Annotated in this window: 54 protein-coding genes (1 of these 54 running past the window's edge); 25 read left to right on the forward strand and 29 right to left on the reverse strand. The window is 63.4% G+C overall.

Going from position 1 to position 56,978, the window contains the following annotated elements; translation table 11 throughout:
- Positions 1 to 496 precede the first annotated feature (496 nt).
- Positions 497 to 967, forward strand: coding sequence for a phasin (locus tag JQ609_RS28065; RefSeq protein WP_249119017.1), 471 nt, complete (start codon positions 497 to 499; stop codon positions 965 to 967).
- A 117-nt stretch (positions 968 to 1,084) separates the two neighbouring features.
- Complete coding sequence (locus tag JQ609_RS28070) at positions 1,085 to 1,327, forward strand: hypothetical protein (protein WP_212205742.1); 243 nt, start codon at positions 1,085 to 1,087, stop codon at positions 1,325 to 1,327.
- Here the strand turns inward: JQ609_RS28070 and JQ609_RS28075 are convergent.
- From JQ609_RS28075 to JQ609_RS28085, 3 genes are all read right to left on the reverse strand, one after another.
- Entirely contained in the window at positions 1,302 to 2,135 is an 834-nt protein-coding gene (locus JQ609_RS28075) for a Crp/Fnr family transcriptional regulator (protein ID WP_212276140.1), read from the reverse strand. The two genes, JQ609_RS28070 and JQ609_RS28075, sit on opposite strands and share 26 nt — an antisense overlap.
- Before the next feature lie 287 nt (positions 2,136 to 2,422).
- Entirely contained in the window at positions 2,423 to 3,688 is a 1,266-nt protein-coding gene (locus JQ609_RS28080; RefSeq protein ID WP_212276102.1) for a D-amino acid dehydrogenase, read from the reverse strand.
- A 71-nt stretch (positions 3,689 to 3,759) separates the two neighbouring features.
- Positions 3,760 to 5,088: an aspartate aminotransferase family protein gene (locus tag JQ609_RS28085; protein ID WP_212205731.1), complete on the reverse strand. Its 1,329-nt coding sequence runs from the start codon at positions 5,086 to 5,088 to the stop codon at positions 3,760 to 3,762.
- Between the two features lie 161 nt (positions 5,089 to 5,249).
- On the opposite strand from JQ609_RS28085, the gene JQ609_RS28090 reads away from it, so the two are divergent.
- A complete protein-coding gene (locus JQ609_RS28090) occupies positions 5,250 to 5,798 on the forward strand; it encodes a cupin domain-containing protein (protein ID WP_212205729.1) in 549 nt (182 codons plus the stop codon).
- A 12-nt stretch (positions 5,799 to 5,810) separates the two neighbouring features.
- On the opposite strand, the gene JQ609_RS28095 is transcribed toward JQ609_RS28090, so the two are convergent.
- A complete protein-coding gene (locus tag JQ609_RS28095; protein WP_212276103.1) occupies positions 5,811 to 6,758 on the reverse strand; it encodes a LysR family transcriptional regulator in 948 nt (315 codons plus the stop codon).
- Positions 6,759 to 7,014: 256 nt separating this feature from the next.
- Between JQ609_RS28095 and JQ609_RS28100 the strand changes: the two genes are divergently transcribed.
- The 6 genes from JQ609_RS28100 to JQ609_RS28125 all read left to right on the forward strand — a co-directional run bounded on the left by JQ609_RS28100 (position 7,015) and on the right by JQ609_RS28125 (position 12,980).
- Positions 7,015 to 8,097, forward strand: coding sequence for an ABC transporter ATP-binding protein (locus tag JQ609_RS28100; protein WP_212276104.1), 1,083 nt, complete (start codon positions 7,015 to 7,017; stop codon positions 8,095 to 8,097).
- 44 nt (positions 8,098 to 8,141) lie between these two features.
- Positions 8,142 to 8,840: an HAD family hydrolase gene (locus JQ609_RS28105; protein ID WP_212205723.1), complete on the forward strand. Its 699-nt coding sequence runs from the start codon at positions 8,142 to 8,144 to the stop codon at positions 8,838 to 8,840.
- A 13-nt stretch (positions 8,841 to 8,853) separates the two neighbouring features.
- Positions 8,854 to 10,161 (forward strand): FAD-binding oxidoreductase, encoded by a 1,308-nt coding sequence (locus JQ609_RS28110; protein ID WP_212276105.1) that lies wholly within the window; start codon positions 8,854 to 8,856, stop codon positions 10,159 to 10,161.
- Between the two features lie 38 nt (positions 10,162 to 10,199).
- Positions 10,200 to 11,261 carry an ABC transporter substrate-binding protein gene (locus JQ609_RS28115; protein WP_212276106.1) on the forward strand — a complete coding sequence of 354 codons (1,062 nt, stop codon included), beginning with the start codon at positions 10,200 to 10,202 and terminating at the stop codon, positions 11,259 to 11,261.
- A gap of 124 nt (positions 11,262 to 11,385) precedes the next feature.
- On the forward strand, positions 11,386 to 12,198 hold the full coding sequence (locus JQ609_RS28120; RefSeq protein WP_212276141.1) for an ABC transporter permease: 813 nt from the start codon (positions 11,386 to 11,388) through the stop codon (positions 12,196 to 12,198).
- On the forward strand, positions 12,195 to 12,980 hold the full coding sequence (locus tag JQ609_RS28125) for an ABC transporter permease (RefSeq protein ID WP_212276107.1): 786 nt from the start codon (positions 12,195 to 12,197) through the stop codon (positions 12,978 to 12,980). The genes JQ609_RS28120 and JQ609_RS28125 overlap by 4 nt, the downstream gene beginning before the upstream one ends.
- A gap of 23 nt (positions 12,981 to 13,003) precedes the next feature.
- Here JQ609_RS28125 and JQ609_RS28130 read toward each other — a convergent pair whose 3' ends face one another.
- From JQ609_RS28130 to bla, 3 genes are all read right to left on the reverse strand, one after another.
- Entirely contained in the window at positions 13,004 to 13,216 is a 213-nt protein-coding gene (locus JQ609_RS28130; protein ID WP_212276108.1) for a hypothetical protein, read from the reverse strand.
- A 220-nt stretch (positions 13,217 to 13,436) separates the two neighbouring features.
- On the reverse strand, positions 13,437 to 13,874 hold the full coding sequence (locus JQ609_RS28135; RefSeq protein ID WP_212276109.1) for a hypothetical protein: 438 nt from the start codon (positions 13,872 to 13,874) through the stop codon (positions 13,437 to 13,439).
- A gap of 7 nt (positions 13,875 to 13,881) precedes the next feature.
- Positions 13,882 to 14,778, reverse strand: a complete 897-nt coding sequence (gene bla / locus JQ609_RS28140) for a class A beta-lactamase (RefSeq protein WP_212276110.1) — start codon at positions 14,776 to 14,778, stop codon at positions 13,882 to 13,884.
- Between the two features lie 102 nt (positions 14,779 to 14,880).
- Between bla and JQ609_RS28145 the strand changes: the two genes are divergently transcribed.
- Complete coding sequence (locus tag JQ609_RS28145) at positions 14,881 to 15,798, forward strand: LysR family transcriptional regulator (RefSeq protein WP_212276142.1); 918 nt, start codon at positions 14,881 to 14,883, stop codon at positions 15,796 to 15,798.
- 64 nt (positions 15,799 to 15,862) lie between these two features.
- Here the strand turns inward: JQ609_RS28145 and JQ609_RS28150 are convergent, their stop codons facing one another.
- The 13 genes from JQ609_RS28150 to JQ609_RS28210 all read right to left on the reverse strand — a co-directional run bounded on the left by JQ609_RS28150 (position 15,863) and on the right by JQ609_RS28210 (position 27,334).
- Positions 15,863 to 17,176: a c-type cytochrome gene (locus JQ609_RS28150; protein ID WP_212276111.1), complete on the reverse strand. Its 1,314-nt coding sequence runs from the start codon at positions 17,174 to 17,176 to the stop codon at positions 15,863 to 15,865.
- A gap of 52 nt (positions 17,177 to 17,228) precedes the next feature.
- Positions 17,229 to 17,624, reverse strand: a complete 396-nt coding sequence (locus JQ609_RS28155; protein WP_249128508.1) for a gamma-butyrobetaine hydroxylase-like domain-containing protein — start codon at positions 17,622 to 17,624, stop codon at positions 17,229 to 17,231.
- A 15-nt stretch (positions 17,625 to 17,639) separates the two neighbouring features.
- Complete coding sequence (locus JQ609_RS28160; protein ID WP_212276113.1) at positions 17,640 to 17,795, reverse strand: hypothetical protein; 156 nt, start codon at positions 17,793 to 17,795, stop codon at positions 17,640 to 17,642.
- A 34-nt stretch (positions 17,796 to 17,829) separates the two neighbouring features.
- Positions 17,830 to 18,840, reverse strand: coding sequence for a formate dehydrogenase subunit gamma (locus tag JQ609_RS28165; protein WP_212276114.1), 1,011 nt, complete (start codon positions 18,838 to 18,840; stop codon positions 17,830 to 17,832).
- Positions 18,841 to 18,905: 65 nt separating this feature from the next.
- A complete protein-coding gene (gene fdh3B / locus JQ609_RS28170; RefSeq protein ID WP_212205702.1) occupies positions 18,906 to 19,502 on the reverse strand; it encodes a formate dehydrogenase FDH3 subunit beta in 597 nt (198 codons plus the stop codon).
- Between the two features lie 14 nt (positions 19,503 to 19,516).
- Entirely contained in the window at positions 19,517 to 22,483 is a 2,967-nt protein-coding gene (locus JQ609_RS28175) for a formate dehydrogenase subunit alpha (RefSeq protein WP_212205700.1), read from the reverse strand.
- A gap of 13 nt (positions 22,484 to 22,496) precedes the next feature.
- Positions 22,497 to 22,721 (reverse strand): hypothetical protein, encoded by a 225-nt coding sequence (locus JQ609_RS28180; RefSeq protein WP_212205698.1) that lies wholly within the window; start codon positions 22,719 to 22,721, stop codon positions 22,497 to 22,499.
- Positions 22,722 to 22,762: 41 nt separating this feature from the next.
- The gene (locus JQ609_RS28185) at positions 22,763 to 23,575 is read right to left on the reverse strand and encodes a Cro/CI family transcriptional regulator (RefSeq protein ID WP_212276115.1); all 813 of its coding nucleotides are present in this window, start codon (positions 23,573 to 23,575) and stop codon (positions 22,763 to 22,765) included.
- A gap of 153 nt (positions 23,576 to 23,728) precedes the next feature.
- On the reverse strand, positions 23,729 to 24,424 hold the full coding sequence (locus tag JQ609_RS28190) for a DUF3306 domain-containing protein (protein ID WP_212276116.1): 696 nt from the start codon (positions 24,422 to 24,424) through the stop codon (positions 23,729 to 23,731).
- Positions 24,421 to 24,951: a DUF3305 domain-containing protein gene (locus JQ609_RS28195; RefSeq protein ID WP_409410481.1), complete on the reverse strand. Its 531-nt coding sequence runs from the start codon at positions 24,949 to 24,951 to the stop codon at positions 24,421 to 24,423. The genes JQ609_RS28190 and JQ609_RS28195 overlap by 4 nt, the downstream gene beginning before the upstream one ends.
- A gap of 25 nt (positions 24,952 to 24,976) precedes the next feature.
- The gene (locus JQ609_RS28200) at positions 24,977 to 25,999 is read right to left on the reverse strand and encodes a DUF6352 family protein (protein WP_212276117.1); all 1,023 of its coding nucleotides are present in this window, start codon (positions 25,997 to 25,999) and stop codon (positions 24,977 to 24,979) included.
- A complete protein-coding gene (locus JQ609_RS28205) occupies positions 25,996 to 26,571 on the reverse strand; it encodes a DUF6505 family protein (RefSeq protein WP_212276118.1) in 576 nt (191 codons plus the stop codon). The genes JQ609_RS28200 and JQ609_RS28205 overlap by 4 nt, the downstream gene beginning before the upstream one ends.
- Before the next feature lie 7 nt (positions 26,572 to 26,578).
- Entirely contained in the window at positions 26,579 to 27,334 is a 756-nt protein-coding gene (locus JQ609_RS28210) for a biotin/lipoate--protein ligase family protein (protein WP_212205681.1), read from the reverse strand.
- Positions 27,335 to 27,469: 135 nt separating this feature from the next.
- On the opposite strand from JQ609_RS28210, the gene JQ609_RS28215 reads away from it, so the two are divergent.
- The 3 genes from JQ609_RS28215 to JQ609_RS28225 all read left to right on the forward strand — a co-directional run bounded on the left by JQ609_RS28215 (position 27,470) and on the right by JQ609_RS28225 (position 30,991).
- Positions 27,470 to 29,503, forward strand: a complete 2,034-nt coding sequence (locus tag JQ609_RS28215) for a 4Fe-4S binding protein (protein WP_249128511.1) — start codon at positions 27,470 to 27,472, stop codon at positions 29,501 to 29,503.
- Between the two features lie 10 nt (positions 29,504 to 29,513).
- Positions 29,514 to 30,365 (forward strand): Mrp/NBP35 family ATP-binding protein, encoded by an 852-nt coding sequence (locus JQ609_RS28220; RefSeq protein WP_409411202.1) that lies wholly within the window; start codon positions 29,514 to 29,516, stop codon positions 30,363 to 30,365.
- A gap of 119 nt (positions 30,366 to 30,484) precedes the next feature.
- Complete coding sequence (locus tag JQ609_RS28225; protein ID WP_312014640.1) at positions 30,485 to 30,991, forward strand: tetratricopeptide repeat protein; 507 nt, start codon at positions 30,485 to 30,487, stop codon at positions 30,989 to 30,991.
- A 92-nt stretch (positions 30,992 to 31,083) separates the two neighbouring features.
- Here the strand turns inward: JQ609_RS28225 and JQ609_RS28230 are convergent, their stop codons facing one another.
- Entirely contained in the window at positions 31,084 to 31,371 is a 288-nt protein-coding gene (locus JQ609_RS28230) for a hypothetical protein (protein ID WP_212205675.1), read from the reverse strand.
- Between the two features lie 84 nt (positions 31,372 to 31,455).
- Positions 31,456 to 31,911 (reverse strand): Lrp/AsnC family transcriptional regulator, encoded by a 456-nt coding sequence (locus JQ609_RS28235; RefSeq protein WP_212276120.1) that lies wholly within the window; start codon positions 31,909 to 31,911, stop codon positions 31,456 to 31,458.
- Between the two features lie 158 nt (positions 31,912 to 32,069).
- Between JQ609_RS28235 and JQ609_RS28240 the strand changes: the two genes are divergently transcribed.
- Positions 32,070 to 35,534, forward strand: coding sequence for an indolepyruvate ferredoxin oxidoreductase family protein (locus JQ609_RS28240; RefSeq protein ID WP_212276121.1), 3,465 nt, complete (start codon positions 32,070 to 32,072; stop codon positions 35,532 to 35,534).
- On the opposite strand, the gene JQ609_RS28245 is transcribed toward JQ609_RS28240, so the two are convergent.
- Together JQ609_RS28245 and JQ609_RS28250 are read right to left on the reverse strand one after the other, a co-directional pair.
- Positions 35,531 to 36,556, reverse strand: coding sequence for a histone deacetylase family protein (locus JQ609_RS28245; RefSeq protein WP_212276122.1), 1,026 nt, complete (start codon positions 36,554 to 36,556; stop codon positions 35,531 to 35,533). The two genes, JQ609_RS28240 and JQ609_RS28245, sit on opposite strands and share 4 nt — an antisense overlap.
- Before the next feature lie 57 nt (positions 36,557 to 36,613).
- Positions 36,614 to 37,300: a GntR family transcriptional regulator gene (locus tag JQ609_RS28250; RefSeq protein WP_212205668.1), complete on the reverse strand. Its 687-nt coding sequence runs from the start codon at positions 37,298 to 37,300 to the stop codon at positions 36,614 to 36,616.
- 154 nt (positions 37,301 to 37,454) lie between these two features.
- On the opposite strand from JQ609_RS28250, the gene JQ609_RS28255 reads away from it, so the two are divergent.
- From JQ609_RS28255 to JQ609_RS28290, 8 genes are all read left to right on the forward strand, one after another.
- Positions 37,455 to 38,228 (forward strand): class II aldolase/adducin family protein, encoded by a 774-nt coding sequence (locus JQ609_RS28255; protein ID WP_212276123.1) that lies wholly within the window; start codon positions 37,455 to 37,457, stop codon positions 38,226 to 38,228.
- Between the two features lie 57 nt (positions 38,229 to 38,285).
- Complete coding sequence (locus JQ609_RS28260) at positions 38,286 to 39,872, forward strand: ABC transporter substrate-binding protein (protein ID WP_212276124.1); 1,587 nt, start codon at positions 38,286 to 38,288, stop codon at positions 39,870 to 39,872.
- Positions 39,873 to 39,956: 84 nt separating this feature from the next.
- Complete coding sequence (locus JQ609_RS28265) at positions 39,957 to 40,928, forward strand: ABC transporter permease (protein WP_212205662.1); 972 nt, start codon at positions 39,957 to 39,959, stop codon at positions 40,926 to 40,928.
- Complete coding sequence (locus JQ609_RS28270; RefSeq protein ID WP_212205660.1) at positions 40,925 to 41,764, forward strand: ABC transporter permease; 840 nt, start codon at positions 40,925 to 40,927, stop codon at positions 41,762 to 41,764. Before JQ609_RS28265 ends, JQ609_RS28270 begins: the two co-directional genes overlap by 4 nt.
- A 2-nt stretch (positions 41,765 to 41,766) precedes the next feature.
- Positions 41,767 to 43,383, forward strand: coding sequence for an ABC transporter ATP-binding protein (locus JQ609_RS28275; protein WP_212276125.1), 1,617 nt, complete (start codon positions 41,767 to 41,769; stop codon positions 43,381 to 43,383).
- Positions 43,384 to 43,385: 2 nt separating this feature from the next.
- Positions 43,386 to 44,321, forward strand: coding sequence for a glyoxylate/hydroxypyruvate reductase A (locus tag JQ609_RS28280; RefSeq protein WP_212276126.1), 936 nt, complete (start codon positions 43,386 to 43,388; stop codon positions 44,319 to 44,321).
- A 166-nt stretch (positions 44,322 to 44,487) separates the two neighbouring features.
- Entirely contained in the window at positions 44,488 to 45,429 is a 942-nt protein-coding gene (locus tag JQ609_RS28285) for a phosphotransferase (RefSeq protein ID WP_212276127.1), read from the forward strand.
- Between the two features lie 5 nt (positions 45,430 to 45,434).
- Positions 45,435 to 46,721: an aspartate aminotransferase family protein gene (locus JQ609_RS28290; protein ID WP_212276128.1), complete on the forward strand. Its 1,287-nt coding sequence runs from the start codon at positions 45,435 to 45,437 to the stop codon at positions 46,719 to 46,721.
- 2 nt (positions 46,722 to 46,723) lie between these two features.
- On the opposite strand, the gene JQ609_RS28295 is transcribed toward JQ609_RS28290, so the two are convergent.
- On the reverse strand, positions 46,724 to 48,301 hold the full coding sequence (locus tag JQ609_RS28295) for a gamma-glutamyltransferase family protein (RefSeq protein ID WP_212276129.1): 1,578 nt from the start codon (positions 48,299 to 48,301) through the stop codon (positions 46,724 to 46,726).
- A gap of 80 nt (positions 48,302 to 48,381) precedes the next feature.
- Positions 48,382 to 49,626 (reverse strand): aminotransferase class III-fold pyridoxal phosphate-dependent enzyme, encoded by a 1,245-nt coding sequence (locus JQ609_RS28300; RefSeq protein ID WP_212276130.1) that lies wholly within the window; start codon positions 49,624 to 49,626, stop codon positions 48,382 to 48,384.
- Positions 49,627 to 49,864: 238 nt separating this feature from the next.
- Here JQ609_RS28300 and JQ609_RS28305 point away from each other — a divergent pair, with 238 nt between their 5' ends.
- Positions 49,865 to 52,174 carry a penicillin acylase family protein gene (locus tag JQ609_RS28305; RefSeq protein ID WP_312014902.1) on the forward strand — a complete coding sequence of 770 codons (2,310 nt, stop codon included), beginning with the start codon at positions 49,865 to 49,867 and terminating at the stop codon, positions 52,172 to 52,174.
- Positions 52,175 to 52,328: 154 nt separating this feature from the next.
- Here the strand turns inward: JQ609_RS28305 and JQ609_RS28310 are convergent, their stop codons facing one another.
- The 3 genes from JQ609_RS28310 to JQ609_RS28320 form a co-directional block, all read right to left on the reverse strand.
- Positions 52,329 to 52,787, reverse strand: coding sequence for a RidA family protein (locus tag JQ609_RS28310; protein ID WP_212205646.1), 459 nt, complete (start codon positions 52,785 to 52,787; stop codon positions 52,329 to 52,331).
- Positions 52,788 to 52,875: 88 nt separating this feature from the next.
- Positions 52,876 to 54,555 carry a benzoate-CoA ligase family protein gene (locus tag JQ609_RS28315; protein WP_212276131.1) on the reverse strand — a complete coding sequence of 560 codons (1,680 nt, stop codon included), beginning with the start codon at positions 54,553 to 54,555 and terminating at the stop codon, positions 52,876 to 52,878.
- 162 nt (positions 54,556 to 54,717) lie between these two features.
- Complete coding sequence (locus JQ609_RS28320) at positions 54,718 to 55,212, reverse strand: MarR family winged helix-turn-helix transcriptional regulator (protein WP_212205643.1); 495 nt, start codon at positions 55,210 to 55,212, stop codon at positions 54,718 to 54,720.
- 232 nt (positions 55,213 to 55,444) lie between these two features.
- Here JQ609_RS28320 and JQ609_RS28325 point away from each other — a divergent pair, with 232 nt between their 5' ends.
- On the forward strand, positions 55,445 to 56,635 hold the full coding sequence (locus JQ609_RS28325; RefSeq protein ID WP_212205641.1) for an ABC transporter substrate-binding protein: 1,191 nt from the start codon (positions 55,445 to 55,447) through the stop codon (positions 56,633 to 56,635).
- Between the two features lie 35 nt (positions 56,636 to 56,670).
- Positions 56,671 to 56,978, forward strand: the 5' portion of a protein-coding gene (locus JQ609_RS28330; RefSeq protein ID WP_192734381.1) for a cupin domain-containing protein. The gene runs 148 nt beyond the window's last position; 308 of the gene's 456 nt are visible here — the first part of the coding sequence; its start codon is at positions 56,671 to 56,673; its stop codon lies off the right edge, out of view.

Consider the following 56,978-nt stretch of genomic DNA (forward strand, 5'->3'; position numbering starts at 1 on the left):
GTACGCTTCAGCCGCGACCGTCAATCGCAACCTCAGCGTCCACCGCGACCCGCCCCTCGTCGTGACGACGGCCGACGTCCCTCTGAGTGGGACGGGATGGCGATAGATGCGCACTGATTTGGGTCAGATGGAAAGAGAAATATTTTTGATTTACAGAAATTTTATACTTGACACGACTTCCGTAAATCAGAACTGATTTGCCCGTCGGGTTGTTTTGTCGCACCCCGCTGTCATTGCGAGCCACCGAGTCGCAATGACGGGATGGACGGCTTTAAGCCCGCAGCCCGCAAATATCCGACGATCGAAAAATCCGGCGTGAGAGTCAGAAAGCGAACGGAAGCCCCGGCGTTAGTCAGTCATATCTTGATCAGGCAGGCGCGAGGCGGACATCCGCCGCAGCACCTTCGGGAAGCCGCCTCGAAGCTCCAAACGCAAATCCGATTGCTGTTGACGACCGTTCCGTTTGAAAGGATGAAAACACGTGAAAAATACCACTATGAAAGCCGAAGCGAACACCGATACGCCGAATGCGAAGGTCGAAACGAACGAAAAGAAAAACTTTGACGGCTCGCTTTTCACGATGCCGGGAATTTTCCGCGGGATCGCCGAGCAGAGCATGTCGCGGACAAAGGAAAGCTACGAGAAGTTACAGGCTGCCTCGGGGGAGATAGTCGACATTCTCAGCGAAACCTATTCGACCCACGCCAGGACCACCGCAGATTGCGGGATCAAGGTGATCGAGATCGCGGGCGCCAACACCAACTCCGCTTTCGATTTTCTCTCCAAACTCATGGACACGAAGTCGCTCTCGGAAATCGTGCAGTTGTCAGCCACGCAGAGCCGCAAGAACTTCGAAGCCACGTCCACGCAGAACAAGGAACTTTGGCAGCTCGCACAGAAAGTCGCGACCGAAACGGCCGAGCCGATCAAAAAGCGCCTCACCAGGGTCCTGCAGAAAGCCTCCTAAGACGAACTTCCCAGGCCGCCGGATCGGCTGGAACAAGCGCCTCCGCTGAGAAGGGGTGCGCCCAGCCGACGGCGAACGGACACGTTGCTGCGACACAACAGCCAAGGGAGAAACAAGATGGGTATCATCATGATCAAGTGCCCTCAAACGGGACGCGAGATCCCGACGGGCATCAAAGCGGATCGCGAAAAATTTCGATGCAGCGTGGTGTTCTTCGCGCGCACCTTCTGCTCACTGTGCAAAGCCAATCACGAATGGTTCGCCAAGGATGCCTGGGTCAAGGATGCCTGGGTCAAGGAAGCCTTGGTGTACGAGCCATGCGAGGTGGCTGACATCAATGGCCTCTTGGCCGCGGGCTAGTCCCATGCGTTCGCGGGTGCCGCTGGGCGACATCCACCTTGGCCAAAAGCGGATCTGGCGCGCGGACGATCTTGTGTACCGGCGGGATGCGAGGCTCCATTCCTTCAGGCGAAACGATGCTATCGATTCTGCGGCGCATGACCTCGTAGCACTCGCATGCCGCAGCTTCGAGCCGCGGTCTGTCAATCTCGATCAAGCCCCGCTGATTGGATCGGATGGCATGCGACTTCCGGAGCTTCTGCACGACGTGCGTCACAGTCGTTCGACGTACGCCAAGCAACTCCGCAAGCGCCTCCTGCGTCAGCGGCAGGAAATCACCGTCGACCCGATCGTGGATGTGGAGCAACCACCGGGCCAGGCGGGCCTCGACCGAGTGCAGTGCGTTGCAGGCGGCCACATGCTGCAATTGCGCCAATAGCACCCTGGTGTAGATCTGGACCGCGTCTCTGATCGCGCCGCTGCGGCTGAGCGCCGCCTGAAATCTTGCCGGAGAAATTTGCAACGAGGTTCCGGCCACCCGGACGACCGCGGTGATCGGAGAGCGGGTAGGTCCCAGTGCGGACAGGATGCCCACGGCGCCCTCATTCCCGACGAGCGCGGTTGCCACCGTTTGTCCGTTTGGCATGTCCATGATGAACGCGATCGTCCCGCTGAGGGGGAAATAGATCTGTTCAACCTGGTCCCCCGATCGAAGCAGCACGACGTCACGCTCAGACGACACTTTGCGGAGGTAGGGCGCGAGCAAATCAAAATCTGCCGCCGGCAACGCGGCTAACAGTCGATTACCTACCCTGGTAGTGGGCTCCATCACGGGAAAACTCCTCCCTCGACGGACCGCGTCTCTGCGCAGACTACTCCTGGCACCAGCCTGCGCAAGTAGCAGATTGGGCCTAGGTTACCAGAACCTGCTGTGCCACATAAGGTTCCAGTAACCCGAATGCGCAGACCGATATCTCCATTTTCCCACACGGCCCCCGCATGTGCGGGCTACGCGCTAAGGGCGGCTTTTCCTGTCGTCATTGCGAGCCAAACGAAGCAATCCATAGCGCGGTTGGCGGAGGCATGGACGCAATGACGGCGAAGAGCACCGTCCCCTCACCCAAACCGGTGATCGTATCTCGTGAGCGCCAGCTCCTTCACATCGATATCCGGCTTGCGGCCCGAGAGCATGTCCGCGAGCACCCTCCCCGAACCGCACGCCATGGTCCAGCCGAGCGTGCCGTGGCCGGTGTTGAGATGCAGGTTAGCGTAGCGCGTCGGGCCGATCACCGGCGGACCGTCGGGGGTCATCGGCCGCAGGCCGCTCCAGAAGGTTGCCTTGCCGATGTCGCCGCCGCGCGGGAACAGATCGGTCAGCGAGTGATCGAGCGTCGCCCGCCGCGCCGCGTCGAGCTTATTGGAATAGCCTGAAATCTCCGCGGTGCCGCCGACGCGGATGCGGTCTCCCAGCCGCGTGACCGCGACCTTGTAGCTCTCGTCCATCACGGTCGACACCGGCGCACCGTCGGCATCGACCACCGGCACCGTGATCGAATAGCCTTTGACGGGATAGACCGGGACGGAAACACCGAGCGGTTTGAGCATCCGCGTCGACCAGCTTCCGAGGGCGGCGACATAGGTGTCGGCCTGCAACAAGCCTGCGCTGGTGACGACGCCGGTGATCCTGCCGCCGTCGGCGACCAGCCGCTCGATGGTGGTGTTGAATTTGAACTGCACGCCGAGCTTTGCGGCCTCCACGGCGAGCGCCTGCGTGAACATGTGGCAGTCGCCGGTCTCGTCCTGCGGCAGCCGCAAGCCACCGACAAACTTGTCCTTGACGGCCGACAGCGCCGGCTCCGCACCGATGCAGCCGTTGCGATCCAGCACCTCGTAGGGAACGCCGTATTGCTTGAGCACCGCGATATCGCCACCGGTGCTGTCGAGTTGCTTCTGCTTACGGAACAGTTGCAGCGTGCCGAGGCTACGCTCGTCATATTTGATGCCGATCTCGGCGCGCAGCGCGCGCAGGCAGTCGCGGCTGTATTCGGCGATCGGGATCATCCGGCGCTTGTTGATGGCGTACCGCTCTTCGGTGCAATTGCGCAGCATCTTCAGGCCCCAGATCCACATGACAGGATCGAGCTTGGGCCAGATCACCAGCGGGCCATGCCGCATCAGGAGCCATTTGATCGCCTTGACCGGCACGCCCGGCCCCGCCCATGGCGAGGAATAGCCGGGCGAGACCTCGCCTGCATTGGCAAAGCTGGTTTCAAGCGCGGGATGCGGCTGACGGTCGACGACCGTGACCTCATGGCCGGCTTTGGCGAGATAATAGGCTGACGTGACGCCGATGACGCCACTGCCGAGAATCAAAACTTTCACGATCCCTCACGCTTCTGCCGCGGCATCGTTCGATCACCGCACGATAGTCGATGCCGCAGTTGGAGCAAGGATCAGGCCACGCGCTTGATCGCGTCGCCGAGGATCGACACCATTTCGTCGATGTGGCTCTTCTCGACGATCAAAGGCGGTGACACCGCAAGGGAGTCGCCGCTCTGGCGCAGATAGAGGCCGTTGTTGAAGCAATCGACCATCAGATCATAGCCGCGCGCGCCCGGCGCGTCCTTGCGCGGCGCGACTTCGATGGCGCCCATCAGGCCGACATTGCGGATGTCGATCATGTTCGGCAGGCCCTTGAGCGAATGCAGACCCTCTTGCCAGTAATCGGCCATCGAGGCGCCGCGCGTCAGCAGCCCCTCGTCCTTGTAGATGTCGAGCGTTGCGATACCGGCCGCGCAGGCCACCGGATGCGCCGAATAGGTGTAGCCGTGGAACAGCTCGATCTGGGCCTGCGGCCCCGTCATCAGCGTGTCGTGAATCTTGCGGCTGGCGAACACCGCGCCGCAGGGAACGGTGCCGTTGGTGATGCCCTTGGCGGTCGTCATCATATCAGGCGTGACGCCGAAATAGTTGGCGGCGAACGGGGTGCCGAGGCGGCCGAAGCCGGTGATGACTTCGTCGAAGATCAGCAGGATGCCGTGCTTGTCGCACAGGGTGCGCAGCCGCTGCAGGTAGTTCTTCGGCGGCGGCAAAACTGCGGTCGAGCCAGGTACCGGCTCGACGATGACGGCGGCGATGGTCTCGGCGCCATGGAGCGCCACCAGCCGCTCGACATCGTCGGCAAGTTCGGCGCCGTGCTCGGGCTGGCCCTTGGCGAAGGCGTTGCGGGCGAGATCGTGGGTGTGGCTGATATGGTCGACACCCGGCAGATGGGTCGCGAACGCGCGGCGGTTGTTCACCATGCCGCCGACCGACATGCCGCCGAAACCGACGCCGTGGTAGCCGCGCTCGCGGCCGATCAGGCGCGTACGCGTCGGCTGGCCGGCGGCGCGCTGATAGGCCAGCGCGATCTTCAGCGCGGTATCGACCGATTCAGAGCCTGAATTGGTAAAAAAGATTCGATCGAGCCCGGTCGGCGCGATCTCGGCGAGGCGCTCGGCGAAGTCGAACGCCAAGGGATGGCCCATATTGAACGAGGGCGCGAAATCGAGGTTCATCAGCTGGCGCTCGACGGCAGCTGCGATTTCCTTGCGGCCGTGGCCGGCGTTGACGCACCAGAGGCCCGCCGAACCGTCGATCACCTTGCGGCCGTCGATGGTGGTGTAATGCATGCCCGAGGCGGAGGCGAACAGCCGCGGCTCGGCCTTGAACTGACGGTTGGCCGTGAACGGCATCCAGAACGATTCGAGCTTCACGGTGTTGGGAATCTGGTGAATCGTCATGGGTGGGCTCCTGTGCGGTTTCCCTACCCGACATCATGTTGATGATGTGCAGCAAGTCCTTTTCTGATACCATCCAAGCCATTGAATTTGCTGGGGGCGTTGGGTATTATTCGTTCGATCCGCAACACACTCAACACCCCAAACCACCCTTTGAGGCTGCGATGAGCATAGATGTCGGCGAACGGTTACGCTTCGTCCGCGCCCGCAACAAGATATCGCAACGTGAACTCGCCAAGCGTTCGGGGGTGACCAACTCGACGATCTCGCTGATTGAATCCAACCAGATGAACCCGTCGGTCGGCGCGCTCAAGCGCATCCTCGACGGCATACCGATGGGGATGGCTGAATTCTTCGCGCTGGAGCCTGACCAGCCGCGCAAGGCGTTTTACCGCGCCGACGAATTGAGCGAGATCGGCAAGGGCAAGATTTCCTTTCGCCAGGTCGGCGACAATCTGTTCGGCCGGAGCTTGCAGATCCTGAAAGAGCGCTACGAGCCCGGCGGCGACACCGGACGCATTCCATTGGTGCACGACGGCGAGGAAGGCGGCATCGTTCTCTCGGGCCGGCTCGAAGTGACGGTCGATAGCGAACGGCGCATCCTCGGGCCAGGCGACGCCTATTATTTCGAGAGCCGCCGGCCGCACCGGTTTCGCTGCGTCGGCGCCAAGCCGTGCGAAGTGATCAGCGCCTGCACGCCGCCGACATTCTGAGGGCGGGCAGCATCAATAGCTCGCCGCCATCAGTTTCAGGCGCGGGTAGAGCTTGTCGATCGCGACGATGTCGCTGCGCATTTGCGCAATGATCCAGTCCCTGATCTCGACAGCAACGGGGCGGATCGGCCGGTTGCGCGGCGTGACGAGTTCGCAGACCCGGCGCGTGCTGACGAGTTTCGCGGACGCCGGCACCAGCGCGCCGGTCAACAGCCAATGCGCGACGACCGTGATCCAGCCGAGCGTCACGCCCTGCCCGAGCAGCGCCGCCTGCACCACGACCGCGTAATCCGAAAAACTCAGCGCCTTGGCGGGACCGGATGCGCCGGTGAGCGCGCCCGGATATTGCCGCACCCAGTCTTCCGGCGTGTCGGCCAGCTTGATGATGGTGCGCCCTGCGGCAGCCTTGCGCGCAACATTGGTGTCGCGGTAGCCGGGGCTGCAGATCGGCAGCATGACTTCCTTCATCACAAGCGCCCCGTTGGTCTCGGGATCGTCCTGGTCGCGAAACCGCATGCCGACATCGACGTTCTCGACAGCGCCGCGCAGCGAGCCCGAGATCAGCTGGAACCGGAGGTCGACGTTCGGAAACGCGCGCTGCAGCTTGTCGATACGCGGCATCAGCCAATGGTTGGTGAAAGCCGAGGAGACCGACAGCGTGACGGTTTCGGTGCCCCGGCGCCGGCGCTCGATCTCGACCAGGCCGCTCTCGATGCTGCGAAAACCGTCGTTGACGCGCCGATAGAGCAGTTCGCCCTCTTCCGTCAGGGTCGCGCCCCCGGCGCTACGGTCGAACAGGCGGACCCCGAGATAATCCTCGAAACGTCCCAGCATGCGGCTCACCGCCGGCTGGGTCACGTTCAACTCGGCCGCGGCCGCCGTGAAGCTACCGTTGCGCGCGGCGGCGTCGAAGACGAACAGCGCATTGCTGGAGGGCAGCATCCGGCGAAGCTCAGGCATAACCTCAGATTATGACGCAAGTGATAATTTGGCAATTGCCCGGCCGCCCTATTTTTGATTGCCTTGCCGATCAAGGAGGCTTGCCGGGAAGCGGAGCATTCCGAGCAAACCGCTGGGGGAGATTGCCCCTGTCGCGCGGGAAGCGTCCGCCTATAAATTGAGATCATGCCAGTTCAACCCCCTTGGCCTTGCGGCAGGGGCGCCGGGAAGCCGCATTCATGCGGCCAGCGGCGAAGCGCAACAGGAAGGTCGTTCATTGGGCAGCGGTGGCGAAAGCGTCGAAATCAAATCCGCGAGCAAGCACTATGGTGCTGTCGTGGCGCTCGACAATGTCACGCTGAGCGTCGCGCCGCGCGAATTCGTCTCGCTGCTCGGGCCATCCGGATCCGGCAAGACCACGCTCCTGGGCCTGCTCGGCGGCTTCATCCAGCCGACTTCAGGTTCGATCCATTTCGGCGAGCGCGACGTCACGCTGGAGCCGCCGCACAAGCGCAACATCGGCGTCGTGTTCCAGAACTACGCGCTGTTTCCGCATATGAGCGTCGGCGAGAACGTCGCCTTCCCGCTGCGCGCGCGGCGGCTGCCGAAGGCCGATTGGCCGGCGAAAGTCCGCGGCGCGCTCGCCATGGTCGGCCTCGCCGGTTACGAGGAACGCGGCGTGGCGCAGCTCTCCGGCGGCCAGCGCCAGCGTGTGGCGCTGGCACGCGCGATGATCTTCGAGCCGCGTTTGATCCTGATGGACGAGCCCCTTTCCGCGCTCGACAAGCAGTTGCGGGAATCGATGCAGATCGAGCTGCGCCAGCTCCACAAGCGCATCGGCGCCACCATCATCTACGTCACCCACGACCAGCGCGAAGCGCTGACCATGAGCGACCGCGTTGCCATTCTCAGGGATGGCCGCCTGATCCAGATCGACCAGCCCGCGCGGCTGCACGATCATCCGGCGGATTCCTTTGTCGCCAGTTTCATCGGCGAGGCCAGCCTGCTGCCGGTCCGCCGCATCGATGCCGGCAGCGTTGCGCTCGGTCCCTCCACCCTGCGCAGCGCGAGGGCGATCCCGAATGGCGATGCGCTGATGCTGGCGGTGCACAGTGAAAAGCTCCTGATCGCCGACGGCGTTGATGACGCCGCGCTCAACCGCCTCACCGGCACCGTCACCGACGTCGTCTACCAGGGCGAAAGCCTGCGCATTTTCATCGCCCTGCCCGACGGCACCGCGCTCAGCCTGCGCCAGCCCAGCCATCACGAAGCCTATCGCCGCATCCCGCCGGTCGGCGGCCCCCTCACCGTGACCCTCCATCCGGAGGACACCATCATCGTACCGAAGGCCGCGGAATGAACGTCCACCAGCAACGCAGTCCCAACACCAGAGAAGAAACGCCCATGTCGTTCAGCAATTTCAAGGTTCTCACTTTCGATGTCGTCGGCACCCTGATCGACTTCGAAACCGGCGTGCTCGACGCCGTCCGCAAGATATCCGGAAGGAGCGCCGCTGAACTCAGCGACGACAAGATCTTTGCCTCCTACAAGCGCGGGCGCGATGCGCATCCGGAGCGCTCCAGCGAAGTGATGTTCGACGTCTACCGCTATCTCGCCAAGGAACTCGGCCTCCCCGCTGACGATGCGGCCTGCGATTCCTTCCAGCTCGCGGTGCTGCGCTGGCAGCCGTTTTCGGATTCGGTCGAGGCGCTGAAGCGCCTGCGTACCAAATTCCGGCTGGTGGCGATGACCAATGCCGATCGTGTCGCGCTGTCCTGCTACGCCCACGCGCTCGGCGACCCCTTCGATGACACCGTCTGCGCCGACGAGACCGGCGTCGCCAAGCCGAACCCGGAATTCTTCGCCTACAACAAAGGCCGGCAATCGGCCTTCGGCTACAAGCAGTCCGACATCCTGCATGTCGCGCAGAGCCAGCACCACGACATCGGGATCGCGCGAAAACTCGGCTATAAAGTGTGCTGGATCGAGCGCCGCCAGGGCATGGCGGGATTCGGCGGCACGCCCGAAGTGCCCGTTCTGACAAAACCCGATTTTCATTTCGCCACCATGAAAGCCTTCGCCGACGCGGCGGTCGGGCACTGAGGGGCACGCGGCGATGGCTGAGGTCTGGACCCCAATGGCATCGGCGAACTCGCTGTGGGCGAGCACGGCGACGCCGTTGCGGACCTTTCCTGTGCTGTCGGGCGAGGTTCAGGCTGACGTCGTGATCATCGGCGCCGGCTATACCGGGCTCTCCGCCGCGCATCACATCGCCAAAAGCGGCCTCGTGCCTGTTGTGCTGGAGGCCAACCGTCCCGGCTGGGGCGCCAGCGGACGCAATGGCGGCGTCATCACCGCAAAATTCCGGCAATCGTTCCGCGGCATCGATGCGGCCCACGGCCGCGCGATGGCCAAGCGCATGCACGAGATCGCGTATGAATCGACCGAGATCGTCGAGGAACTGGTTTCGGAATTCGGCATCACCGCCGCGCGGCTGACGCGGACCGGACAGGTCAAGGCCGCGCACAACCACGCGACACTCAAAGCTGCGATCGACGAAGCCGAATGGATGAAGCGGGAGATGGGCGATGCGGAGGTCCGGATCCTCGACGCCCATGAAGTGCGCGAGGAAACCGGCTCAACGGCGTTCGTCGGCGGCGTGCTCAATCCGGGTTCCGGCGGCATCCATCCGCTGAATTATCTGCATGGCCTCGCCGAAGGGATCGCGGCGCGCGGTGTCGCGATCTATCAGGAAAGCCCGGCGCTGCGGATACGGCGCGAGAACGGGCTTTCCATTGTCGAAACACCCGAAGGCGCGGTGCGCGCGCGGCAAGTCATCATCGCCACCAACAGCTATTCCGACCTGACCGACGCGACGCGCCACATGCAGCACACTTTGGTGCCGTTCCGCAGCGCCATCATCGCCACAGACCGGTTGCCGCATAACCTTGCCGGCAGCCTGATGCCATCAGGGCGAACCTATACCGAGACCAAGCGGATGATGCGCTGGTTCCGCATGGTCGACGATCGCGTGATCTTCGGCGGCCGCGGCGCCTTCGGCAAACAGGATTCGGAAGCTGCGTTCGACGCGCTGCGCAAGGCCATGGTCGGCATCTTCCCGGAACTGAACGACACGCCGCTGGCATTCAAATGGTCGGGCCTCGTCGGCATGACGCTGGATTCGATGCCGCATATCGGCCGGCTCGACGACCACACCCTGTTCTCGATGGGCTACAACGGCGCCGGGGTCGCGATGTCGAGCCTGATGGGCCGCTATCTCGCGGCCTTTGTGCGCGGCGAACAGCCTGAGGTCGGCCTGCTCGATGCCAGCCGCCTCAAGGTCATTCCATTTTATCCGCTGCGTGAACCGGCCGTCCGAATGGTGGCCGGTTGGTACCAGTTTTTGGACGCGATCGGGCAATAGCAAAGACTATGTCCGGTCATAACAGGAGGGAACGGAAGATGGCAGTTGCATCCAACACAGGACTACGCGCGCTGTTCGGCGCAGCGCTCGGGCTTTTGGCGTCAACCAGCATTGCGGCCAACGCCGCCGAGCAGATCACCTTCGTGTCGCAGGGCGGCGCCTATCAGAAGGCGCAGACGGTTGCGATCCTCGATCCCTCGGCCAAGAAGCTCGGCATCACCATCAACCAGGACAGCATTCCCGATGCCTGGCCGGTGATCAAATCGCAGGTCGCAAGCGGCAAGCCGATCTGGGACGTGGTTGACGTGCCGACCGGTTATTGCCTGCGCGGCGGCGAACAGGGACTGATCGAAAAACTCGATTTCTCGAAGATCCCCAACGCGGCCGCGATGCCGGAAGCCTATCGCAACGCCTATTCCGTGGCGTACGAGTTCTATTCGAGCGTGCTGGCCTACAGCCAGAAGAAATATCCTGATGGAGCTGCGCCCAATAGCTGGGCCGACTTCTGGGACGTGAAGAAATTCCCCGGCCGCCGCGCGCTGCGCAACCACCCCATTGCGACGCTGGAAGCAGCGCTGATGGCCGACGGCGTCGCACCCGACAAGCTCTATCCGCTCGACGTCGACCGCGCCTTCAAGAAGCTCGAGGAGATCAAGCCCAACATCACGGTGTGGTGGACCTCAGGCGCGCAATCCGCCCAGCTTCTGAACGACGGCGAGGTCGACATGGTGATGGCCTGGAACGGCCGCGTCAGCGCGCTGACCAAGGAAGGCGCCAAGGTCGCCTATACCTATAATCAGGGCATCCTGCAGAGCACCTCGCTGTGCATCCTCAAGGGCGCGCCGAATCTGGCGACCGCGGTCAAGTTCCTCAACGAGGCCGTCGATCCCGTGCATCAGGCCAATCTGCCGCTGCACATCGATTACGGCCCGGCGAACCCGAAGGCGTTCGATACCGGCGTGGTCAAGCCGGAGCGCGTCGCGCAGCTGCCGAGCGCGCCTGACAATGCCAAGAAGCAGGCGCTGATGTCCTATGCGTGGTGGGCGTCGCCGGACGGCGAAGCCGCCGAGAAGCGCTGGGTCTCGTTCGTGCAGAAATAGGCGAAAATGATCCGGAGCGGGGTTCGGCACCCCGCTCCAGCCATCCGGCCATGACAGGAAAACCGCATTGATCCATTCCACACCAGACCTCTCGTTGCGCCACCATCGCCGCGAACAGGGCCTGATGCTGGCATTGGCGTCGCCGGCGCTGCTGGTGATCCTGCTCTTGATCGTACTCCCGGTAGGCTGGCTCGCCTGGCAGTCGATCTATCATGACGGCTTCACGCTGGAGAACTACCGCCGCATCTTCAGCGAAGCCATCTACTGGCGCAGCTTCTCGCTGACCTTCCAGATCAGCCTGCTGGTAACCGTGCTGGCGCTGCTGCTCGGCTATCCCATCGCCTATGCCGCGAGCGTGGTGCCGAAGGGATGGAGCGTATTGATTCTCGCGCTGGTGATCCTGCCGTTCTGGACCAGCGTCCTGGTGCGCGCCTATGCCTGGCTGGCGCTGCTGCAGCGCACCGGGGTGGTCAATCAGTTCCTGCAATATCTCGGGATTATCGACGAGCCGCTGGCGCTGGTGCACAACACGTTCGGCACCGTCGTGGCCACCGTGCATATCCTGCTGCCGTTCATGGTGCTGCCGCTCTACGCCACCATGCAGAAGATCCCGCACGATTTGATGCAGGCGGGCGCCAGCCTCGGCGGCAGTCCGTCGCATACATTCTGGCGGATCTTCCTGCCGCTGTCGCTGCCCGGCGTGCTCGCCGGCACCACGCTGGTGTTCGTGCTGTGCCTCGGTTTCTACATCACGCCGGAACTGCTCGGCGGCGGCCGCACCGTGATGGTGTCGCTGCTGGTCAGCCGCAACGTCGAGCTCTACGACCAATGGGGCGCCGCAAGCGCCGTCGGCGTGGTGCTGCTGGTCAGCGTTCTCGTCATTTTCCTCATCGTCGGCCGGTTCATCCCGCTCGACCGCATCCTGGGGCAAAAATGAAGACGTTCTCGCTCCCCCGCATCGTCTTCGTCGTGTTCTGCGCACTGGTGCTGCTGTACCTGATCCTGCCGGTGCTGATCATCGTGCCGATGTCGTTTTCGAGCACCCGCTTCCTGACCTTCCCGCCGCCATCGCTGTCGCTGCGCTGGTATGAGGAGTATATCGGCAATGCGGCCTGGATGCAGGCGACCCGCGTCACGTTTGCTGTTGCCGCCCTCACCGTCCTGATTGCAACGCCGCTCGGCGTCGCCGCGGCCTACGCCATCAGCAATTCGAAAATGCGCATCATGCGCATTGTCCACATGATGCTGATGCTGCCACTGGTGGTGCCGATCATCATCACGGCGGTCGGCATTTTCTTTGTCTATGCCAAAGTTGGCCTGGTGGCGACGATGTCGGGACTGGTGCTCGCCAACGTCATGCTCGGCCTGCCCTACGTCATCACCTCAGTGGTCGCGGGCCTGCAGAGTTTCGATCCGGCGCAAGAGATGGTGGCGCGCAGCCTCGGCATGAACCGATTGCGCAGTTTCTTCGCGGTCACGCTGCCGCAGATCAAGGCGAGCGTGCTGACCGGCGCGATCTTCGCCTTCATCTCGGCGATGGACGAGACGGTGGTCGGCCTGTTCATATCAGGCGGCCAATACCAGCCGCTGACAAAACGGATGTTCACCGCGCTGCGCGACGAGATCGATCCGACGATAGCCGCGATCAGCACGCTGATGACCGCAGCCTCGTTCCTGCTGGTGCTGATCGCCAGCACCCGGCAGAAGAAGAGCGGCTGACTGCGTGAGGTCGGCCGTCGCCGTCAGCGTTTCGGCGGGTGCGAGAATACCATCGACATATCCTCGAACTCCTCGATCGGGAGTTTGTTCGCGGCGGTCGAGGAATGTTGCGGCGATGACGCCAGACCGGTTGTCCCGGTGGCGCGATGGCCCCATAGCGAATGCGAGGGCAGCATGGTGATCGCGGCGGCAAGAATGGCGACTGCAATGAATCCAGAAAGCATCAAACGGTTCATGGCAAACCTCCGTTAGTAGAAGCCCACCCCACGTGTCCCTTAGCGTGAGGCCCGCAGCGCGGATGTGAACTGAATCACAGACAGCGTTCACGCTTTCTCTACCGCTTCGCAGCGCGCCGGGGGAATTGTACCAAAGCGGCACGGTCCTCCTGTTCCGAACGATACGCTGCACTGGGCCCCGTTGCCGTCAGCGCCATGGCAGATTCACTGAGGGACGAGATCAAGGCTCCGGCCTTGTTGCCAAACAAGGATCCAGGAGGATGTGATCGGCATCGCGCCGTCGGTATCCGCCCCTCACGATAATCCTGTCACCGGTCTCCATGCCATTGGACTGGTAGGTCACGCACATAATCCGGACATCGGGCGGAGAACACAGCACGAGATACCACAACACTCCATCTGTCTTTACCGCCGTGAGACTGCCGGCTACGGAAAGATCGATCCGGTAGTCGAGGTCCGGAATGCCATCCGACATCGGCCTCACCTCTCTGCACTCGGCTGCCATCCGCACGGGCTGGTCCGCCTCCGAGAACGCGGGCCGCTTGGTGAACATCCGGTCCGACGCAAGCGATGGAACCGAACTCGGCATCACAAGGCATATGGCGACGACGGCTATCGATAGTGCGCCGGTCGTTTTCGCGGAGAGATTTGCCGGCATTCCGCACCTAGCCCGATCTCATCGTCGCAACTGCGCGCGCGATCGAGGCGATGGTGGCGTTTTGCTGCGCGCTGGGAACGTTGGCGCCTGTCAGATAGGCCGCGACGATGATAGGGGCGCCGTCGGGAGGCCACACCACAGCAACGTCATTGTTCGTGCCGTGGTCGCCGGCGCCGGTCTTGTCGCCGACACGCCAGCCTTTCGCAAACCCTGCGCGCAATCGTGTTTCGCCGGTCTTGTTGGCAACCAGCCATGCCGTCAGTTGCTCGCGCGACGCAGCCGATAGCGCCCCGGTCCCAAGGACAAGTTTCTCGAAATTCGAGGCCATCGCATTCGGTGTCGTGGTATCGCGGGGATCGTCGGGCAGCGCCTGGTTGAGCGAAGGTTCGTCCCGGTCCAGCCGCGTGACCTGATCGCCGAGCCCGCGCGCGAAGGCCGTCAGCCCCGGAGGTCCGCCGATGCTGGCGAGCAGCAGGTTGCCGGCCGTGTTGTCGCTCCGTGTCATCGCCGCGTCGCAGATTTCAGCGAGCGTCATGCCGTCGCCCCCGACGTGCTTTTCGGTCACCGGTGAGTACACCACGATTGCGGATGCGTCGAAGGTTATGCGCCGCGTCAATTGCTCCTTCCCGGCATCCACCCGCGCCAGCACCGCCGCGGCCGCCAGCGCCTTGAAGGTGCTGCACATCGGGAAACGCTCGTCGCCCCGGTGGACATGACGCGCACCGGTTGCCGTTTCCAGCACACAAACACCGAGCCGGCCACCGCTCTCGCTCTCCAGACGCTTGATCTCGGCGATCAGTCGTTGATCCGCGGCCGCTGCGCGTGCCGCTTTTGGTAAGCCGCCCAGATCAGCGGCTATCAGTGCTGCGCCGAAGCCAAGGTGAAACTGTCTCCTGCTGATCATTTCGAATCCCTCCGGGTTGCGGGCAGGAACTTGCCCAGAAGGCCCTGTCTTGACAAACGATCAGTTTTGAATGCAGGCATTAGAAAAACTAGGGTCGAACGAATGCGCCGCAGGACGAAGCTTTCACACCTTCCGCTGAATGCGTTACGAGCCTTTGAGGCGACGGCGCGCAACCTGAGTTTCACCCGTGCCGGCCTTGAACTCCGCGTAACGCAGGCCGCCGTCAGTCAGCAGGTGAAAGCGCTGGAGGACAGGCTTGGCGCCCAGCTGTTTCGCCGGTTACCGCGCGGCGTCGCGCTGACCGACGAAGGACAAGCACTGCTGCCCAGCATCGTCGAGGCTTTCGGGCGGCTAAACGAAGCGGTCAATCGTTTTGAAGACGGTCGCTACCAGGACGTCATCACGATCGGCGTCGTCGGCACCTTCGCGTCGGGATGGCTGCTGCCGCGGCTCGACACTTTCAGGAAGGCGTATCCGCGGATCGACTTGCGTCTATTCGCCAATAATAATCGCGTCGACATAGCGGGCGAAGGCCTCGATTACGCCATCAGGTTTGGCGACGGCCTCTGGCACGGTACGGACGCGACCCACCTGATGGGGGCGTCGTTTACTCCGTTCTGCGCGCCGGCACTGGCCCGCAGGCTGAGCCGGCCGGCCGATCTCAAACGCGAGGTGCTGCTGCGTTCCTATCGACAGGACGAATGGTCGCGCTGGTTTGCCGCGGCGGGACTGCTTAGTCCCGTCATCAAGGGAATGGTGTTCGATTCATCGATCACGATCGCAAGCGTTGCAGCGCGCGGTACCGGCGTTGCGTTGTTGCCGGCGGAGATGTTTCGGGACGAGGTCCGTGAGCGGCGGCTGGTACGTCCGTTCAAGACCGAAGTGACACTCGGCAACTACTGGATTACGTCGCTGCATTCCCGGCAACCATCATCTGCGATGCTCTCGTTCAAGGATTGGTTGCTTGAAACGATTGCAGCGAAAGCGGAAACTCCGACCCGGAATACCCGTAGCCGGTAGTGGTGCGCACGCCGCCTCCTGGCCCTGCAGCCGCGGTCGGCGGGCAAGGCGTGACGAGTGTTCCCTAGCGCTTCGTGGCGCGCTCCAGGAACTGCACCAAGGCGGCACGGTCCTGTTCGGAGCCGATGCGCTGCTCGGGCATCTTGGTGCCCGGCGTGTAGGCCGCAGGCCCGATCTCGAACAATTTCGAAACCGTCTCCGGCGTCCAGACGATATCGAGCCGCTTGAGCGCGTCGGAGAAATCATAACCCGGCAAGGTCGCGATGCGCCGGCCGAACAGACCGGCCAGCGTCGGCCCTGCCCGGTTGGCCTGATCGGCGCCGAGCGTGTGGCAGGCTATGCAGGCACGAAAAATATCCGCGCCGCGGTCGCCGGCATACGCGGCCAGCGGGTCTGCGGTGTGTTCAAACAGCAAGGGATCGACGGGTTCTCCGGTCACCGCGTTCCAGCGGCGGATGGTGTTGTCAGCACCGCCGGTGAGCAGCGTTCGACTGTCAGGCAGAAACGCCACCGACCAGACCGGCAGCCCCGGACCTACCAATGTGCGCGCGAGATTGCGCGTCTTGCGATCGATCACCGCGACCGCGCCACCAATGCCGGCGGCTGCGACCCACGCGCCGTCGAGCGAGATCGCCATCGAGATCACGGGCCTCGGGCCGGCTTCAACGTCACCGGCGCGCGCACCGTCGCTGCCCAGAAAATACAGTCTGCCGTCGGCGCCTCCGACCGCGATTTCGCCATCACGGCCGATCGCTACCGCATTCAGCGGGGTCGGCATCGTAATGACTGATGGCGGCGACGTGCCCGCCAGCGGCCAGATGCGAACGCTCTGATCGTAGCTGACACTGACCAGGGTGCGGCCGTCGGGCGCGAAGACGACGCCGTTGACGTTCTGGGTATGCCCTTCCAGCACGCGCGGCGCGCCGCCCGCGAGCGGCCACAGGCGCACCGTTTGATCCCACGACACGGTGGCCAATGTTGCGCCGTCAGGCGAAACCGCAACGGCTGCGATCGGCGCGGTGTGGCCTTCCAGCACCGCATCGGGGCGGGTTTTGCCGGCGGTCCACATCGCAATGCGGCCATCGGCGCCCGCGGTCGCGGCCCGACCATCCCGGAGCAACGCCACCGCATTGACGGCGTCGGCGTGGAAACGGAGCACCTGCTCAGCCGCATTCGATGTCAGCGACCAGCGGATCGCGGTTGAATCGAAGCTGCCTGAAATGGCGCTCGCACCGTCAGGTGAAATCGCCAAGGCCCGCACCGGCCCGCCATGGCCGCGCAACTGCGCGTGGGCGGCGCTGGTTCCAAGCGCCGGCAGGACCAGCAAAGCGGTCCAGGACAGCGCTACGAGGCGGCGGATGGTATGAGCACGAAGCATTCGCGGCGATCGTTTCGTCCGTTCGTGTCGCCGTCAAGGCAGCGAGAGAGGATCAACGCATGCCCGGTCTGTCGCGGTCGAGGGCCTTGGCCTGGAGCTCGTCGAGATAATCCTGAAAACGCCGCTCGGCGTTGATGCCGAGATCATGCAGGAACGCCCAGGAGTAGATGCCGGTATTGTGCATGTCGTCAAAGCCGAGCCGCACGGCGTAATTGCCGACGGGATCGACGGAGAGAATGGTCACGTTGCGCTTGCCGCCGACTGTCTTGCGCTGCGCTTCGGAATGCCCCTGCACCTCGGCGGACGGACTGGTCACCCGGAGCAGTTCGGCCGACAGGTTGAAATCGGCACCGTCGTCAAAGCTGACATGAAGGGCGCGGCGGTCCTTTACCAGCCGGATTTCCACCGGCCACGCCGCAGCTGCCTTGGCTTCGTTGGGCGCGTTCAACATCCGATCCAAAAATCAGTTCGGCCCGATCAGATTCTTGCCGGGATCACCGACCCTCGCCCCGCTGGTGGTGTAGGCAACCGAACTCGACTGCTGAATGGTGTCGAGCACGGACGACACACCGAACGCGGCGATCACCGCAAACGCCAAGGCCGCCAGAAAGCTCTTCATCGTGTTTCCCTCGAACTGCCCTGTACTCGCATCGTCATTCGGCCGGCACGGCGTGCGTGCCATCTTTCGACGGCGCGCGGCCCTTGGCCTGCTCCTCCGCGACCCAGAGCGCGTGATGCTCCTTGGCCCAGTTGAGATCGACCTCGCCGGTGCCCATCGCATCGAACGCGCCCTCCATCCCGACCGAACCGATATAGATGTGGGCCAGCATGGCCGCGATGAAAAGCATCGCAACCACAGCATGGATCACGGTCCAGAACTGCAACGCCGTGACATTACCCGGAAGATACGGGAACAGCAGGTACCAGCCCGACACCGACATCAGCACGCCGCCGATGATCACGATCCAGAAAATGCCTTTCTGTCCGGCATTGAATCGTTTGGCCGGCGGATGCTTGCCGTTGGCCAGAATGCCGCCACCCTGTTTCAGCCATTGCCAGTCGAGCTTCCCGGGAATGTTATCCTTGATCCAGATCAGGAACATGATCGCGAGGCCAAGCATGAACGGAAACGCCAGATAGTCGTGCGCGATCTTGGCCCAGCCCGACATGGTCGCAAACGCCTCGGCACCGAACAGCGGCATGACCAGCACCCGCCCGAAGCTGATGTTGAGGCCCGACAGCGCCAGCACGATGAAGCAGCTCGCCGTCAGCCAATGGGTAAAGCGTTCGAAGCTCGCAAAACGAAGGATCTTGGTGCCGGAAAAACCGTGATCGACGCGAATCCGGCCGCGCACCATCAGGAAGATCGCCAGCAGCACGATCATGCCAAGGATGGCGACGCCGCCGATGATCGGCAGCTTGCTGCGCTGGAAATCGCGCCAGTCGCGGCCCGCGGGCTGGATCAGGCTGGAGGCCATGGTATCCGGGATCGATATCCGCCCGGTGATCTTGTCGCCCTCCTTCAGCGCGTTCAGGAGTTTGTCTTCCTGAACCGCTTCGGCAGTCGGCTTGAACGTCAGCTGCGCGGCTGCAGGATGCGCGAACACAAAGAGCAACCCGATGGCGGCGCATAGCGCCCGGAGGTGTGAAAGAGAGCTTGGCATAGGCCCGTGACCTTCCCGTTTCTCGTGACATGTGCGCCGCCGCGCGCCGCGCGACGGCCAAGGCATCAGCCGGTCGGTGAATCCGCGTAAGCCGTTTTCCAGCCCCACATGCCCGAACCGTAACCGCGCTTCATCACGCGCTCCTTGTAGATTTCGGCGATGATGGCGCCGTCGCCGGCGAGCAGCGACTTGGTCGAGCACATCTCGGCGCAGATCGGCAGCTTGCCTTCGGCCAGACGATTGGTGCCGTATTTGGCGTATTCGGCCGGGGTGGAGTCCGCTTCCGGGCCGCCCGCGCAATAGGTGCACTTGTCCATCTTGCCGCGCGAGCCGAAATTGCCGACTTTCGGGTATTGCGGCGCGCCGAACGGGCACGCGTAGAAGCAATAGCCGCAGCCGATGCACAGGTCCTTGGAGTGGAGCACCACGCCGTCGGCGGTGGTGTAGAAGCACGACACCGGACAGACCGCGGCGCATGGCGCATCGGTGCAATGCATGCAGGCCATCGACACCGAGCGTTCGCCGGGCTTGCCGTCATTGATGGTGACGACGCGGCGGCGATTGATGCCCCACGGCACTTCATGTTCGTTCTTGCAGGCCGTCACGCAGGCGTTGCACTCAATGCAACGGTCGGCATCACAGAGAAATTTGACGCGAGCCATGATCTATTCTCCCCTCACGCCGATTGAATCTGGCACAGGGTCACCTTGCCCTCGTGCATGCCGGTGACCGGATCGTAACCGTAGCTCGTGATCGAGTTCACGCTTTCGCCGAGCACGATCGGATCGGCGCCCTTCGGATATTTGCTGCGCTGGTCGACACCCTGGAACCAGCCGGAGAAGTGGAACGGCATGAAGGCTACGCCCTTGCCGACGCGGTCGGTGACCAGCGCCTTGACGCGAGCCTTCGATGAGTTCTCCGGGCCGTAGACCCAGACCCAACCGCCATCCTTGATGCCGCGTTCGGCAGCATCTGATGTGTTGACCTCGACGAACATGTCCTGCTGCAACTCGGCAAGCCATTTGTTCGACCGGGTTTCCTCGCCGCCGCCTTCATATTCGACCAGACGTCCGGACGTGAGGATGATCGGGAATTGCTTGGCAAGCCCCTTGTCCACCGCGGCCTTCTGAACCGAAAAGCCGAGATTGGCCATCCGGAACTGACGGCCGTCCGGGCGCGTCGGGTATTTGGCGACGAGTTCGGGGCGAGAGGTGTAGATCGGCTCGCGATGAACCGGCACCGGATCCGGCAGATTCCACGCCACCGCGCGGGCCTTGCCGTTGCCATAGGCCATCACGCCGTGTTCAAGCGTGACGCGGATGATGCCGCCCGACAGGTCGACGGCCCAGCCGACACCGTCGGGGTTGTTGCCGCCGATCTTGTTGATCGTCGCCAGTTCGGCCGCGGTGAGATCCTTGTCCCAGCCGAGCTTCTTCAGCACGCCGTAGGTAAACTCCGGATAGCCGTCGGTGAGTTCCGAACCCTTGCTGTAGGAGCCTTCCGACAGCATGTTGACGTTCTTCACCGAACCGTCCGGCTGCTTCTCTTCATAGACGACGCCGAACCGCGCCCGGAACGTGCCGCCGCCGTCCTTGGCGTGTAGGTTGGTGTTGTAGAGCGTATGCGTTCCCGGATGCTTGATCTCCGGCGTGCCCCAGCACGGCCACGGCAGGCCGTAATAGTCGCCGCCGATTTCGGGCTCGTCGGCCTTGGCGCGCAGGGTCACCAGGTCGAACTTGCCCTGGTTCTTCATGTGCGCCTTCAGCCGCTCCGGCGACTGGCCGGAATAGCCGGTCGAGAATCCGCCGCGGTTGATTTCGCGCAGCAGCTCTTCCGGCGATGGACGGTTGTTCTCCACCTTGAGGTTCTTGAACATCGGATCGGCGAAGCCGAGCTTCTTGGAAAGCAGGTAGATGATCTCGTAATCGTCCTTGGATTCGAAGATCGGCTTGACGATCTGCTCGCCCCATTGCAGCGAGCGGTTGGAAGCGGTGCGCGAGCCCGAGGTTTCGAACTGGGTGCAGGCGGGCAATAGATAGGTGCCGTTCTTGCGCTCCGAGATCGCCGCGAACGTGGTCGGATGCGGATCGGCAACCACAAGCAGTTCGAGCTTCTCGAGGCCCTTCACCATCTCGGTCATGCGCGGGATGGTATTGCCGCCATGCCCCATGATGACCACGCCCTTGATGGCATCGCGTTGATCGACATCATCAGGATTGGCCAGCGTCGCATCGAACCAGCGGGTCCACGGGATGCCCGGCAGTTCCATGTTCTGCTTGCGGGTGCGGGCCGGACGGCCCGCCTTGGCCGGCACTTCGTCGAAGCGCGCCTGCAGATAATCGTATTCGACCTCCCAGACCCGCGCCCAGTGCTTCCAGGCGCCCTCGACCAGGCCGTAATAGAGCGGCAGCGTCACGATATCGAGGCCGATATCGGTGGCGCCCTGCACGTTGCAGTGGCCGCGGAAGATGTTGGCGCCGCCGCCGAAGGTGCCGACATTGCCGGTCGCCAGCAGCAGGTTGCAATAAGCCCGGACGTTGGCGGTGCCGACGGTGTGCTGGGTGCCGCCCATGCACCAGACAAAGGCCGACGGCTTTTGCTTCGCAAAGGTCTCGGCGACTTTCTTGACCTGCTCACCCGGAATGCCGGTGACGCGCTCGACCTCTTCCGGCGTCCACTTGGCGACTTCGGCGCGGATCTGGTCCATGCCGTAGACGCGCTGCTTGATGTATTCCTTGTCTTCCCAGCCATTGGCGAAGATGTGGTGCAGCATGCCCCAGATGACAGCGATGTCGGTGCCGCTGCGGAAGCGCACATATTCGGTGGCGTGGGCTGCGGTCCGGGTAAAGCGCGGATCGAGCACGAAGACGTTGGCGCGGTTGATCTCCTTGCCGGTCAGGATGTGCTGCAGCGACACCGGATGGGCTTCGGCGGCGTTCGAGCCCATGAAGACGATGGTCTTCGAGTTGCGCATATCGTTGTAGGAATTGGTCATCGCGCCGTAGCCCCAGGTATTGGCGACGCCGGCGACGGTGGTTGAATGGCAGATGCGGGCCTGATGGTCGATGGAGTTGGTGCCCCAGAACGCCGCGAATTTGCGGAACAGATAGCCGCCTTCATTGGAGAATTTCGCGGAGCCGAGCAGATAGACGGAATCGGCGCCGGACTTGGCGCGGATTTCCATCATCTTGTCGCCGATCTCGTTGATGGCGACGTCCCACGATATTTTCTGCCACTCGCCGTTGACGAGCTTCATCGGGTATTTCAGGCGGCGATCGCCGTGCACGAGTTCGCGCACTGAGGCACCCTTGGCGCAATGCGAGCCGCGGTTGATCGGGCTGTCCCAGGCCGGCTCCTGGCCGACCCAGACGCCGTTCTGCACTTCGGCGATCACGGTGCAGCCGACCGAACAATGCGTGCAGATGTTCTTTCTGATTTCCGTCGGCTTGCCCACGATCTTTGGACCGGCCTCTGCCTTGCGCACCGAACCGAGCGGCATCAAGCCGAGCGCGGCGCCGGCGCCTGCAGCCAGACCGGACCGGCGCAGGAACGTGCGGCGGTCGAGAACCCCCGAAGCCAGGCCGGCGGCGACACCCTGCAAACGCGCCTTGCCTGCGGATCCGTCTTTTCGCTTCATCAACATGTGCGTGGTCCCATCAATAGCGGTTGACGCGGTAGAAATTCTTGACGTGATCGGTTTCCTTGTAGCGGGCCTTGACGCGCTCGCCCTGCGCCTCGTCCGCGACCGCCTCGCCGCCCGCCAGCGGCACCACGGCCGCTGCAGCGACTGCCGATCCGCCCATCATGAACAAGCGGCGACGATCGAGCCCCTTGGCATCGAGCAGCTTGTCGGCCGGCGCCTTGTCGGATGGTTTGCTCATCGCGGTCTCCTCCACTTCGAACGTTCGATTGCCTTTGCGCGTCATTCGGACAGCGTGAAGGCCTCGGCTTCCAGTTCCATAAACACGCGGCCGACACGGCCGACGGCACGGTAGAATTTGGCGGTCCCGGACATCTCCAGATCGACGAACATCCGCGCCGCCCACGGCTTGAGATGCCGGTCGAAGAAGCGCGCCTGTTCGGAGAACTCCGCCTCGAAGTCGCCGCGCGCCAGGCCTGCCATCACCTCAAGCAGAATCGCGATGTGGTCTTCCGGCTCGCGCGAGGGGCCGGCACGCTCGATGCCGAGCAGGTCCAGGTCTTCGCGGACGCGCGCCAGCGGGCGCTCGTGCAGGAAGCCGGTCAGGTAATAGGAGGCATAGGGCAGCAGTTCGCCGCGCCCGAGCCCGATGAACAGGTCGAAGAATTCCTTGCTGGCGGCGCGGTCGTCCACGGCTGACGCGGCCACGGCGAGTTCGACATGCGCCATGCCGAGATCGGAGGCGTCGCCCTTCAATTGCGCGACCCGCGCCAGCGTGCCGACGTCCGGCGCCTTGCCCAGCAGCAGCGACAGCAAGCCGTATTCCGCGGCGCGCAGCTGATCGATCTCGTCGATTTCCGGTTTCGCTGACACGTTGGATAATCCGTTGACGGACACTTGGGCCTCGGATGATCCGTAGAGATCGGGGCGAAGCACGGAACGCTCGACGCGCGTCAAGGCCTCGACCGCGAGAACCCGCTCAGCGGGAATCCGCGACCATGATGAAACCGAAGGCTGCGCAATGCCGATCGCTCGCGCTAACGACGCGACGCCACCCGCTGCCCTGATTGCCTGTTCCAGTCCGGCGTCACGCATGGTGAACCCGACTTCTCCCCAGCCTCACGCCCAGTGTCCCGTGTCCCGTGTCCCGTATCGAATGCCTCTTAATCGGGCATACAATTTAGAACTGGAATTATTCCAGTCCTAAATTTGTATCATAGGCTTGGCCTATGTCTCGAAAACTTTTGTCTAAACAACAGGTTTTGCCGAGCCATGGCGTCGCACCGGCTGTTGCGGTGCAACAGAACCGGAGGCCACGGAGACCGGTTCCTGCACTGGTTCGAGCCCGACTGGCTCGTCGGCGCTCGAATGATTCGGCTCCGCGGGCTCCGGCTGACCGCTCAATCTCAGCGGTTGATCTGGCAGATCAGGCTTTGGCTGGCCGGAAGATTCAGTTTCCTTGGCAATCTCCGCCGGGACCTCGGCGGCAGCCGGCGGCGGCTCGGCGGGCGCTTTGCCGGTGCCCATGATCTGGGTGACCATCCGGGCGATATCGATGCCCGCGCCGAGTTCGCTGTTGCCCGGCACGCCGCCCGGCGTGTTCCAGTCATAGGCGTATTCCAGCGCGGGATTGACGTAGTTGCGGATCGCGGGATCCAGCGCCCAGGATTTTCTCAAAGCCGCATTGCGCAGATGTTCGGGAACGCCCTTGCGCAGAAACGCGGTGATATCGGTTTCCGCCGTCAGTTCATCGAGCGATGGCAGGCTGGAGAGATCGAACTCTTCGGGAGCCGCCTCGGCCTCGGTCGCCGGAGCAGCAGCGACTTCGGCATCGGCAACCGGCGTTTCGCGCTCGGGCTGCTTTATCTCTTCCTTGGCCTCCTGCTTGCGCTGCGACCATCGCGCCAAAAAGCCCTTGTCGTCGCCCTGGTCCGGAGCACTCATGCGCGCCCTGTCCCTTCGTCCGGCCCGCGATTTGAACCACGATTCTCCGGCCCGCGCGGGCGGTCGCCGCCGGCCCGATCGCGCTTGCGTTTGTGGAACACCCGCTCGACATGAAACTCGTCGACAAAGGCGGCGATCCAGGCCGCGATCTCCGCAGGCATCGGAACCGTGCCGATGACGTCGCAACCGCTTTCGAAGATCGCCTCCCCTTCGGTCGGATCGGCCGTCACCTTGGTCAGTTCGAGTTCGGATCCGCCGGCCTGTCGCCGCAGCGCGATCCAGATGCGCGGTTCGCCGTCGGCGAGATTGTCGCGGTAATTGGCGGTGTCGGAACTGAACAGGTCGATGCTGGCGGCGCCCGCGTAATACATCGTCGCATCCGGTTCAGTGGACAGCACGGTCCATGGCGCGGTTGCCGGCACCTCGTCGAGCACCATCGCCGGCGACCACATATGATCGATCCATGGATTATCGACGGCGCGGCGCCGCACCACCACACCCACTTCGCGGGATGCGGTCATCGCCATGCGCGATCCTCCGTGCACCAGCCGATCATGCCACATTCGCCTTTGGCGCAAGCGGCAGCCCGGCGACCAGATTTTGCGGCTTCAGCCGGACGACCTTGTCCGCCCCCATCGCCAGGATGAGGTAAACCGGTTTGCTGCCGACGCGTTCATCCACCAGCCGCGTATCCGCAATGGTCAGGCGCATCAGCGCGACGATGCGCTCGGCGGCATTGGCGTCCACCGACGTGCCGTTCCACAGCGCATTGCCGATTTTAGTGCCTTCGCTGTCGAGACCGACAAACCAGCGCCAGTCGCGGTCTTCGATCGAAGGAACCGTCTCGACGCTGACGGCAACGCCGAGCAGATGGGCGATCCATCGCTCGATCACCCGGCAAAGCCCGGCGCGCGCCCTCGGATTGCCGCCGATGTTCATGACCATCGCATGCGCATCCGAACGCGACCAATATGTCCAGGCGTTCTCGTCGTCCATCACATCCATCTCGCCGAACGCCTTTGGCGGCGCCAGCATCGCCGTGAGCGGCGACGCATGCAGGTCATGTTCTGCCTGTTGCTGCGCCTCGACGATTTCGGCGTCCGCAAGCAACAGCGTGCCCTCATGAAACGCCGCCTGCTGGCTGCGATAGAACAGTTCGGCCGCGCGCAGCATGTAGGGATCGTCGCAGCCCTCGAGCGCGTTGCGCAGGATCAGATGGCAGAGCTGCGAGACAAAAATCGGCGGCAGGTCGCCGGCGCCATTGCGGGCCAGGTTGATATAGACCGCCTCGAGTGACGGAGCCGCGACCAGCCGGTCGCGAAAATTCATCATAAAGGTCCAGTTCTCGCGCGCATCGGGATCGGCGAGCGCGGCGATATCGGCTTTCGAAACCGAACGGAGCGGATCGGCCAACAGGCCCGCGTGCAGGTTCCGCTCGGCTTCGCAGGCGTCCTCCGGCGGCATCAATTCGGGCCGCGCCAGATAGGCCATGATCAGTTCAGGCGTCGCGATCAACCCGCCGTGATCGGCGCGCCGCGTCAGATGATGGCCGGACGCTACCCAGAATTCTCTCATTTGCGATTTCCGGTTTTCTGTTCAGTTCCCATCAATCCCAGCAGATCGACCTCCTCGGCAGGTTCATCGTCGCCTTCGATCTCATGAAAGGTAAAGGCGCTGGCATGCGCGTGCAACCGGTCGGCATCGCCCGCGGCTTCGCGCGCCTTGAGGGTGCGAAAGCGCTCGCGGATTTCACCATCCTCGATGCTGCGTTGCACGGCGAGCAAGGTCTGCGCCGGGTGATCGCACAGCGAAGCCGCAAACGCGACCTCTTCTTCGGCGGCGCCGCGCGCGACTTTCAGATCCGGCGCGCCGAACTTCTCCAGCAATTGCGCCGCAAGCCGATCGACTGCGGCTTGCCGCTCCGCTTCCGTCGCCTCGGTCACGATCGCCAGCGTCGACCATCCCAGACTTTCGATCCCGAGAAATCCGGAGCGCAGCGCCACGCGCTGCTTCTGGGCGAGATCAGCCGGATCCTGGTTCCAGAACACGAACACGCCGGAAACCGCCCATTCCCCGGGTTCCGCAGCACGCTCGAATACGAACGTATCCGATGGGTCGAGCCTGATGGTTCGCGGCAGCTTCAGCATGTCAGCCTCATCCGAACTTCGGACCGCGCAATTGCGGATCATACCAGTCCGCTTGCGCCAGCGCATCCACGAGGCTGGATCGATCGGGCGGCCCGCTGCCCGCCGGCAGCTTGACCAGCAGATCGCCGTTGACGTCGATGGCCCTGATCTCACCGGCCTTGCGCCTCGGAAGGCGCTCCAGATAATCCCTGGCGATGGCCTCAAAACCGCGCTCGTTCCAGCGGTCGAACGCGGTCATCAGATGGCGGGCGAAGCTGCCGATGATCGCGTCGGCATCGACCATCTCAAATCCTGCGCCCAGCATCGAAACGCCGGCCGCGGCCTGCACCTCGTCGAGATGCACCATGTCGGCGGCGCGCAGGATCACGCCGAAAACCAGCCAGTTTGGCACGTCGGTTTCCGCGCAATCGGCGGGCCAGCCGAGCCGCGCGCCGCCCAGCAATCCCGCGTCGAACCGGATTGCATCGGGCCAGTCGAAGCTTACATCCCGTTCGGGCGGGCAATGCGCCGCGATGGCGTCCGCCAGCGCGTTCATGCCGGCGAACAACGCCCGGCGTGCCGATTTCAAGGGTTCGTCGGGTTCGAGTACCACGGCGAATTCGACCAGGTCGTAGCGCCGCACCCAGACCAGTGTTCCGGCGCCCGCTTCGGCCGCGATTTCGCATCCATGGGCAAAAGCGTCGCCGAGTTCGCGTAACGCGACCAAAGTATAACCGGGGGGCAGATCGGGTGCCTGATCCACTTCCCCGCGACGCGACATCATCGAAAAGCTCATTCTGCGTTGCTGTGCTAAATTGCTTTGCAATCCGCCGGTGTATGCTATCCCCCTTGGGCTCGCAACACGAGCGGAACCAGAAAACGAACCGTGCGATGTGTGCGCCGGTTCAGGAAGTTAACGATGGCTACGGCGTCTCATCTTCTGATTTGCAGTTGCGAGAAGACCATGCCGCTCGACGTGCCGGCGATCAACCGTGGCTGCGCCGGGAAGATCACGCAAGCCAACCAGCTCTGCGGCCTCGAACTCGAACGGTTCAAGCAAGCGCTTGCCGACGGCGCCCCGATCACGGTGGCCTGCACGCAGGAAGCGCCGCTGTTCCGCGAAGTCGCCGAGGATTTCCCGCAAGCACAACTCACCTTTGCCAACATCCGCGAAGCCGGCGGCTGGTCGAATGATGCGGCGGCGGCCGGTCCGAAAGCTGCGGCGCTGATTGCGGCCGCGCAGGAAGAAATGCCGCCGATCTCAATGGTGACGCTGGAGAGCAGCGGCGTCGCGCTGATCTATGGCCGCGACGAAGTCGCCATCGATGCCGCGCAGCGCCTCGCCGACCGTCTCGACATCACCGTGCTGCTGAGCAAGCCCGGCGACGTCACCCCACGCCGGAGCAACGAGTTTCCGGTTCTCAAGGGCACGATCCGCAATGCGCGCGGTCATCTCGGCGCATTTGAGCTCGGGATCGACGATTACGCGCTGCCGCTGCCATCTTCGCGCGCCAAGCTCGTATTCGGCCCGGCACGCAATGGCGCGACGTCGACCTGCGATTTGATCCTCGACCTCAGCGGCGGCACGCCGCTGTTTCCCGCGCATGACCTGCGTCCGGGATATCTGCGCGCCGATCCGCGCGACCGCGCCGCCGTCGAGCGCGCGATTGCGGATGCGGGCAACCTGGTCGGCACCTTCGACAAGCCGCGCTTCATTCAGTTCGAGGAAGCGCTGTGCGCCCATTCGCGCTCCGGCATTACCGGATGCACGCGCTGCCTCGATCTCTGCCCGACCGGGGCGATAACGCCGAACGGAAAGGCGGTCGCGATCGACGCCAATGTGTGCGCCGGCTGCGGCGCCTGCGCCTCGGTATGCCCGACCGGTGCGGCTTCATATGCACTGCCCAGTGCAGATGCGCTGATGCGGCGATTGCGCACGCTGCTGCAGACCTATCGCAAGGCCGGCGGCAACAACGCGATCGTTCTGTTTCACGACGGCGAGCATGGCGACGCGCTGATCGATGCCCTCGCCCGGTTCGGCGAGGGCCTGCCGGCCCATGTGCTGCCGCTGCGCGTTAATGAAGTGACGCAGCTCGGACCGGAGAGTATCGCCGCGGTGTTCGCCTATGGCGGCAGCGGTGTCGCGATCCTGACGCGCGGCAAACCCAGGCATGATATTGCCGGACTGCACCGGACCGCCGGAACATCCGACACCGTGGTTGCCGCGCTCGGCTTCGGCGCGGGCCTCGTGCGTATCCTCGAGACCGACGATCCGGACCAGCTGCGCGCGATGCTCGATGCGGCGCCAGGCGGCGTTGCGACGCCAAAGCCGGCCGCCTTCGTGCCGCGCGGCGCCAAGCGCGGCGTGCTCGAAACGACGTTTCGCGAACTTCACCTCGCGGCACCCGCGCCGGTGGATAGTGTCCCGCTTGCGCCGGGCGCGCCGTTCGGCGGCGTCAATCTCAATGTCGAAGGTTGCACGCTCTGTCATGCCTGCGTCACCGCCTGCCCGACCGGCGCGCTGTCGGACAACCCCGACCGCGCCATGCTGCGCTTCACCGAAAGCCTGTGCGTACAGTGCGGGCTTTGCGAAGCGACCTGCCCCGAAAAAGTCATCACGCTCGAGCCGCGGCTGGATTTTGCGGCATGGAACGCGCCGCTGCGCGTTCTGAAGGAAGAAGAACCCTTCAACTGCATCGCCTGCGGCAAACCGTTCGGGACCAAAAGTTCGATAGAACGCGTACTAGCAAAACTCGGCGAGAAGCACTGGATGTTCCAGGGCGCCAACGCCAAGCGGATCGATGTCATCAAGATGTGCGCGGATTGCCGCGTCGAAGCCGTGGTCAATGAGGGTTTTGACCCGCACGGGGCGCCGCAACGGCCGCCGGTCATGTCGACGGAAGACTATTTGCGCGCGCGCGATGGCAAGAAGGGCGATCCCGTTGGATCGTAAGGAGCCCGCCGTGTCCGCCACCCAGCCAGCCCCTGCAGCACGCGCAACCTCGCGCGCGTCAGGCATTCCCGGCGTGAAGCACGTCATCGCGGTCGCGTCCGGCAAGGGCGGCGTCGGCAAATCCACCACCGCCTGCAATCTCGCACTCGGTTTTGCCGCCATCGGGCTGAAAGCCGGCATTCTCGACGCGGACATTTATGGTCCATCGCAGCCAAAACTGTTCGGGCTGCGCGGCAAGCCGCGCCAGGTCGGCCCGCGCATGCTGGAGCCGCTGGAGCGGTTTGGCGTCAAGGTGATGTCGATCGGCTTTCTGGTCGAGGAAGACCTCGCCATGATCTGGCGCGGGGCGATGGTGATCTCGGCGATCACGCAATTGCTGCGCGAGGTGGAGTGGGGCGATCTCGATATTCTGGTCATCGACCTGCCGCCGGGCACCGGCGACGCGCAGCTCACCATGGCGCAGCAGGCGCCGCTGGCGGGCGCAGTCATTGTCTCCACACCGCAGGACATCGCGCTGATCGACGCGCGGCGCGGCATCGCGATGTTCGAGAAGGTCAACATCCCGATCCTGGGTCTGATCGAAAACATGTCGGCGTTCTGCTGCCCGGCCTGCCAGAAGCTCACGCCGATCTTCGGCCATGGCGGCGCACGGCAGGACGCCGAACGGCGCGGGATTCCGTATCTCGGCGAGATACCCCTCGATATCAAAATTCGAGAGACCTCAGACGATGGCCGTCCGGTGGTCGCGACCGAACCGGACGGCGTTCATGCGCGCCACTACATCGCGATCGCCCGCGATGTCTGGAGCACGATCACGTCAGGCGCAGCAAGCCGGCCGCCGCCTCGCATTATCATTGAGTGAACGAAACGGCGCTTGATCGCATCGCAGCGCGAATGCTGGCGGCGCCGCGATTGTGCCGCGCAGATTTTCGAGATACGAAAGCGCTATATTTTCTTCGAGATATTTAAGGGAGAAATATCGTGCGCTTATTGAGAAATTTTGGATTGATGACCGCGATCCTCTTGTTAGCTCTCACCGCCAACGGACCCGCAGCCCATGCCGACAGTTTGAAGGAAGCCACGGCCGCGTTTGCGAAAAAGCAGTATGCTGCGGCAATCAAGCTGTTCCGGCCGCTCGCGGAAAAAGGCAACGCCATCGCGCAATACAAGGTCGCGGTGATGCACCGGATGGGCCTCGGCGTTCCCAAGAGCGAAAAGGAAGCGCGCAAGTGGAGCCGGCTCGCCGCCAAGCAAGGCAACCCCCAGGCCCAAACGTTGCTCGGCAGCCTCTACTACAAGGCCAGCGGCGAGGAATCGCCCGACACCGTCCGCGCCTACATGTGGTATGAAGTGGCGGCTGCGCAGGGCAATGCCGAGGCCAAGAAGGATCTCGCTTTGCTCACCAAGGAGCTGACTCCGCAGCAGGTCAGCGAAGCGCGCGACAAGGCGCAGAAATGCAAGTCGTCCGGCTACGAGCAGTGCGATTGAGCGAACGTACTTCTTACGACAGGTAGGCCGGCATCATCCTCGCGCTCGCCGCTAGCGAAGGCAGCAAGAGCATTCGCGAAGCGTCGATGCGCTCATCCCTTCGGTTTGGAATCCGGCGGGCAATCCTTTCGGACCACCATGGGCTTGTCGCCGCTTTGCACCGTCGGTGCGGCCGAATTGGCGCCGCCGGCGTCGGGAAGGATCGCGCTCTTTCCAACGGCCATTGAATTCGACGTCTTTTCGTCGCCGTGTCCCGAGGTCGCGGAGCCCGTTGTCGAGCAACTGGTCTCCGGCTTTTCGCTTGACGGCGTCGTCGATTGCGCGGCCGCAGGTCCGATGACCAACGATCCCACGAGAATTGCTGCGGCAGCACGAATCATTTTGCTCTCCCATAACCAAAAGGTTCTCGAAATTCGGAAGACAAACGTTCAGCGACAGCGATAGTTCCCCGGCGCCAGCCCCTTTCAGAATGGCAGGGCGACGTCGCACTTGATCTCCTTGAGGATGACATTGGTGCGGACGTGACGGATGCCCGGAATCTTGAACATGAACTCGTCGAGAAACCGGTTATAGGCGGCCATGTCGGCGACGACGACACGCAGGTGATAATCGGCATCTCCCGTCGTCGCAAAGCACTCGAGCACCTCGGGGCGCCGTTTCACGCGCGCGACGAACTGGGTGACGAAGTTCGTGTCGTGGCGATCGAGCGACACATGCAGAATGGCTGAAGTCAGGAAGCCGGCCCGCTCGCGGTCGACCAGCGCCGCATAGCCGGTGATGACGCCGGACTCTTCGAGCGCCCGCACCCGGCGCCAGCACGCCGACGGCGACATGCCGACGTCGTCGGCGAGATCCTGGTTGCTGCGGCGGCCGTCTTTCTGGAGATGGTTCAGCAGCCGTCGATCATGTCCTTCAATCATGCTGGGCTCTCCTTTGGACTGCGGTGACAAAGTATACCGAATGACAGGTCGTTTCTGGTAGTTTCTACCATAATAGACGGAAATTTCGAACAATCAGGACAATTCTTCCGCCTGATCGGGTCGACACTTTCACCGACCTGAGACGGCGGGAGGCCGACATGACCCAGACCCTGACGACAGGCAGAGACCTCGACGATTACGCCTTGATGGACCGATACACGCGCCAGAGCGGGCGTGTGCTGCTGACGGGCACGCAGGCGCTGGTGCGCATCCTGCTCGACCAGCGCGACCGCGATTTGGCCGACGGCATCAACTCGGCCGGATTCGTCTCCGGTTATCGCGGCTCGCCGCTCGGCGGCGTCGATCTGGAACTCTGGCGCGCGAAAAAACTCCTGAGCGAACGGCGCATCGAATTCCTGCCCGCCGTCAACGAAGACTTGGCTGCCACCGCCGTGCTGGGATCGCAGCAGGTCGAAACCAACCCGGCGCGCGAAGTCGATGGCGTGTTCGGCCTCTGGTACGGCAAGGGCCCCGGCGTCGACCGATCCGGCGATGCGTTGAAGCACGGCAACGCCTACGGCTCCTCGCCGCATGGCGGCGTGCTGGTAGTCGCCGGCGATGATCATGGCTGCGTATCGTCGTCGATGCCGCACCAGTCGGACGTCGCCTTCATGGCCTGGTTCATGCCGACGCTTAGCCCGTCGAGCGTGGCGGAATATCTTTCGTTCGGCGAATATGGTTACGCACTGAGCCGGTTTTCCGGCATGTGGGTCGGCTTCAAGGCGATCTCGGAAACGGTCGAGTCCTGCGCCTCGGTCGAATTGCCGGCGCGCCGCCTGTTCAACCCGCCGGCATTCGAACCGCCCGCCGGCGGCCTGCACTACCGCTGGCCGGACCTTCCCGGTCCGCAGATCGAGCAGCGGCTGGAAGCCAAGAAGAACGCGGTGCTGGCATTTGCCGCCGCCAACCCGATCGACCGCAGGATCTACGACATCCCCGACGCCACCTACGGCATCGTCACGACAGGCAAGGCTCATCTCGACCTGATGGAAGCGTTGCAACTCCTGGGGCTCACCGAATCCGAATGCCGGCGGCTTGGCATCGACATCTACAAGGTCGGGATGGTGTGGCCGCTGGCACATCACGACGCGCTGGAATTCGTCCGGGAGAAACGCGAGATCCTCGTGATCGAGGAAAAGCGCGGCATCATCGAAAGCCAGTTCAAGGAATATTTCTACGACTATCCCGGCCACAAGCCCGAACACATGGCCGGCAAGAGCGATGAAAACAATGACCCGCTGGTGCCCTGGGTCGGCGAATTGTCGCCGCGGCTGCTGGCGCCGATCGTCGCCAAGCGGCTTGACCTGATCTTTCCGGGCCTCGACCTCGCATCGCGCGCCGAACGCCTGCTGCGCCCAAGTGCTGACATCATCAACATAGCAGGCGCGACCCGCACGCCCTATTTTTGTTCGGGCTGTCCGCACAACACGTCGACGAAGGTGCCTGCGGGATCGCAGGCGCTGGCCGGCATCGGCTGTCATTTCATGGCGAGCTGGATGGATCGCGATACGAGTTCGTTGATCCAGATGGGCGGCGAAGGCGTCAACTGGATCGCCTCCTCGCGCTTTACCGGCGGCAAGCACGTGTTCCAGAATCTCGGCGAAGGCACCTACTATCATTCCGGATCGATGGCGATCCGCCAGGCGATCGCCGCCAAGACCAACATCACCTACAAGATCCTGTTCAACGATGCGGTCGCGATGACCGGCGGCCAGCCCGTCGACGGACCGATCAGCATTCACTCCATCGCCCACGAAGTTCGTGCCAACGGCGTGGCGCGGATTGCGATCGTGTCCGATGCGCCCGAACAATTGCATGCGAGCGATTTTCCCAACGGCGTAACCATCCATCCCCGCGCGCAGCTGGACGCCGTGCAGCGCGAACTGCGACAGATCGCCGGCGTATCCGTGCTGATCTATGAGCAGGAATGCGCCACCGAGCGGCGGCGCAAACGCAAGCGCGGCCAGGCGCCCGAGCTGAAAAAGTTCGCCGTCATCAACGATCTCGTCTGCGAGGGCTGCGGCGATTGTTCCGTCGAGTCCAACTGTCTCAGCGTCGAGCCCAAGGAGACGCCGTTCGGCCGCAAGCGCCAGATCAATCTCTCGACCTGCAACCAGGACTTTTCCTGCGTCAACGGCTTTTGCCCGAGCTTTGTCACGGTCGAAGGCGCGACCCGCCGCAAGAAACAGGAAGCCGGCATCGACGCCATGGCGCGCACGAAGGCGCTTCCTGAACCAAGCCTCCCCTCGCTCGAGAAACCGTTCAACCTGCTGGTGACCGGCGTCGGCGGCACCGGCGTCATCACCGTCGGCGCGTTGATCACGATGGCGGCGCATCTGGAGGGCAAGGGCGCATCGGTACTGGATTTTACCGGATTCGCGCAGAAATTCGGTCCGGTGCTGAGTTTCATCCGACTCTCAAACAAACCTGAAGATATCCACCAGGTCCGCATCGATCAGGGCGCCGCCAACGCGTTGATCGGATGCGACATCGTGGTGAGTTCATCGCCGAAGGCGTCCGGCACTTACGGACCTGACATGCGGGCGATCGTCAACACCGCCGAGATGCCGACCGGCGACATCGTGCGCAATCGCGATGCCAGCCTGGAGGCAGCGGCGAGACTTCGGCACCTCGAGCGCGTCGTCGGATCGGACAATTTCAGGAGTCTTGACGCGAACCGGCTATCCGACGCGCTGTTCGGCGACACGGTCTTTGCCAATGTGATCATGCTCGGAGCGGCGTGGCAGCAGGGCCTGGTGCCGGTGAGTTCGGCGGCGCTGATGCGCGCGATCGAGTTGAATGGCGTTGCGATCGAACAGAACAAGCAGGCTTTTGCCAGCGGGCGCCTCGCCGCGGCGGATCGTGATTTTGTGACGTCGCTATTTGGGCAGGCCAAAAAGGAAGAGACGCTGGACGAAATCATCTCTCGCCGTGTCGAGTTCCTCACCGCCTATCAGGATGCAGCCTATGGCGATCGTTACCTCAAATTCGTCGGTCAGGTCCGCGCCGCCGAGGAACGCCACGTAGCCGGCTCGCAGGCGCTAACGACCGCCGTCGCCCGGTCGCTGTTCAAGCTGATGGCCTACAAGGACGAGTACGAGGTGGCGCGGCTGCACATGGAGACCGGGTTTCAGGAAAAGCTGCGGCAGGAGTTCGAAGGCGACTTCGCGATCACGTATCATCTGGCGCCGCCGGTGCTGTCGTCCGGCAAGGACGCCCGCGGCCGGCCGCTCAAGCGTCAGTTCGGGCAATGGATACAGACGCCATTCCGGATTCTGGCGCGGCTCAGATTCCTGCGTGGTACCAAGTTGGACGTGTTCGGCTATACGCACGAGCGCCGGATGGAGCGCGGCCTGATCGACTGGTACGAAAGGCTCGTGACCGATCTCACACCCTGGATTTCACCTGACACCATCGAACGCCTGGCCAGGATCGCAGCGGCACCGATGGACATTCGCGGCTATGGCCCCGTGAAGCTGGAAGCGGTGGCGAAAGTACAAAAGGAGACGGAGGATTTGCTCCGTCTCCTGAAGTCGTCGTCACCTGAACGTCGCGCGGCCTAGCGGGCTTCTTCGAAGCCAGCGAGAACGGAGGTCAGGTTGGCACCGAGAATGTCGGAGAGGTATCCGCCTTCCTGAACGAACACGGTCGGAAGCCCGAGCCGCGCGATGGCGGCGCCAATGCGCCGGAATCCGGCTGTCGTCACGGCAAGACCCGCCAGCGGATCGTGCTCCGACGCATCGAGACCGAGTGCGACCACCAAAGCACCCGGTGCGAAGGCATCGATGGCTTTCTTTGCAACGCCAAGCGACGCGATGTAGCCGTCATCGCCGGTGCCGATCGGCAAGGGAATATTGAGGTTGGTGCCAAGGCCGGGACCCGCACCGCGCTCGTGCGCGTAACCCCACACGAACGGATAATAGGACGTGGGATCGGCATGGATCGAAACCGTAAACACGTCTGACTGTTCGTAGAAAATGCCCTGCGTGCCGTTGCCGTGGTGAACATCGACATCAAGGATGACAACACGCTCATGCCGCTGCCGCAAATGCGCAGCCGCAATCGCGCTGTTGTTGAAGAAGCAGAATCCGCCGGCCATATCGCGGTAGGCGTGATGACCGGGCGGACGGCACAGCGCGTAGGTCGCGTCTTCACCGTCCATAACGAGCTGAGCCGCCGTCGTTGCCACATCCGTAGCCGCGCAAGCCGCAGCAAAGGTACCCGGACCGATCGGAGCTGCAGTATCGGCGGTATGCCAGCCGAGCCGGCCGACGATATGGGTCGGATAGGTCGCGGCATGACGCACCGGATGGATGTTGGCGATCATTTCCGGACCGGCATTGCCAAGCGCGGACCAGGCCTCCCAGGCTTCGGCGAGAAAGCCGAGATATTCCGGACTGTGAATCCGTGCGCGCGGGCCCTGCCCGAATAGTGTGGGCGCAACCAGTTCGTGCTTGCCGGCCTTCAATCCCGCGAGCAGCCGGTCGGCGCGTTCGGGCTGTTCGGTGGTGCGCTGGACGACGCCGCGCACCAGAAAGAATTGCGGATCGTGGCTGCGGTGCAGTTCAGTGTAGACGGCCTTCACGCGGATACTCCTGTTTCCTGTCAATGAAATCTGGCGCGCACCAGCGTGCGCCGCCGGCTAAGCGGGAATCTCCCGCACGAGTTTTCCGACTTCGCGCCACGCATGACCGATGTGATAGTCGATATGCGCCACGATGCGTTCGGGATGGCCTTGTTCGATGGCAGCTAACACGGGTTCGTGTGTCCGGGCGATTTCATGCGGATCGTCGTACAGCCGGCCGATCAGGCCGATCACCATGCGCATTTCCGAGGCGAGATCGTCGAACAACCGCAACAGCCGCCGGTTCGCCGCGATCTCGCAGATCAGGCGGTGAAAGCGGTAGTCCTCCTCGACCTGCCTTGCGGGATCTTCCAGATCAGCGGTCTGATGCAGCACGTCGATCTGCCGCCGTAACATGTCGCGCGTCTCCGGCGTGAGGTTGCGCGCGGCGAGCACGGCCGCGTGCCGCTCGACGCACAGCCGCAAGTCATAGATGTCGTCGATATCGTCAGCGGCGAATTTGCGCACGAAGAAGCCGCGGCGCGGACTGGCCACCAGCAGTCCCTGCTGTTCCAGCAGCCGCGCGGCCTCACGCACCGGCGCCCGACTCACGCCAAGCTCCCTCGCGATCCCCGCTTCAACGACTTTGGAACCCGGCGCCAGCCGGCCTTCGACCACCGCCTGGGTCAAAAGACGGGCGACCTGACCGACGAGATCGGTGTCGGCGAGGGCTGGCAATCCGACCGGCGGGGACAATGTGCGCATCAAAAATGGGTCCATTTTGGCCGGTTCTTATCCGATTTTGGTCGGTTTTACCACTTGTACATAATTTAAGCGTCGATTGTCGACAGTTTAGTCTTGTCATGAGCCTAGTTGCGATGCAACCCTTGGACCTGTTCAAAAAGGGTGCATTCCAATAATGACAGCGCACGTACCGCCCCCGGCCATCAAGGACGGAACCCGGCAAGCCCGAATCGATCTCGCCGCCGCTTACCGGCTGATTCACCGGCTCGGCCTCGACGACAGCATCTACACCCATATCTCGGCCCGGCTGCCGGGCAGCCATGACCGCTTTCTGATCAATCCTTACGGCTTGCGGTTTGAAGAAGTCACCGCGTCCAATCTGGTCACCGTCGATATCGACGGCAACGTCATCGACGACCCGATGGACCTCGGCATCAACCCGGCCGGATTCACCATTCACAGCGCCGTGCATGCGGCGCGCACGGATGCGGCCTGCGTGCTGCACACCCACACCGTCGCCGGCGTCGCGGTGTCCTGCCAGAAGCAGGGACTGCTGCCGCTCAATCAATGGTCGATGCAATTCACCGACCGCCTCGCCTATCACGATTATGAAGGCATCGCGCTCGATCTGGATGAGCGCGAGCGCCTGGTCGCCGATCTCGGCGACAAGTTCGTCATGGTTTTGCGCAACCACGGCATGCTCACCTGCGGCCGTTCCGTCGCCGAAGCCTTCAAGCTGATGCACAATCTGGAGCGCTCGTGCCGCGCCCAGCTCGCGGTCCAGGGCGCCGGCGCCGAGATCGTGCCGCTCTCGGAAAGCGTCGCCCGCAAGACCGCCGGGCAATACGCGACGTTCTACGACAGCATCGAAGTCCAGGGTTTGCCGGACATCGAATGGACCGCCTTCAAGCGGATGCTGGAACGGTCAGATCCGGACTTCATGAACTAGCCCCCACTCAAACTTCAACGCAACGCGCGCCGCTCAGGCGATCAAGAGAGAGATGTCATGCTGAAGCAATTTGTTATGGGTCTCGCTGTGGTAGGCGGCCTTTCCGGAGGCGCCCTTGTGCTCTCCAGCACAGCCCTTTCCAGTAAAGCCTTTGCGCAAGAGCCGAAGTCCGGCGGCGTCGTCAATGCCGTGATCCAGCCCGAACCGCCGGGCCTGATGATGGGCATCGTGCAGAACGGCCCGACCCAGATGGTATCAGGTAACATCTACGAAGGCCTGCTTCGCTACGGTCCGAAGCTGGAGCCGCTGCCGGGTCTCGCCGAGAGCTGGAGCGTCAGCGAAGACGGCAAGATCTACTCGTTCAAGCTGCGGAAGGGCGTCACCTGGCATGACAGCAAGCCGTTCACGGCGGCCGATGTCGTCTTCTCGATCGAATTCCTCAAACAGACCCACGCCCGCGCCCGCGGCAACCTGGCTCAGCTCGACCAGGTGGAAACTCCAGACGATTCCACCGTCGTGTTCACGCTGAAGCAGCCGTTCGGACCGTTCCTCGGCATCTTCGAAGTCGGCTCGATGCCGATGATTCCAAAACACATCTATGAAGGAACCGACTTCAAGACCAACCCGGCCAACAATACGCCAATTGGCACCGGCCCCTTCATGTTCAAGGAATGGCAGAAGGGCTCGTTCATCCGGCTGGTCAAGAACCCGAACTACTACATCAAGGGCAAACCCAACCTCGACGAGATCTACTGGCACGTCATTCCCGACGCCGCGGCGCGGTCGGTGGCGTTCGAGACCGGCAAGGTCGACGTGCTGCCGGGCGGTTCGGTCGAGAATTTCGACGTTCCGCGTCTGAGCAAACTAAAGAACGTCTGCGTCACCGGCGCAGGGTGGGAATTCTTCAGCCCGCATTCATGGCTGTGGCTCAACAACCGCTCCGGCCCCACGGCCAACAAGAAATTCCGTCAAGCCGTGATGTTCGCGATCGACCGCAACTTTGCAAAGGACGTGATCTGGAACGGCCTCGGCAAGGTCGCGACCGGTCCGTCCGGCTCCTCGATCAAATACTACACCGACGCGGTGTCGAAATACGATTTCAACCCGGCGAAGGCGAAGGCCTTGCTCAAGGAGGCCGGCTACAACGGCGAGAAGGTGCGCCTGCTGCCGCTGCCGTACGGCGAAACCTGGCAGCGTTGGGCCGAAGCCGTGAAGCAGAATCTGCAGGATGTCGGCATCAACATCGAGATGGTGGCGACCGATGTCCCCGGCTGGAACCAGAAAACCGCCGACTGGGACTATGATATGGCCTTCACCTATCTCTATCAGTACGGCGATCCCGCGCTCGGCGTCGGCCGCAACTACGTCTCGAGCCAGATAACGAAGGGCTCGCCGTTCAACAACGTCGAGGGCTATTCGAATCCGGAGATCGATCAGCTGTTCGCGGACGGCGCCGTCGCCTTCCCGGACTCCAAGCGGGCGGAGATCTACACCAAGGCGCAGAAGATCCTGACCGACGACGTGCCGGTGGCATGGCTGCTCGAACTGCAGTTCCCCACCATCACCCGCTGCAACGTCAAGAACCTCGTCACGACCGCGATCGGCGTCAATGACGGTTTCCGCGACGCGTGGATCGAGAAATAACGCCCTGACATCTGGGCCGCGGCGGCGCTTCGCCGCGGCCGGATACTCCAACACCACGCCTTTAACGCAGCGGAAATCCACAGGATGCTCGCATTCATTGCCCAGCGCATTGGCAAGGCCGTCATCGTCCTCTTGGCAATCGTCGTCCTCAACTTTTTCCTGATCCGGCTGGCGCCGGGCGATCCGGCGCTGGTGATGGCCGGCGAAGCCGGCGCCGGCGACCAGATCTTCCTGGCGCAGCTCCGCGAAAAGTTCGGCCTCGACCAGCCTTTGCCGGTGCAACTGTTTCTCTACGTCAAGGGCATCATCAGCCTCGATCTCGGCTTTTCGTTCCGGCAGCAAATGCCGGTTTCAAAGCTGATCCTCGACCGGCTTCCGGCCACCCTGCTGCTGACAGGCACGGCGTTCGCGATCTCGCTCGCCTTCGGCGTCCTGTTCGGAACGCTGGCGGCGCGCCGCGCCGGCAGCTGGACCGATACCGCGATCACGGTGTTGGCGCTGATCTTCTACGCCACGCCGCTGTTCTGGGTCGCGCTGATGGCGATCCTGCTGTTCTCGGTCACGATGGATTGGCTGCCGAGCTTTGGCTACGAGACCGTCGGCGCGAATTACACGGGTCTCGCCCACGTGCTGGATGTCGGCGCGCATCTGATCATGCCTGCGACCACGATCGGGCTGTTCTTCATGGCCACCTACGCCCGCATGACCCGCGCCTCGATGCTCGAGGTCAAGCGTCTCGACTTCGTCAAGACCGCGCGCGCCAAGGGTTTGCGCGATGCCGTGATCCAGCGCCGCCATGTGCTGCGCAACGCGCTGCTGCCGGTGGTGACGCTGGCGGGATTGCAAGCGGGCACCCTGGTCGGCGGCGCCGTGCTGACCGAAACCGTGTTCGCCTGGCCCGGCATCGGCCGCCTGATGTACGAGGCGCTGCTGCAGCGCGATTACAACCTTTTGCTCGGCGTCTTCGTCGTTTGCTCGGCGATGGTGCTGGCCTTCAACCTGATCACCGACCTGATTTATCGTTCGGTCGATCCCCGCATCGAGTTTGCCGCATGAGACAGTTTTGGCGAATGATGCTCCGCAATCCCGGCGGGCTGATCGGCCTCGTGATCCTGACGATTGCGATCGCGGTCGCGGTGTTCGGTCCCCTGCTGTTCCCCACCTCGCCCTGGCGAATGGTGCAGCGGCCGTTCCTGCCGCCGTTCACGCTGGCCGGCCTGCCGCTCGGCACCGACGCGCTCGGCCGCGACGTGATGGCGGGCATCATCTACGGCGCCCGCGTCTCGCTGCTGGTCGGGCTCGTCTCGACGCTGGCGGCACTCGCGATCGGCGTTCCCGTCGGCGCGGCGGCCGGCTATTTCGGCGGCCGGATCGGCGACGCCCTGATGCGGTTCACCGAATTCTTTCAGACCGTGCCGAGCTTTGCGCTCGCGATCGTGCTGGTCGCGGTGCTGCAGCCGTCGATCGTCTCGATCGTGATTGCGATCGCCATCGTCAGCTGGCCGCCGGTGGCGCGGCTGGTGCGCGGCGAGGTGCTGTCGCTGCGCACCCGTGAATATGTCCAGGCGGCGATCGTGACCGGGCAGACCAACAGCTGGATCATCTGGCGCGAGATCCTGCCCAACGCGCTCTCCCCGGTGATCGTATTGGCGTCGCTGATGGTCGCCACCGCGATCCTGCTCGAATCCTCGCTGTCGTTTCTCGGCCTTGGCGATCCCAATCTGATGTCGTGGGGCTACATGGTCGGCGCCGGCCGGACCGTCATTCGCCAGGCCTGGTGGATCACCGTGTTTCCCGGCGTCGCCATCCTGATCTCGGTGCTGGCGCTGAATCTGATCGGCGAAGGACTCAACGATGCGCTCAACCCGCGTCTCAACAAGGACGGGCGCTGAGCATGTCTGACGCCGCCGTAGTCATCAAAGACCTCAAGCTGGCGCTGCCGCCCGGCAGCGACCGCGCTTACGCCGTGGACGGCGTGTCGTTCGAACTCACCGCCGGCAAGATCCTTTGCGTCGTCGGCGAATCCGGCTCCGGAAAATCGATGTGCGCACACGCGCTGATGGGCCTCTTGCCCGACACCGTGATCGCCGAGACCGGCGAGATCACCTTTGGCGGACAAAACCTGCTGACCCTCGACGCGGATTCCTGGCTCGGTCTGCGCGGCCGCCGCGTGGCCATGGTGTTTCAGGAGCCGATGACGGCGCTCAACCCCTTGATGCGGATCGGCGACCAGATCGCCGAGATGTTCGAGGCGCATGGTCTGTTGACGCCGAAAGAGCGAAGGCAGAAAGCCCTCGGTCTGCTGCGCGAAGTCGGCCTGCCCGACCCCGAACGTAGCGTGCGCGCCTATCCGCACCAGCTCTCGGGCGGCCAGCGGCAGCGCGCGATGATCGCGATGGCGCTGGCGCTCGAACCGGCGGTACTGGTAGCCGACGAGCCGACGACGGCGCTCGACGTCACCACGCAGGCGCAGATCCTCAAACTTATCCGCGACCTGCAACGCAGCCGCAACATGGCGGTGATGTTCATCACCCATGATTTCGGCGTCGTCACCGATATCGCCGATCGCGTCGTCGTGCTCCAACACGGCAAGGTGGTCGAACAGGGCGCAGCCGACGACGTGCTGCGGCGTCCGCAACATCCCTATACAAGGGCCCTGCTCGCCGCCGTACCAAAGCTGCAGCCGCCGGCGCGCGCTTCCCGGCTCGACCGGCCGAAGGTGGTCGAGGTGATCGGGATCGAAAAAACCTATGTCAGCGGCGGCGGCTGGTTTCAGCCGACGCGCAGCGTCCAGGCCGCCAAGGAAGTCAGTTTTGAGATTTTTCAGGGCGAGACGCTTGGCCTGGTCGGCGAATCTGGTTCCGGCAAATCCTCCATCGCTCGCCTGATCATGCGCCTGATCGAGCCGGATGCCGGCACCGTGCGGCTCGGTGAAACCGACCTGACGCGCATCAACGGCAAGGCGCTACGCGAGCAGCGCAAGCGCATCCAGATGGTGTTTCAGGATCCGTTCGCGTCGCTCAATCCGCGCCGCAAGGTCGGCAACATCATCACCGATGGCCCGATCGCGCACGGCGCGGACCCTGCGGCCGCGCGAGCGCGCGCCCACGATCTGCTGGGTCTGGTAGGCCTCAATGCCAGCGCGATGGAACGTTTTCCGCACGAATTCTCCGGTGGCCAGCGGCAACGGATCGGGATCGCACGGGCGCTCGCGCTCGACCCGGAAATCCTGGTCGCCGACGAAGCGGTCTCCGCGCTCGACGTCTCCGTGCAGGCGCAGGTTCTGAACCTGCTCGAAGACCTCAAGACGCGGCTTGGGCTGTCGATGCTGTTCATCACCCATGATTTGCGGGTGGCAGCGCAGATCTGCGACCGCATTGCGGTGATGCAGCGCGGATCGATCGTCGAACTGAGATCAGCCGCAGCGCTGTTCTCCTCCCCCGAGCACCCCTACACGCGAGAGCTCCTTGCCGCGGTGCCAGGCCAGATTTCGTCCTCCAAGGCGGCGTGAAGATGCGTTGTGCGCTCGTCAGCAGCAGCCTCGATATCAGAGGCTACCTCGGTGCGGAGTTCGCGCGCATCGCCGACCGTATCGAAATCGTCGACCATCGCCGCAACGGGTCGGATGCGGACATATCTCTGGCGATCGCGTGGCATCCGCCGGCCGACGCCTTCGAGCGTTACCCTAACCTGAAGGCGGTCTGTTCGATCGGCGCGGGCGTCGACAATATAGTCGCCTGCCCGAGCCTGCGGCCGGATATCGACGTCGTTCGCATCGTCGATCCCCTGCAGGCGCAGACGATGTCAGGCTTTGTCATCTGGCATGCGATCTCGCATCAGCGGCGTTTCGCAACTTATCTGGCCCAGCAGCGTGACGGAATTTGGAAGCGCCTCCCGCAGCGTGCCGCGCAGGACGTGCCGGTCGGCATCCTCGGCTACGGCGAAATCGGCCAGCGCGTTGCCGCCGACCTTGCGCAGCTCGGTTTTCCCGTCATGGCGTGGAGCCGGACGGCGAAGCCGACGCCCGCCTCCGTCCGGGGATTCCACGGCCCCGCCGGCCTCTCCGCCATGCTTGGTGAAAGCGAGGTGCTGGTGAACCTGCTGCCGTTGACGCAGGAGACCCAGGGCATTCTCAGCGCAAAACTGTTCGCCCGCATGCGCCGCGGCGGCTATCTCATCCAGGTCGGTCGCGGCGAACATCTGGTCGAAGCGGACCTGCTGGCCGCCTTGGAAAGCGGTCAACTCGACGGCGCCGCACTCGACGTGTTCGCGGCCGAACCGCTGGCGCCGGCGCACCCGTTCTGGCATCATCCCAAAATCGTCGTGACGCCACACGACGCCTGCGAAGTCCGGGTCGAGGCCGTTGCGACCACGGTCGTCGCAACCGCCGACGCAATACAAACCGGCCGACGGCCGCCGAACGCCATCGACCGCCAACGCGGCTATTGACCGGTCGCGCGCCCCAAAGGATCACGGCCTAAAGGACACTGCGGTGCCAGACTCCTCTCCCGCGATTGACGCGGCACATCCGATCGATGGCCTGCGCGCCGCATCAAGCATTCCGGAGACGCTTGCCACGGAACTGGCGGCCGAACATTACGGTCTGCCGGTCACGGTGCGTCGCCTCGACAGCGAGCGCGATCAGAATTTCCGGCTGCGGACGCCGGACGGACGCGAATATGTGCTGAAGATCGCGAACCCCACAGAGGATCGCGCGGTCACGAATCTGCAGACCGAAGCCCTGGTTCACCTGGCCGCCGCCGACCCCGGACTGCCGGTGCCGCGCATCTTCCCGGCGTCGAACGGCGCAACGGAACTCGAGGTCGGCTTCGACGACGGCTCGACGCGGATCGTGCGTCTCCTGTCGTTTCTTGCCGGAACGCCCTTCCACACCGTCGAGAGTTCGGCGGCACTGCGGCGCGACCTCGGCCAGTGCGCCGCACGGATGGCGCGGGGGCTTCGCGACTTCCGGCATCCCGGCGCCAATCACAAGCTGCTGTGGGACCTTCAGCACGCCGCCGAATTGCGTCCATTGATTGACGCCGTCCCGGCCGACCGACGCACTCTCGTCGAGCGCACCCTGGATCGGTTCGAGACGCACGCCCTTCCCGTGCTGTCCGGCCTGCCCAAACAGCCGCTTCACAACGATCTCAACCCGCACAACATCGTCGTCGATTCCGCCAACAGCGAGCGGATCGCCGGAATCATCGACTTTGGCGACATGACGTCGACCGCCCGGGTCGTCGACCTCGCCGTGACAGCGGCGTACCAGGTCGTCGATGGCAGCGATCCGCTCGCGCCTGCCTGCGACATGATCGCGGCCTACGATGCGGTCACGCCGCTCGAGCCCATCGAATTCGAGATATTGTTCGACCTGATCGCGACGCGCATGGTGATGACCATCGTGATCAGCAGCTGGCGGGCCATCCGCTATCCCGGGAATCGGGACTATATTCTGCGCAACAATCCGGCGGCCTGGGGCAGACTGCAGCGAATCGCTGGTATTCCCCGGGCCCAGGCCCGGCAGCAAATTCAGTCTGCCTGCAATTCGGAGTAAGACAGATGTCTATCGACGAGACCGCTTCGACAAATGATCTGATCGCGAGGCGCAAGCGGCTGCTCGGACCGGCCTACCGGCTGTTCTACGAACAGCCCGTGCAATTCGTCCGCGGCGAAGGCGTGTGGCTCTACGATCCCGCCGGCAATGCCTATCTGGACGCCTATAACAATGTCGCGTCGGTCGGACACTCGCATCCCCACGTCGTGCAGGCGATCGCGCGGCAGGCCGCGGTGCTGAACACGCACACGCGCTATCTGCACGAGACCCTGCTCGATTATGCCGAAAAACTGCTCGCCACCTTCCCGGCCGGGATCGGCCAGATCATGTTCACCTGCACCGGCAGCGAGGCCAATGATCTCGCGCTGCGCGTGGCCCGCACCTGCACCGGCGGCACCGGCTTCATCGTGACGGAAACCGCCTATCACGGCGTCACCAGCGCGCTGGCCGAGTTGTCGCCTTCGCTTGGGCTGCCGCTGGCGAAGGACAGCCACGCCCGGCTGGTGCCGGCGCCGCGCTCCGCCGGCGACGACACCGGCGAGATTTTTGCCCGGCACGTGCGCGGCGCGCTCGATGACATGAAGAAAAACGGCATTCGCCCAGCCGGACTGTTGGTCGATACCATCTTCTCCAGCGACGGCGTGTTCGCGGACCCCGCAGGCTTCCTGCGCCCCGCGGTCGAAGCGGTGCGTGCGGCCGGCGGCATCTTTATCGCCGACGAGGTGCAGCCCGGTTTCGGCCGCACCGGCGAGCAGATGTGGGGCTTTGCCCGCCACGGCCTCATTCCCGATCTGGTCACGATGGGCAAGCCGATGGGCAACGGCCATCCGGTCGCCGGCATGGCGGCGCGTCCGGAAGTGCTGGCCGAATTCGGCGCGCGGTCGCGCTACTTCAACACTTTTGGCGGCAATCCCGTCTCGGCGGCCGCCGGCATAGCCGTGCTCGAAGTGATCGAGTCCGAAGGCTTGCTGGCGAATGCGCAGCGCGTCGGCGGCTATCTGCGTGATCAGTTTCGGCAGCTGCAGGCGCGCCATCCATTGATATCAGAGGTACGCGGCGCCGGATTGTTCTTCGGCGTGGAGCTGCGGCATGGCGGACCGGCCGGCACGCCGGCCGCGAGCGAAACCGCCGCCATCGTCAACGCGCTGCGCGAGCGGCGCGTACTGATCAGTGCGGCGGGACCGCAAGCCAATGTCCTCAAGATCCGGCCGCAGCTGGTGTTCAGCACCGAGCACGCCGACATACTGATCGAGCGGCTCGATCAATCCTTGCAGGCACTCGACAAAACCTGACGCTAGAATCCGGCCGCGCTGCCATCCTTGCGGCAGTCGGAGCCGGCGATCAGCGAACCCGTTGCCCGGTCGCGCCAGATGATCTGCCCGCTGCCGAGCGGAACGATCGGCCGGCTGATCTTGTGCCCACGCTTCTGCAACTCAGCCTCGATGACCGGCGAGATACTCTGTTCGAGATCCAGTACGTCGTCGTGGCCAAAACTGCGGGGCACATCGAGCGCTTCCTGCACGTCAAAGCCGCGGTCGATGATCCCGGTTAATAGTTCGACGTGCCCCATCGACTGGTAGTGCCCGCCCATCACGCCGAACGGCGCCACCGCCTCGCCGTCCCGCATCAGCATGCCCGGGATGATCGTGTTCATCGGCCGCTTGCGCGGAGCGACGCAATTGGGATGCCCCTGTTCGGTGTTGAACGTGAAACCGCGGTTGTTGAGCATCACACCGCTTCCCGGCGCCAGGATGCCGCTGCCGAACGCCTCGAACAGCGAATTGATCAGCGACAGCGAATTGCCGTCGCGGTCGACCACGCAGAGATAGATGGTATCCTTGTGCGGCCGCGCCGGAAACAGCACCGGCGGCTTTGCCCTGTTCGGATCGATACGGCGGCGCGCCTGATCGCGCCATTCCGCCGACAGCAGATACTCGACCGGCGTCTCGACTTGCGCTGGGTCGCCGAACAGCGCATCGCGGTGCAGGTAAACCTGCTTGCTGGCCTCGGCAAAGATGTGGATGCGGTCGACATCGGACATGTTGCCGATGTCGTAGCTCGAGAGCACGTTGAGCATCATCAGGGCGGCAAGTCCCTGCCCGTTCGGCGGACATTCATAGACCTGATAGCCGCGATAGTCCGTCGACACCGGCGTGACGTATTCCGGCTGCGCGCTGGCAAAATCGTCGAGCGTATGCAGACCGCCGATCGAGCGCAGTTTTTTCACGATGTCTTCGGCCACCGCGCCCTGGTAGAAACCAGCCTCTCCCTTTTCCGCAACCAGCCGCAACGTCGCCGCAAGCTGCGGATTACGCATGCGCGCGCCGGCGACCGGCGCCTTGCCATCGACCAGGAAGGATTTCGCGGTGTCGGGATCCCTGGCCGCGATGCCGGCGTTGCGCGCCCAGTCCCAGGCGACGCGGGACTGCACGATGTAGCCTTCTTCGGCGAGCTTGATCGCCGGCTGGAGGATTTCACCAAGGCTGCGCGTGCCGTGGTCCTTCACCAGTTGCGCCCAGGCGCCGATCACGCCGGGCACCATCACCGCATGCGGCGAATGCTGGGTGATCGAGATCTTGCGCTCGCGATACCATGCGGCCTCCGCCGCCGCCGGCGAGCGGCCGGAGCCGTTGAGCGCAATCGGCGTCGCACGTCCCTTCGGGGCATAGAGCGCAAAACAATCGCCGCCGACGCCTGTCATCATCGGATCGACCACGCATTGCACGGCGACCGCCGCGATCCCGGCATCGATGGCATTGCCGCCGGAGCGAAGCATTTCCAATGCCACCAAGGTCGACATCGGGTGCGACGTGGCGGCGGCCGCCTGCGCGGCATAGACCGGCGAGCGGCCGGGGAAGAAAAAATTACGCAATTGAGAAACTCCTTCAGGGCATGATCCCGAAAAGTGGAATCCGGTTTTCGGAAAAGATCATGCCCTCTTATCTTGAGAGGTTAAAGAGACCGGACGGCTCTAAAACCGTGCGAGGCCGCTTCCAGCGCCGCATCGATATCAACGGCCTGGTGGGCTGCGGACAGGAACATGTTGTGCACGGGATGGAAGAATGCGCCATGGCGCAAGGCCGCCGAACAGAACGCCCGCCCCTTTTTCACATCCGGATCGGCGTCGAACAGCATCAGCGGCATTTGCGGCGGACCGCTCTGACGGATCGCGATGCCGTGCTGATTTGCCAGCGACGCCAGCCCCTCACGCAGCCGCAGGCCCATAGCGCGGATATGGCCGGGGACATCGGTTTCCCGTGCGATACGCAGCGTGGTTCGCGCCGCCGCCATCGCCACCGTGCCGCACCAGAATGATCCCGTGACGAACACTTTTGATGCCGCCTCGCGGAATTTATCATTGCCGGTCACCGCCGCCAGCGCGTAGCCATTGGCGATGGCCTTGCTCCAGGCGGCGAGATCAGGGCGCACGCCGAGCGCCTCCCAGCTTCCCCTGACATCGAGCCGCAGCCCGGTGCGCACCTCGTCGAGAACGAGCGCGGCACCGGTGGCGTCGCACGCGGCACGTGCAGCGGCGGCGAATTCGCGCGTCGGCAATTCGAGATCGCGGGCGATATCGTGTCGAAAACCGGTGACCAGGATCGCGGCAAGATCCTTGCCCGCTTCATCGACCGCCGCCTGCAGGCTCGCGACGTCGTTGTATTCAAAGTGCAGCAGATGCGCACGGTCTTCGCTGGTGACGCCGGCCACGCTCGGCGAACACCAGGGCAACGCGCCGTGATAGCTGCCCTTGGCGACCAGCACCTTGCGCCGACCGGTGCCGGCCCGCGCGATCGTCACGCAAGCCGTGGTCGCGTCACCGCCGTTCTTCTGGAACATCGCCCAGTCAGCATGCGGCACCATCGCGACGAAATCTTCGGCCAGATCCACCATGACCTCGCCCGGCCCGTTCAGACAATCGCCGAAGGCGGCCTGCGCCTCGGCCGCCGCCTGCACTTCGGGGTGGCGATGGCCGAGCAGCACCGGTCCCCAGCTGCACATGAAGTCGATATATTCGCGCCCGTCGACGTCGCGCACCCGGCATCCCTCGGCGGAGGCGAAGAACTGCGGATAGCCTTCCGGCAGCCGCGCGGCGTTGAGATGTCCCCACATGCCGCCGGGCACCACGCGCTGGGCTCGCGCCCGCAACATCGCATCCGCGCTCTGTGTTTCGCTCAATACCGCTGCTGGCTTGTTCATGGCGTCCTCTTGGTGTGCGCTTGTTGTTTTTCTCGGCGGCCGCAGACGTGGCGCCTCCCCGCTTCGATGAAGGGAGAGACTCCATCCCGCCATCAAAGCATCGCACGCGAACAACGGCAAGATGCCGGCGACATGCGTGCCCGTTCCGGCGCAGCTATCAGGCATGGCTTTGCATGCGCGCATGCGTATGATGCGTCCGCCGCAAGAACAACAAATCAGAAAAGCTCGGGAGCGCCCTGTGACCGCAACCACCACCCGGATCAACCCGGCCGATCACCTGCCGGACTATGTCAGCCCGGCGCAGGTGAAGGGGCTGCTCGGCCCTGTCGACATCTGGCGCGATGCGTGGGGCATCCCGCATGTCCGCGGCAGCACCTTTCAGGATGCATTCGCCGGGCTCGGGTTTGCGCAGGCGCAGGACCGGCTCTGGCAGATGGAGGCATTGTTGCGGCGTGGCACCGGTCGATATGCCGAATGGCTCGGCGCCCGCGCTGTTGCCGGCGATGTAATTGCCCGGCAGATGAATGGCGACGCCGCCTCGCGCCGTGACTATGCCCTGCTCGGCGACGAGGCCAAGGCAATGCTGGTGGCGTACGCGCGCGGCGTCAACGCCTTCATCGCGCTGCGCCGATGGCCGGTCGAATACAAAATCCTCGGCTGCGAACCTGTCGCCTGGGAGCCCTGGCATTCCATCGCTGTCATGCGGCAGATCGGGTTCCTGATGGGATCGGTGTGGTGGAAGCTGTGGCGCGCCGCGGCGCTGCCGATCGTCGGCGCCGACAACATCGCAAAACTGCGCTTCGATGATGGCGGCAGCGATCTGCTGTGCGTGCCGCCAGGCGTCGAAGGCAAAAGGCTGGCGGCTGCGCTTGCCGATCTCAAGCCCGGCATCTCAGCGCTGCTGGCGACCGCCCAGGAGCAGATGGGCGCGGAGCTCGATGGTGGCAGCAACAATTGGGCGATCTCGGCCGAGCGCACCGCGACCGGCCGGGCGATCGTCGCCGGCGATCCGCATCGAATATTGGAGATGCCGAACATGTACGCGCAGGCGCATCTCGCCTGCGACGAGTTCGACGTCATCGGCCTCACCGTCCCCGGCGTGCCCGGTTTCCCGCATTTTGGTCACACAGCCAACGTCGCCTGGTGCGTGACGCATGCCTTTGTCGACATCCACGATCTCTATGTCGAACAATTCGACGCCGACGCCCGCCACTATCGCTTCAAAGGAGAGATGCTGCCCGCGACGCAGCGCCCTGAAACCATCAAGGTGCGAGGCGGCAATGACGTTACGATCAACGTGGTCGAAACCCAACATGGGCCGGTGATCGCGGGCGACCCGACAAAGGGCACCGCGCTGGCGCTGAAATCCGTGCAGTTCGCGGTGCCTGATTCGTCGTTCGACTGTATGGTGCGGATGCTGCGCGCCAAGTCGGTCGAGCAACTATACGAAGCGACGCGCGGCTTTGCGCTGTTGGACCATAATGTCGTTGCCGGCGACACGTCAGGCAAAATCGGCCATCGCGTGCGCGCCTTGGTGCCGAAGCGACCGCGCTCCAATGGCTGGCTGCCGGTGCCGGGCTGGACCGGCGAGCACGAATGGGACGGCATGGTGCCGTTCGAAGACATGCCGCATACGATTGCGCCGGATAAAGGAATGATCGTCACCGCCAATAATCGCGTGGTGGAGCCCGAGCGCGAACCTTATCTCTCGACCGACCCGATGCCGCCGCACCGCACCCGCCGCATCTGGCTGCGGCTCAAGGAATTGAAGCGGCCCTCACCCGAGCAAATGCCGGCCATTCACCGCGACCTCCTGAGCATTCCCGCCATCGAAATCCGCGAACGCCTGCGCGCGATCGGGCTGCCGGCGCAGACGAAGCAATTGTGCGACCTGATCCTTGGCTGGGATGGCGAGATGCGCGGCGACTCGGTCGCGGCCGCGGCGTATTCCGCCGTCCGGCTGGAGTTGACAAAGCTCGCGCTTCGCCGATCGGGCCTCGACAAGACCACTGAGAGCGATTTCACCAAGGTGGCACCGGGCCTGTTTCCGGAAGTCCAGTTCTGGTGGACGCTGCCGCAACTGCTGCGCAGCAATGACGAGAGTCTATTGAAGGGCGCGACCTGGAATGAGCTGCTGCGCGAGGCTGTTGTCACGGTGTCGAAGAATGCGCCGACCGCCGATTGGGGCACGCTGCATACGCCAAAGCTCAAGCACGCACTCTCGGTCGCTTTCCCCGATCATGCCAGCCAGCTCGACAAGGATTGCGCCAAGATATCCGGCGACAATGATTGCGTATTCATGGCGGGATATTCGATGAAATTGGGCTTCCAGGCCACCTCGTCCGCACTGTCCCGCTACGTCTTCGACGTCGGCGCATGGAACAACTGCCGGTGGATCGTCTTCCATGGCGCGTCGGGCCATCCGGCCAGTCCGCATTACGCGAACCAGAACGCGACATGGGCAAAAGGCGAAATGGTGCCGATGCTCTACGACTGGGAAGCAATCAAGCGCGGGGCGAGTTCGCACCAGATGCTCAGCAGGAGTTGAAGGCTTGCTCAGCAAACTTCGTCATGCCCGGGCTTGACCCGGGCATCCACGTCTTGGCTCTCACGAAGCAAGAAAGACGTGGATGGCCGGGCATAGCGAGCGGAAGCGACGCCGTCCTTCAGACGGCTATGCCCGGCCATGACGAAGGAGAAAGTTACCGCGGCACCACGGCCGTCGCCTCGATCTCGACACGTGCGGCTTTCTCGACAAGCCGCACCACCTGCACCAGCGCCATCGCCGGGTAATGCGCGCCGAAGATTTCGCGATACACTTTTCCGAGCGCTTTCAGGTTCGCCAGATACTCCTCGATGTCGACGACATACCAGGTCAGGCGCACGAGGTGTTCGGGCTTCGCGCCGCCCTCCGCCAGGATCGCGAGTATGTTCTCCAGCGTCTGGCGCACCTGTGCGATGAAGCCATCGGCCAGTACGTTGCTGGCGTCCCAGCCAATCACGCCACCGGTCACGATCAGGCGTCCGTCGGCCGCCATGCCGTTGGCGTATCCCTTCGGCACCGGCCAGCCGCTCGGCTGCAGGATCTGCAGGCCTGAAGCCGGCCCCTCGCCCTTCGCTACCGGCAACACCGCCAGCGTGGGCCCTTTTTGCGTGCTCACAAGAATCTCTCCATCACTTCCAGATTGTTGTTTGACGCATTTTCTTTACGCGAACCGGTATCCACTTCGCTCGAAAACGCTATGCTATTCACTCCGCGGCCATGCCCGCCGAGGCGGGATTGGCCTGCGCCATCTGCCGCAGCGCGAACCGCTGTAATTTTCCGGTCCCGGTCTTGGGCAATTGCGCGACGAACTCGATCGCGCGCGGATATTTGTACGGCGCGATCGCGCGCTTGACGTGCTCTTGCAGCTCCGTCACCAGCGCCATATCGGCTTCGACGCCGGAGGCGACCACGATGTAGGCCTTGACGATCATGCCGCGTGCCTCGTCGGGCGCGCCCACGACGCCACATTCCACGACCGCCGGATGCGTCAGCAGCGCGGCCTCGATTTCGGGACCCGCGATGTTGTAGCCGGAGGAAACGATCATGTCATCCGAACGGGCGACGAACGACAAGCGTCCCGTCTCGTCGCGCACGAAGGAATCGCCAGTCAGATTCCAGCCGTCGCGCACGTAATTCGATTGCCGCGAATCCGCCAGATAGCGGCATCCGGTCGGGCCGCGAACCGCCAGCTTGCCGACCGTGCCTGCCGGCAACTCCTTCATGTCATCGTCAACGATCTTGGCCTCGTATCCCGACACCGGGCGTCCCGTCGTTCCCGCGACGGCCTCGCCGATCCGGTTGGTGATGAAGATGTGCAGCAATTCGGTGCTGCCGATGCCGTCGAGAATCGGCTTTCCGGTCTTGCAGGTCCAGCTGTCGAACACCGGCGCCGGCAAGGTCTCGCCGGCCGATACCGCCAGCCGCAGCGACGACAGATCCGCACCGTTGTCCATTGCGGCCATCATCGCGCGATATGCCGTCGGCGACGTAAAGCAGATCGTGGCCTTGTAGGTCTCGATGATCTTGACCATCTCGGGCGGCGAGGCGTTTTCCAGCAAGGTCGCTGTCGCGCCGAACCGCAGCGGGAAGATCGCAAGGCCGCCGAGGCCGAACGTAAAGGCCAGCGGCGGCGAACCGACGAACACATCGTCTTCGGTGACGTTGAGGACTTCCCGCGCATAACCATCGGCCACGATCAGAAGATCGCGGTGGAAATGCATCGTCGCCTTCGGCTCGCCCGTGGTGCCCGAGGTAAATCCCAGCAGCGCGACGTCGTCCCGGCCGGTCTTGACGGCGTCGAAACGGACCGGCTTGTTCAGCGCCACCCGGTCGAGCTCGGCGTCATGGTTCGATGTGCCGTCGAAATTCACAACCTGCTTGAGAAACTTGCTGGTCTTGGCGCATGCGACCAGTTCATCGGCGATGCGGCTGTCGGTCAGTGCCAGCGCGATCTCGGCCTTGTCGACGATTTTTGTCAACTCGCCGGCGCGCAGCATCGGCATGGTGTTGACGACGACGGCGCCGGCTTTGGTCGCCGCGAGCCAAGCCGCCACCAGCGCGGGATTGTTGCCGGAGCGGATCAGCACGCGGTGGCCGGGCTTGACGCCGTAATTCTCCACCAGCGCATGCGCCAGGCGGTTCGACCAATCGGCAAGTTCCTTGTAGGTGCGCTGGCGGCCATTCCCGATCAGCGCAGTGCGATCACCGAAGCCTCTCTCGACGATCCGGTCGGTCAGTTCGACCGCGGCATTGAGATATTCGGGGTATTGGAATTCCGGCCGGTCCAGAACCAGTTCCGGCCATTGGTCCGGCGGCGGCAGGTTTCGCCGCGCGAAATCGTCGACGTGCCCAGATGGGCCAAGGTCTAAAGTTCTACCTGACATTTCCATCGCCCTCGCGTTCGGGATGAAAGGCTTGTGAAGACCGTCCGGCAGTGCTCCATTGGCAATCATTTTATACTTAAAGTAATTTGGCGCAAGGGCCCAGATCAGGGCTGCTCCACTCTTTTTTGGAAGCCGGCGCGCGCCGCCAGTTCCCGGCTGCGCCTACGCCGTCCGCGCCTTCGCGGATTTTTGCGCCGAGGCCTTGGTCTTGGCGAGCAGCCGCATCAATTCGCGGACATCCTTCGGCGTCAGATCCCCGAAGATGTCGGCGATCCATAGTTCATGCTCGGCCGCCATCTTGCGGAACTCGGCACGGCCGGCCTTGGTCAGGCGGATCACCTGGACGCGGCGATCGGCATCGGAGGTGCGACGGTCGAGGTGACCGGATTCGACGAGCCGTTCGACCAGCCCGGTGACGTTGCCGTTCGACACCATCATCCGCTTCGAGACGTCTGACAGCGTCATGCCGTCGGGCACCTTGTCGAGCTGGGCCATCAAATCGAAGCGCGGCAGCGTCACATCGAAGCGCTCGCGCAGACGGCTGCGAACCTCGCCTTCGATCAGGGTGGTACAGGTCAGAAGGCGGAGCCACAGCCTGATTTCATCCCCGTGATCCTCGGGGAGTTCGACCGCCTTGGTCTCTGAATCAAGCATCATGACGCCATCTTGTCCGATTTGCGTGTGCGGGGGAATCCGAACCAAGCGCAGCTTGCTATCATGGTCCAGATTTCTTTAGGGTTCAAGCATTTGGCGCGTAGCTTGCATGGCTTTCTTACATGGATTCTTATTTGCGGGCTTGTTGCTTGCGGCGGCCGTCATCCTCAGAATAAGCTGCTTTGCAAGAAGCGATTTGTGGTGGTTTCGGCTGCGGCCGAATGAAGGAGCAGTCATGATGCAGCCGTTGAAATTGGCGGGACCCAAGTTAGCCTTGCTTGCGGTCTTGCTGAGTGTCGCCGCAGGACAAGCCGCGGCGCAGGAGAAGATCAAGATCGGCGTCATCGTGACGTTATCCGGCCCTCCGGCGGCGCTCGGCCAGCAGGTCCGCGACGGCTTTGCGCTCGCGGTAAAGGACCTCGGCGGCAAGATGGGCGGCAAGGACGTCGAAGTCGTCGTGGTCGACGATGAACTGAAGCCGGACGCGGCGGTGACCAAGGTCAAGGGCCTCCTGGAACGCGAAAAGGTCGATTTCGTCGTCGGCCCGATCTTCTCCAACATCCTCCAGGCCATTCACAAGCCGGTCACCGACAACAAGACGTTTCTGATCAGCCCGAACGCGGGTACTTCGACCTATGCCGGCAAGGAGTGCAGCCCGTTCTTCTACGTCACCTCCTACCAGAATGATCAGGTCCATCAGATCCTCGGCAAGGTCGCTCAGGATCGTGGCTACAAGCGCGTCTATGTGCTGGTGCCGAACTATCAGGCAGGCAAGGATTCTGCCGCCGGATTCAAGATCGACTACAAGGGCGAGATCGTCGAGGAAAGCTATCTGCCGCTGAACACCTCCGATTTCCAGGTCGAGCTGACCAAGATATCCTCCTCGAAGCCCGACGCGCTGTTCACGTTCATGCCGGGTGGCCTCGGTGTCGGCCTCGTCAAGCAATACCGGCAGGCCGGTCTCGCCGATCGCATTCCGGTCCTCTCCGCCTTCACCGTCGATGAATCGACGCTGCCGGCGCAGCAGGACGCCGCCGTCGGCATGTTCGGCGGCTCGAACTGGGCACCCAATCTGGACAATCCGCAGAACAAGAAATTCGTGGCCGGCTATGAGGCGGCCTACAACATCGTGCCCGGCACCTACGCCTTCCAGGCCTATGATGCCGCGATGCTGATCGACAGTGCCGTCAAGGCGACGAAGGGCGATCTCGCCAACAAGGACGCGGTATCGGCGGCACTGAAGAAGGCCGACTTCACCTCGCTGCGCGGCGACTTCAAGTTCAACGTCAACGGCTATCCGATCCAGAACTTCTACCTCACCAAAGTGGCAAAGCGCCCGGACGGCAAGTTCCAGACCGAGATTGTCGAAAAGGTGTTTTCGAACTACGGCGACCGCTACGCCAAGGATTGCACGGCGGCTAAATAAGCGGCGGTTAACAAACGCTGGAAGGAAACGACATGATGAAAACCGAAATCGCCGGGATTACCCGCGCCAACGAAGGCATCCAGGGAATTTCCTGGAACATCCTTGGCCAGACCTATGTGCCGAAAAGCGTCACCGAGCATTCCTTCTCATGGCATGCGACGTTCCCGCCCGACACTTTCGTGCCGCCGCACATCCACCCCGATCAGGACGAATATCTCTACATCCTGGAAGGCAAGCTCGACTTCTTCCTCGACGGATCAGAGACGCAGGCCTCGCCGGGCGATCTGGTGCGGCTGCCGATGGGCAAGCCGCACGGCATCTTCAACAAGTCCGGCCGGACCTC

This window comes from Bradyrhizobium sp. AUGA SZCCT0169 (genome assembly GCF_018130085.1).
Taxonomy (GTDB): Bacteria; Pseudomonadota; Alphaproteobacteria; order Rhizobiales; family Xanthobacteraceae; genus Bradyrhizobium.

Bases quoted from the DNA above. Each gene is read 5' to 3' on its own strand.
- JQ609_RS28065 (WP_249119017.1), top strand. From the start codon at position 497: ATGAAAGCCGAAGCGAACACCGATACGCCGAATGCGAAGGTCGAAACG.
- JQ609_RS28070 (WP_212205742.1), top strand. From the start codon at position 1,085: ATGGGTATCATCATGATCAAGTGCCCTCAAACGGGACGCGAGATCCCG.
- JQ609_RS28075 (WP_212276140.1), bottom strand. From the start codon at position 2,135: ATGGAGCCCACTACCAGGGTAGGTAATCGACTGTTAGCCGCGTTGCCG.
- JQ609_RS28085 (WP_212205731.1), bottom strand. From the start codon at position 5,088: ATGACGATTCACCAGATTCCCAACACCGTGAAGCTCGAATCGTTCTGG.
- JQ609_RS28090 (WP_212205729.1), top strand. From the start codon at position 5,250: ATGAGCATAGATGTCGGCGAACGGTTACGCTTCGTCCGCGCCCGCAAC.
- JQ609_RS28095 (WP_212276103.1), bottom strand. From the start codon at position 6,758: ATGCCTGAGCTTCGCCGGATGCTGCCCTCCAGCAATGCGCTGTTCGTC.
- JQ609_RS28105 (WP_212205723.1), top strand. From the start codon at position 8,142: ATGTCGTTCAGCAATTTCAAGGTTCTCACTTTCGATGTCGTCGGCACC.
- JQ609_RS28110 (WP_212276105.1), top strand. From the start codon at position 8,854: ATGGCTGAGGTCTGGACCCCAATGGCATCGGCGAACTCGCTGTGGGCG.
- JQ609_RS28115 (WP_212276106.1), top strand. From the start codon at position 10,200: ATGGCAGTTGCATCCAACACAGGACTACGCGCGCTGTTCGGCGCAGCG.
- JQ609_RS28120 (WP_212276141.1), top strand. From the start codon at position 11,386: ATGCTGGCATTGGCGTCGCCGGCGCTGCTGGTGATCCTGCTCTTGATC.
- JQ609_RS28125 (WP_212276107.1), top strand. From the start codon at position 12,195: ATGAAGACGTTCTCGCTCCCCCGCATCGTCTTCGTCGTGTTCTGCGCA.
- JQ609_RS28130 (WP_212276108.1), bottom strand. From the start codon at position 13,216: ATGAACCGTTTGATGCTTTCTGGATTCATTGCAGTCGCCATTCTTGCC.
- JQ609_RS28135 (WP_212276109.1), bottom strand. From the start codon at position 13,874: ATGCCGGCAAATCTCTCCGCGAAAACGACCGGCGCACTATCGATAGCC.
- bla (WP_212276110.1), bottom strand. From the start codon at position 14,778: ATGATCAGCAGGAGACAGTTTCACCTTGGCTTCGGCGCAGCACTGATA.
- JQ609_RS28145 (WP_212276142.1), top strand. From the start codon at position 14,881: ATGCGCCGCAGGACGAAGCTTTCACACCTTCCGCTGAATGCGTTACGA.
- JQ609_RS28150 (WP_212276111.1), bottom strand. From the start codon at position 17,176: ATGCTTCGTGCTCATACCATCCGCCGCCTCGTAGCGCTGTCCTGGACC.
- JQ609_RS28160 (WP_212276113.1), bottom strand. From the start codon at position 17,795: ATGAAGAGCTTTCTGGCGGCCTTGGCGTTTGCGGTGATCGCCGCGTTC.
- JQ609_RS28165 (WP_212276114.1), bottom strand. From the start codon at position 18,840: ATGCCAAGCTCTCTTTCACACCTCCGGGCGCTATGCGCCGCCATCGGG.
- fdh3B (WP_212205702.1), bottom strand. From the start codon at position 19,502: ATGGCTCGCGTCAAATTTCTCTGTGATGCCGACCGTTGCATTGAGTGC.
- JQ609_RS28175 (WP_212205700.1), bottom strand. From the start codon at position 22,483: ATGTTGATGAAGCGAAAAGACGGATCCGCAGGCAAGGCGCGTTTGCAG.
- JQ609_RS28180 (WP_212205698.1), bottom strand. From the start codon at position 22,721: ATGAGCAAACCATCCGACAAGGCGCCGGCCGACAAGCTGCTCGATGCC.
- JQ609_RS28185 (WP_212276115.1), bottom strand. From the start codon at position 23,575: ATGCGTGACGCCGGACTGGAACAGGCAATCAGGGCAGCGGGTGGCGTC.
- JQ609_RS28190 (WP_212276116.1), bottom strand. From the start codon at position 24,424: ATGAGTGCTCCGGACCAGGGCGACGACAAGGGCTTTTTGGCGCGATGG.
- JQ609_RS28195 (WP_409410481.1), bottom strand. From the start codon at position 24,951: ATGGCGATGACCGCATCCCGCGAAGTGGGTGTGGTGGTGCGGCGCCGC.
- JQ609_RS28200 (WP_212276117.1), bottom strand. From the start codon at position 25,999: ATGAGAGAATTCTGGGTAGCGTCCGGCCATCATCTGACGCGGCGCGCC.
- JQ609_RS28205 (WP_212276118.1), bottom strand. From the start codon at position 26,571: ATGCTGAAGCTGCCGCGAACCATCAGGCTCGACCCATCGGATACGTTC.
- JQ609_RS28210 (WP_212205681.1), bottom strand. From the start codon at position 27,334: ATGATGTCGCGTCGCGGGGAAGTGGATCAGGCACCCGATCTGCCCCCC.
- JQ609_RS28215 (WP_249128511.1), top strand. From the start codon at position 27,470: ATGGCTACGGCGTCTCATCTTCTGATTTGCAGTTGCGAGAAGACCATG.
- JQ609_RS28230 (WP_212205675.1), bottom strand. From the start codon at position 31,371: ATGATTCGTGCTGCCGCAGCAATTCTCGTGGGATCGTTGGTCATCGGA.
- JQ609_RS28235 (WP_212276120.1), bottom strand. From the start codon at position 31,911: ATGATTGAAGGACATGATCGACGGCTGCTGAACCATCTCCAGAAAGAC.
- JQ609_RS28240 (WP_212276121.1), top strand. From the start codon at position 32,070: ATGACCCAGACCCTGACGACAGGCAGAGACCTCGACGATTACGCCTTG.
- JQ609_RS28250 (WP_212205668.1), bottom strand. From the start codon at position 37,300: ATGCGCACATTGTCCCCGCCGGTCGGATTGCCAGCCCTCGCCGACACC.
- JQ609_RS28255 (WP_212276123.1), top strand. From the start codon at position 37,455: ATGACAGCGCACGTACCGCCCCCGGCCATCAAGGACGGAACCCGGCAA.
- JQ609_RS28260 (WP_212276124.1), top strand. From the start codon at position 38,286: ATGCTGAAGCAATTTGTTATGGGTCTCGCTGTGGTAGGCGGCCTTTCC.
- JQ609_RS28265 (WP_212205662.1), top strand. From the start codon at position 39,957: ATGCTCGCATTCATTGCCCAGCGCATTGGCAAGGCCGTCATCGTCCTC.
- JQ609_RS28270 (WP_212205660.1), top strand. From the start codon at position 40,925: ATGAGACAGTTTTGGCGAATGATGCTCCGCAATCCCGGCGGGCTGATC.
- JQ609_RS28275 (WP_212276125.1), top strand. From the start codon at position 41,767: ATGTCTGACGCCGCCGTAGTCATCAAAGACCTCAAGCTGGCGCTGCCG.
- JQ609_RS28280 (WP_212276126.1), top strand. From the start codon at position 43,386: ATGCGTTGTGCGCTCGTCAGCAGCAGCCTCGATATCAGAGGCTACCTC.
- JQ609_RS28290 (WP_212276128.1), top strand. From the start codon at position 45,435: ATGTCTATCGACGAGACCGCTTCGACAAATGATCTGATCGCGAGGCGC.
- JQ609_RS28300 (WP_212276130.1), bottom strand. From the start codon at position 49,626: ATGAACAAGCCAGCAGCGGTATTGAGCGAAACACAGAGCGCGGATGCG.
- JQ609_RS28315 (WP_212276131.1), bottom strand. From the start codon at position 54,555: ATGTCAGGTAGAACTTTAGACCTTGGCCCATCTGGGCACGTCGACGAT.
- JQ609_RS28320 (WP_212205643.1), bottom strand. From the start codon at position 55,212: ATGATGCTTGATTCAGAGACCAAGGCGGTCGAACTCCCCGAGGATCAC.
- JQ609_RS28325 (WP_212205641.1), top strand. From the start codon at position 55,445: ATGATGCAGCCGTTGAAATTGGCGGGACCCAAGTTAGCCTTGCTTGCG.